Source organism: Kribbella yunnanensis, assembly GCF_039529655.1.
Taxonomy (GTDB): domain Bacteria; phylum Actinomycetota; class Actinomycetes; order Propionibacteriales; family Kribbellaceae; genus Kribbella; species Kribbella yunnanensis.
On record NZ_BAAANF010000008.1, the window covers coordinates 1 to 56,058 of the forward strand.

The window sequence follows — 56,058 nt, forward strand, 5'->3', positions numbered from 1 at the left end:
GGCGGGAGGTGGGGGGAGGGTGAGGGGTGGGGGGTGAGGGTGGGACGGCGGGGGGTGCCGGTGGTGAATTAGTTGTCGAAGGACTGGCGGGCGGACTGGATGTGGGTGAAGTACCTCTGGGTCCAGTCGCACATGGTGTCGACTGTGGCCCGCAGGCCCTGGCCGGCCTCGGTGAGCGTGTACTCGACCTTGGGTGGCACGGTCGGGTAGACCGTGCGCTCGACCAGGCCGTTGCGTTCGAGCATGCGCAGGTTCTGGGTGAGCATCTTGTGGCTGATGCCATCGACGCGGTTGCGCAGATCGCTGAAGCGCCGGGTGTCGTCGCCGAGCGTCTCGATGATCAGGAGCGCCCACTTGTTGGCCACGTCGGAGAAAATTTCCCGCGCCAGTGAGTCGGCCCGGCTGATGTCGGCCTGTTCTTCCGCCGACAAGCCGCTGACCTGCTTGGTTCCCATCTGGTTCCCCTGTCACCGAAAAGTGCGTTCTTCCGCTGCGCTCCACACTCTCCTACGGTTCCTGAGTAACCACAAGAGAGTGTGAGAGGAACTGTCATGGCCGTCACCCTGATCAATCCCGCTGGTCTGCCCGAGATCGACGTCTACAAGCAGGTCGCGGTCGCGTCCGGCACGCGGCTGGTGTTCATCGCCGGGCAGGTCGCGTGGAGCGCCGTACCGGACCTGGCTGCTCAGGTCGAAGAGGCCTATCTGAACGTCGGTACGGCGCTCGCCGCGGCCGGCGGTTCCTTCGCCGACGTCACCCGGCTGACGGTGTACGCCGTCGACTGGAAGCCGGAGAAGATGCCGGAGTTGCTCGATGGGATCGCCCGCGCAGCGGCCAAGCTCGGCGTCACCCCGACCCCGCCCGCGACGCTGATCGGGGTCGCGGCACTCGACGTACCGGAGCACTGGGTCGAGATCGAGGCGACCGCGGTTCTTGATTGAGGTGCAGGGGGATGGCGCGTGGCCATCCCCCTGCGGGCTACTTCAGGCCGTAGGCGGCGGTGATTTGCTGCTTGAGGCTGTTGCCGTCGGCATCTACTGCGGTGACTCGTAGGGCGGGGGCCTTACTGGTGGCGCCGGCTGGGTGGGTCACGGTGGCGGTGTATTTGCCGTCGGTTCCGGTGACCGGTAGAGCGGTCCAGCGGCTGCCGTCGTAGGAGATCTCCAGTTTCGGCTTGGTGAACTTCGCCGTACTGCCGGAGCCGAACTGGTGCCGGAGACCGAGGTTGATCGTGACGGGGCGGGCGGTCGGCACCAGGTTGTGGGCGTTGGCCTGCGGTACGTCGAGATCGGCCAACACCAGCGGCATTTGCTCCTGCTCACCGCCCTTGGAGCGGAACTTCCAGTGTGATTCGACCGTGGTGGAGTAGCGGAACAGCGCCGGGTCCGGGCTGTTTTTCAGGTCGATCTGGTAGTCGGCGGCGTCGGGCGGTACTTCGACGAATCCGCCGGGTGCGGAGGTGTCGGAGAAGATCTCGACGCCGTTGCGGTGGGCAACGATCGAGGTCTCGCCGGTGGTGGACCACCAAGGGGAGTACTGGCCCGGACCGTGGCTGAGCGTACTGATCGTCATGCTCAGACCGCCGTCGTACCGGCCGACCTGGGCGATTGCGCCGACATCGGCGTCGGGGAGACCGCTGTTGATGATCGGGGTCAGCCAGCGTTCGACCGTCTTCGTGCCGGGTCGGTAGACGCGCGGGGTCCCGAGCACGAAGGGGTCGGCCGCCTCACCGTCGATGATGAGCTGGCTGGACCAGGTGACCTGGTTGGCGAGCACGTACGACGTGCGCTTGGCCGGCGGCGCGAAGTACGGGAGCAGGAAGCTGTTCACGTCGGCTCCCGCCGGCGTGACGCCGGTGCGTGCCTCGGCCGTCGGCAGCCCGGTGTGCGTACCGAAGGTCTCGTCCACTGTCGCGAGCTGGTCCCGCCTGACGGTGAGCTCGGTGTCGGCCGGCAGGCGGTTCGCCCAGGGGACGATCAGGTCGTAGACGTACGGCGTGACCGCCTGACCGGTGATCCGGATTGTCGTGGGCCGCTCCAGCAGCCGCTGGGCGTTCACCCGGGAGATCCGCATCGTCGGGACCTTCGCATCGCCGGTTTCGCTGTACGCCCAGAAGGCGAACATCGCGCCGTCGCCGGCTTTGCTCGGGTCGTACAGCATGACCGCCGCGGCACCCGCCTTCTCGGCGTTCGTCGCGAGATCGCCGCTGGCCTGGGTCTGGTCGGAGCGGATCAACGCGAGCTTGCCCTTCGCCCCGGTCAGCTCGGCCGGCGTACCCGTACCGCCGTCGAAGACCTGCAACTCCTTCTGCCCGGTGAACCGCGGCCCGAAATGGAAGTCCAGCGCGGTGAACGCCGCACCGCCGACGATCTGAGCCTGGTACGGCGGTTGTTCGATCCGCTTGCCGAATCCGATCTCGACGGATCCAACCGCCTTCGCAGCGGTCCTCGTCGCGGCGAACGTCCTGCGGGTGCCGGTCTGACTCACCGAGTCGGTACGACGCCAGTTCGGTACGTCGCGGACGTGGGTCATCGAGACTTCCCGGGGTGCCGCCGTGGCGGGCTGGCCTTGCGCGCCGATATCGAGCGTCTGGGTCTTGCGCGCATCGAGCGTGACCGCGGTGGCCTTGCTGATCGTGAACTCGTCGGACAGCACCAGGTCGAATCGGCCGGGTGCGTCGTCGGTCGCCGACGAGATGAAGATCGACGAGACGTCGTACTGGCCCGGCGCGAGCCGCACCTTCGCGGCGCCGTTCACGATCGGGACGCTGTGCGATGGACCGAGCTCCGGCTGCGGGCCGTCGAGCCGGTTCACGGCGAGGTCGTCGTTGGCCGGCCGGCCGTCATGCGTGATGCCGGTGACGGTCAGCTCGTAGACCTCAGGTTCGGCGTACCAGCCGATGGTCGTGACGAGCGGGTCGGCGCCGTCCGCGGTGGCGGTGATCCGGCCCGCGAAGTTGCCCGGGCCCTTCTTCGCCCGGTCGGTCGTGACAGTGACCTTGGCGTCGCCGTTCGCCGGTACGACGACCTGGTTGGCGCTCAGCTGGGTGGATTCGAGATCCACGGCCAGCTTGAGCGTGACCGGCGTACCGGTGGGGTTGCGGTAGGTCAGTTCGCGGGTGACCACGTCGGTCTGCGGGTACGGCCAGGCCAGCCGACCTAGCTCGAGTTCGCCGATGTCGACCGTGACTTCGGTGGCCGTGGCCTGGTCGGCGTCGACTCGGCCGGCGCCCTGCTCGGCGAGCGGGCTGCCCGGCTGCGGATCCGCGGTCGAGATCAGCCGGGCCTTGAGCGCATCCGCCTTCCAGTCCGGGTGCGCCTGGGCCAGGAGGGCCGCCGTACCGGCGACGTGCGGGCTGGCCATCGACGTACCGGAAAGCTTGGTGTAGTTGTCGTCGACCGGCTCGCCGCGGCTGGTGCCGGCGGCGCGGGCGGCGACGATGCCGGTGCCTGGTGCGGAGAGCTCCGGCTTCAGTGCGCCGTCGCCCTTGCGCGGACCGTGGCAGGAGGTGCTGCTCGGCCGGCCGTCGAACTGAAGGTTGCCAACGGCAAGTGCTTCGTCGGCCGCGGCCGGTGTGCTGACGCTGCCCGGGGTCGGCGGATAGCAGTTGCCTGCAGCAATGACGAACAGTGCGCCGGTCTGCTTGCTGATCCGGTTGACCGCCTCCGACAGCACGTCGGTGCCGTCGCTCGGACCGCCGCCGAGGCTGAGATTGACGACCGACGCGCCCTGCGCGGTGGCCCACTCCATCCCGGCGATGATGCCTGAGTCGTAGCCGTTGCCGTTGTCGTCGAGCACCTTGCCGTTGAGCAACGTGGCGTCCGGGGCCACGCCCTTGTACTTGCCTTGCGAGGCGGCGCCGTTGCCGGCCGCGATACTCGCGACGTGCGTGCCGTGGCCGTTGTGGTCGACCGAGTCACCGGATTCGCTGAAGTCCTCGGCGGCCGCGATCCGCCCGGCGACATCGGGGTGGGTCGGGTCGATACCGGTGTCCAGTACGGCGATCTTGACGCCCTTACCGGTGAATCCGCGCTGCCACGCGGCCGGTCCGCCGATCTGCGGAACGCTCTGGTCGAGGTTCGCCTTCACGCGTCGATCGAGGCTGACCCGGGTGACGGTCGAGGCGACCCGCGCGGTCTTGCCCGGGGTGAGGGATCGCCAGAACGCCTGACCGTGCGAGACGCGAGTCGCGCGGGCGCCGAGACTGGCGAGCACTCGGCCTCCCGTCGTACCGGGAACCGCGGCGGACCGGGCTGCGCCTGTCGAGCTGATGATCACCGGGGTGCTGTCGGTGGCGCCTTCGGCGATCAAGGTGGTGACGTCGAACAGGCTTCGGTCGAGGCGGCCGGCGGTGACATCGGCTGCGGCGGCGGTCGGTACGACGTACGTGTGCCCGTTCAGCGTGCTCGTGAGGGCCGAGTCCGACGTACTGCCGGGGCCCGGGACGAAGGCCGTTCGGACCCGGTTGCCAGGGAGCGTGGTGACTCGGAGCTGGTCGCCGGTGATCAGGTTGACCGTCGAGGTGGGCGGTTGGGGGCGGGGCGGTGGGGACGCGGCGGTGGCGGTGGTGGCGCCGCCGAGCGTCAGGCTCAGGCCCACGAGGGGCGCCAGCCAGCGGTTCGGGTGCAAGTGTTCCTCCAGAGTCGGGCGGTGGTCTCACTTGCGTTGACGGAACGAACCCGCCAGAAGTTCAAGACTAGACCGGAACTCGGAGCAGATCCCTGGGTTGTCCCGGAGAGATCCCCTAGAGTTGAGTGGAATGGACTCAAGTTTGGCTAGGTTGTACCTAGTGACTGTGTTTGCTTGAACGGAAAGGCTCTGAGATATGGATGTTCAGCGGTTGACGACGCTGGCCCGCGAAACGCTGTCGGTCGCCATCCGTCAGACCTCCGCGGCGGGCAACCCGACCGTGGAACCGATTCACCTGCTCTCCGCGCTGCTCGCGCAGCCCGAGGGGACCACGACCGGTCTGCTCGAGGCCGCCGGCGGCGCCATGGACGCCGTACGACGCCGGACCGCCGAGCAGGTGGGTCGGCTGCCGAAGGCGAGCGGGGGCAGTGTGCAAGCGCCGAGCCTGTCGCCGAAGACCGGTGAGGTGCTGAACCAGGCTGAGCAGCGGGCTCTCGGGCTCGGGGACGAGTACGTCTCCACCGAGCACCTGCTGATCGCGCTCGCCACCGTCGAAGGACCTGCCAAGACGGCGCTCGGGGTGACCCCGGAGGCGCTGCTGAAGGCGTTCGACGAGATGCGTGGGAACCGGCGGATCACGTCGCCGGAGGCCGAAGGCACGACCAAGACGCTGGAGAAGTACGGCGTCGACCTGACCGAGCGTGCTCGCGACGGCAAGCTCGACCCGGTGATCGGGCGTGACTCCGAGATCCGGCGCGTCGTACAGGTGCTGTCCCGTCGTACCAAGAACAACCCGGTCCTGATCGGTGAGCCCGGCGTCGGCAAGACCGCCGTCGTCGAAGGGCTGGCCCAGCGGATCGTGGCCGGTGACGTGCCCGAGTCGCTGCGCGGCCGACGGCTGATCAGCCTCGACCTCGGTGCGATGGTCGCGGGCGCGAAGTACCGCGGTGAGTTCGAGGAGCGGTTGAAGGCGGTGCTGACCGAGATCAAGGAATCCGACGGTCAGGTCATCACCTTCATCGACGAGCTGCACACTGTCGTCGGCGCCGGTGCGTCCGGCGAGGGCGCGATGGACGCGGGCAACATGCTGAAGCCGATGCTGGCGCGTGGCGAGCTGCGAATGATCGGCGCCACGACGCTCGACGAGTACCGGACGCGGATCGAGAAGGACCCGGCGCTGGAGCGTCGGTTCCAGCAGGTCTTCGTCGGTGAGCCGTCGGTCGAGGACTCGATCGCGATCCTGCGTGGTCTGAAGGAGCGGTACGAGGCACACCACAAGGTGGCCATCTCCGACAGTGCGCTGGTGGCTGCGGCGACGCTGTCGAACCGGTACATCAGCGGTCGCCAGTTGCCCGACAAGGCGATCGACCTGGTCGACGAGGCCGCGTCGAGACTGCGGATGGAGATCGACTCGTCCCCGGTCGAGATCGACTCACTGCGCCGTACCGTCGACCGGCTCAAGATGGAGGAGCTCGCGCTGTCCCGCGAGGAGGACGCCTCGTCGCAGGAGCGGCTCGGGCGGCTGCGCGCCGACCTCGCCGACCGCGAGGAGGAGCTGCGTGCGCTCGAAGCCCGCTGGGAGCGGGAGAAGTCCGGCCTGAACCGGGTCGGCGAGATCAAGGAGCGGATCGACGAGCTGCGCGGCCAGGCCGAGCGCGCCCAGCGCGACGGCGACCTCGGTACGGCGGCCCGGATCCTGTACGGCGAGATCCCCGAGCTCACGAAGGAGCTCGAGGCTGTCGATGCCGAACCTGTCGAAGAAGCCCCGGAGGCCATGGTCGACGAGGAGGTCGGGCCCACCGAGATCGCTGAGGTGATCGCGATGTGGACCGGTATCCCGACCGGGCGGCTGCTCGAAGGCGAGACCGGCAAGCTCCTCCGGATGGAGGACGAGCTGGGTCAGCGGTTGATCGGTCAGAAGGAAGCCGTGAAGGCTGTCAGTGACGCCGTACGGCGTGCGCGGGCCGGCATCTCCGACCCGGACCGGCCGACTGGCTCGTTCCTGTTCCTGGGCCCGACGGGTGTGGGTAAGACGGAGCTGGCGAAGGCGCTGGCCGACTTCCTGTTCGACGACGAGCGGGCGATGGTCCGCATCGACATGTCCGAGTACAGCGAGAAGCACAGCGTCTCGCGACTCGTCGGTGCGCCTCCCGGCTACGTCGGCTACGAAGAGGGCGGCCAGCTGACCGAGGCCGTACGGCGTCGTCCGTACTCGGTGATCCTGCTCGACGAGGTCGAGAAGGCGCACCCCGAGGTCTTCGACATCCTCTTGCAGGTGCTCGACGACGGCCGGCTGACCGACGGTCAGGGGCGGACGGTCGACTTCCGCAACGTCATCCTGATCCTGACCAGCAACCTCGGTTCGTCGTACCTGGCCGACATGGCGCTGGACGAGAAGGTCAAGCGCGACCAGGTGATGGCCGTCGTACGGCAGTCCTTCAAGCCGGAGTTCATCAACCGGCTCGACGAGATCGTCCTGTTCGACGCGCTCGGCAGTGAGGAGCTGACGAAGATCGTCGCGCTCCAGATCACCGCCCTGCAACGCCGCCTGACCGACCGTCGGATCACGTTGGAGGTCGACGAAGGCGCCCTGGAATGGCTGGCTCTGACCGGATACGACCCGGTGTACGGCGCCCGCCCGTTGCGTCGCCTGGTGCAGTCCGCGATCGGTGACGAGCTGGCCCGGGGCCTGCTGAACGGCACGGTCCGCGACGGCGAAACCGTCCGCGTGACGTTGAACGAGTCGAAGGACGCGCTGGAAGTCACCGCCTGACGCATCCACGGTCGATGTCCTGGAGCCTGTCGCGCTGATCCTCCCCAAACCGGTTTGGGGAGGATCAGCGTCGGCGCAGCCCCTGTCTGGGGTGGATCCGCGACGCATTCGGGGGTGTGTCCTGGGGGTGGATCCTCCCCGGATCCCCAGCTATGCCGCGCGACAGAACCCACCGTGTCCGGCGCTGTCGACACAGGCCGGGGTTGCCTGTCGAGTTGGAGGGTTGCCCACTGAGATTCTCGATGGGCAACCCCCCATCTGGAGGGATAACCACGGAGCTGGGGGGCGAAGGCCAGGTGGGAGTTCTCGGCGCTGCGGAGCCCCGCAGATTCACGGGTAGTGTCGTTTCGGGGGACGGCTTGGGCCGTCTGCGAGGATCGGGGAGCAGACAGCCGGAAGGAATTCGACACCGCATGAGTGAGTCGCACGACGACGTACCTCCGCCTGGCGGTTATCAGGGGATGTTCGGTGCCTCGGCGTACGGCGAGGAGACCGGGCCGCCGCGGCAGGTGACGGTGGCGATGGTGGTGACCCTCGGTTTCGGGGTGCTCTACCTACTGCTCGGGCTGATGGCGCTGACCTCGGCCGGGGAGCAGATCTCGGAGATCGTCACCGGGTCGAAGGGCTCGTCGATGGTTGTCGTGGCGGTGGCGTGGGTGGGCGCCGTGCTCTACATCCTCCCCGCGCTCTACCTGCGCAAGGGCCGCCCGTGGGCGCGCCATCTGATCATCGGCATCGCCGTTCTGGGCATCCTTGGTGGTCTGTTCTCGATGCCCACCGGCCTGCTCGGCGCGGCCGTCCATGGCGCTTTACTGATGCTCATGCTGCAGCACCCCACCAAGGTCTGGTTCCATCGCTGATGGAGATCTGGATCAACCCCGCTTGCTCCAAATGCCAAGCGGCCACCAAGGCCCTCGACAAGGCCGGCGTGGACTACGTCGTACGGCGGTATCTCGACGACCCACCGACCGCCGCCGAACTGGACGCCGTACTCGTCCGCCTCAACCTCGACCCCTGGCACGTGGTCCGTCACAACGAGCCCGAGGCCGCCGCGCTGCGCGATCTACCCCGCGACGAGTCCCACCGCACCGACTGGATCGCCGCCATGGTCGCCCACCCCATCCTGATCCAACGCCCCATCCTCACCGCCGACGACGAAACCACCGCCGTCGTCCGCGACCCAGAAACCCTGTCCCGCTTCCTCCCCTGAGAAGTCTGAGTGTCGAGTTAGGACTGCGAAGCCGTGCTGGTCGTCGCGGATCCGCGTTGACGGGCTCTTATAGACCGGCGAACGAGCTGTACCTCTGCGGCGGCTGCCGTTGCGCTGACTTGAAGGGTCGAGCGGGTCTGCGCTAGCGCAGCAAGCAACTCGTGTTCAGGGCTGTCGAAGGAACGTACGGCCTCTGTAACAAAGTCGCCGGCGACCTCGAAGACTTCAAGCACGGTTGCGTAGTACTCAAGCCCTGCAACGAGTCGATCTGCTGTTGGGTTCGGGCTCTTGAGCGTCAGTCGTGAGATCCTCTTGGCCTCGCGGAACAGGTCCTTGCTGCTGGATTCGCTGTTCGGCTCGACGAAGTGCTGGACAAGGTCAGCATGGCGTTCGGTGAACGCTTCGTCGTGCTGGGTGCGTCCGGAAAGTCCGCGTCGTAATGCGGAGACCTCTGCGTTGATCAGGCTCGTAGCAAGGGAGCTCGAGGAGGTCGCCTCAGTGAGTCGTCGCAGCTCGATCAAGCTGCGCGCGGCTCGAACAAGGTCTCGGGGTATACCTCCGGAGACGCAGTGGCAAAGTGCCGTGAAGACATCCGGAAAGCCGACCACACGTCTGCGGATGAGCTCGATGGACTGCTCGAGAGTGAACGGCGGCATGCGGATGACGTCGTCGAACGAACTGTCCATTGCTGTGCGTAGGTGAATGATCCGGCTTTCGAAACCCGCCAAGGCATCGTCGGACACTGATACGAGATATATGCAACCGGGGAGATTGAAGATTGCTTTGATGTCGTTCAGGAATCTTTCGGCCTGTTCCGCGTCAGTGATCCGGTCCATTTCGTCGATGGTTACGATGATCGACATCGGCCGCTGGCCGGGGGCCCGCCACAGTGCCACGGCCTCGACATACTCGCGATATGAGCCGACCAGCTCAGGGAGCGACAGGGGTATGTCTGCGAGCTGGCGAGATCTCCCCCAACCGAGGTCTACCCTGCCTGCCTTCAAAGCGCCGGTCAGATTCGAGTTCGTGGTTTGGATGAACCGGAGCCGGTCGAGGGTCCGCCTGGTGAGCCATTTCAGGTTCGCCGGCCTCGCAAGGTTTCGGGCGGTGGTCGGCAGGAGCGATCTCCAACCGAGTCTCGGTACGACGACCCGCAGCACGAGCAGGAGCAGGAGTACGGCGTACAGCACGATTCCCTGAGAGAGATCAGGCCCGAGGTGGAGCCATTGTTGTTGTGTGTACTGGTGCAGCTGATAAAGGATCGCGCCTGCCGGTTGGTCCCATGGGTTTGCCACAGGATGCACATCCGCTTCTTGGATTCCGTAGCTGATTGTGAGAAATGCCAGGGATCCCATCGTGAACCGGAGGCCGCGACGGAGACGAGAGTCGGACAGATCATTTGTGCCGGCGCCATCGTGGAGGAGTTGCGCTACGGCCTCGCACAGACGGATGTGTAGGTGTACCAGGAACTCGCGCGAGTCGTATCCAACGGGTGCGTGCACGTGAACGGTGGCCCATGTCGTGTCGGCCCGCTCGTCAGCGATCAGACCGGCGATGTGGCGCAGCACAGTCGACTTTCCGCTGCCCCGACGTCCGCTGACAGCCAAGGAAGTGGCGCCGAGATCAGTGATCAGCCGCAGAATGCGCTTTGATTCTGGTCGGTCCACCAAGCGATCTGCCGAGTTCACGTGAGTGAGCCCAGGAGCGCGTACGACGTTGAACACAGGAGGGTTGGCGTGATTGGAATGGCGATTGATGAACTCGCGGAGAGGTGGCCGCATCAAGGCGTCCAACCGCTGGTCGAAGACTGCTCTCTGGGTCAGGTACGACCGATGACAGACCCGCAACAGCAATCCAGCCAGGAGCACCGCTACGGCCATCGGCCAGGGGCCAGGCCAACGGATGCCCTCGATGGCGCTGGTGCCGAATCGAATGAGATGTAGGTCGGGTGCGCCCTCGGCAGTGGCTGCCCAGAGCTGCCGGATCCACGCCAGCACCTCGCGGCAGCAAGCAAACAGGAGCACTGCCATCAGGACAACGCACGAGAGCACGGCGCCTGCAGCCAGCATGAATCTGGCGCGATCCGGAGTGGAACGTCTCAACATCTCTTGGTCGGCCGCAAGAGCGATCAGCGCGCGGAATACGCGGGGATCCTCGACCGCATTCAGCTCGTCATCACGGCCAAATTGCCAGTACACGTGCCTGAGGCGAGATTCTGTAACCCAGGTGACGATGTCCGTCCATCGTCGCCTGACCTGAGTCCGCCACACCGCGTTTAGCCATGCGGTCCAGGCATCCGAGCGCGTCGGGGGTGGGTTGCTTGGGCTGAGCCTTGTCTGGTGCGGCACGCGCCGATGCTAGGGGCGGAGTCCTCGCCGACGCACTGGTGAGCGTGTCGGTCCTCAGGCTTCAGAGCTTTTGTAGGCGGGTTAGGGCTTCTTGGAGGAGTTCTTCCTTTTTGCAGAAGGCCCAGCGGACCAGGGGGCGACCGGCTTCTTTGTTGTCGTAGAAGACTTGGGTGGGGATGGCCACTACGCCGGTGCGTTCGGGGAGGAGGCGGCAGAAGTCGATGCTGTCGGTGTGGCCCAACGGGCGGATGTCGGTGGTGATGAAGTAGGTGCCGGCGGGGCGGTGGACTTCGAAGCCTAGGTCGGACAGGCCGTTGGCCAGGAGGTCGCGGCGGGACTGGAGGGTGGCGCGGAGGGCATTGAAGTAGTCGTTGCCTAGGGCAAGGGCGTTGGCTACGGCCGGCTGGAACGGGGAGCCCGAGACGTAGGTGAGGAACTGCTTGGCAGTGGTGACCGCGGTGACCACCTCCGGCGAACCGGTAACCCAGCCGATCTTCCACCCAGTCACCGAGAAGGTCTTGCCGGCACTGCCGATCGAGACGGTCCGGTCGGCCATGCCCTCGTACGTCGCCAGCGGGATGTGCCGGTGGTCGTCGTACACGAGGTGTTCGTAGACCTCGTCGGTGATGACGACGAGATCGTGCTCGACAGCCAGATCCCGGATCCCGCGAAGCTCGTCATCGGTCAGCACCGTGCCGGTCGGGTTGTGCGGGGTATTGATCAGCAGGACCTTCGTCCGCGGGGTGACGGCGGCGCGGAGTTCGTCGAGGTCGAGCCGGTACGACGGCGCTCGCAGCGTCACGGGGATCCGGCGACCGCCGGCGAAGGCGATGCCGGCGGCGTACGAGTCGTAGTACGGCTCAAGCGCGATCACCTCGTCACCGGGTTCGACGAAGGCGAGCAGGGCGGCGGCGATGGCCTCGGTGGCGCCCGTGGTCACCAGGACCTGGGTGTCGGGGTCGTACGACAGATCGTAGAACCGCTTCTGGTGGTCGACGATCGCCTGCCGCAGCGCGGGAATCCCACGGCCGGGCGGGTACTGGTTCGCGCCGGCGCGGATCGCCGCGATCGCATCCTCGAGCAGCGAGTCAGGCCCGTCGGTATCGGGGAACCCCTGTCCGAGGTTGACCGAGCCGGTCGCGACCGCGAGGGCCGACATTTCGGCGAAGATCGTGGTGCCCAGCCCGTTCAACCGCTCAGCATGTCCGCGCATGCAGTCGACTCTAACGCCCGGCGTTGCGCACCATGTGGGCCAGCCAGTCGCGTGCCGTGGTCCGGTCGGCGTCAGCGAGGCTCGCCTCGATCTCGGCCTCCACGGCCAGTACGGCGGGTGCTGCGACCGCCAACCGGTCGACCCCGGCCTTGGTCAGGAACAGTTGCTGGGTACGCCGGTCGTTCGGATTCGGCCGCCGTTCGACCAGGTCGGCCTTCTCCAGGCCGGTGACGAGTTCGTTCGCGGACTGGCGGGCGGTTCCGACCACGCGGCCCAGTTCGGCGACGGTCCGGCCGGGGTGATGCGTGAGGACCAGCAGAGCGCCGTACTGCTGCACGGACAGTCCGTGCTCGACCAGGGCGACGGCCACCGCGGAGCGCAGGCTCAGCCAGGCGTGCCGCACCAGGAAGGTCACGCCGAAGCTGTCGTCAGGCTCGCTGCTCATACCGCTCATTCTGCCAACACACGTCGGAAAAGGTGATTGACAGGAACCTGTCAATCACCGCACACTGAAACCACGTCAGGGTCCTGTCAATCATAGGAGACGTGGTGTCCCTACCGCCAACACCCACCCGGCCCGGCCGGGTGCTCGCCGTACTCGTCCTTTCCGCGCTGCTGATCTGGATCGACTCGACAGTCCTCGGCATCGCCCTCGAACGCCTCGCCGACCCGGTCGATGGGCTCGGCGCTTCACCCGGTCAGCTCCAATGGGCGATCGGCATCTACTCGCTGCTGTTTGCCACCGCACTGTTCGCCGCCGGTGCGCTCGGCGACCGCTACGGTCACCGGACTGTCCTGATGGCTGGCCTGGTCGTCTTCGGTGCGTCGTCCGCGTGGGCGGCCTGGGCCGGCGATCCGGTCGCGCTCATCCTCGCCCGCGCCACTATGGGCCTCGGCGGCGCAATGATCATGCCGACCTCGATGGCGATCCTCGGCCGGACCTTCGCCCCCGAACGCCGAGCCGGGGCCATCGCGATCTGGTCGTCCGCGGCCGGTGTCGGCGTGGCTGCCGGTCCGGTCCTCGGCGGTCTGCTGCTGGCCCGGTTCTGGTGGGGCTCGGTCTTCCTGATCAACCTGCCACTGGTCGCCGTCGCGCTGGTCGGTGCCGCCCTCACCCTCCCGAATCCCCGCAGCGAGCAACGCCGCCGCCTCGACGTGCGAGGCCTCGGGCTGTCCACGCTCGGCCTGCTCGCTTTGTCCTACGGCCTGATCGAAGGCGGTCATCAGAACGGCTGGAGCCGTTGGCAGGTCTGGGCGAGTATCGCGGCCGGCCTCGTCCTGCTCGCGGCCTTCCTTTACTCCGAAGCGCGCGAACACGACCCGAGTTTCGATCCACGCCTGTTCCGCAACCGTCATTTCGCGGCCGGCAACGTCGCGCTCGGTGCACTGTTCCTGACCATCACCGGCCAGGCGTTCTACCAAACCTTCTACCTGCAAGGCGCGCGCGGCCTCAGCCCCCTGCAGGCCGGACTACTCGCGTTGCCAGGGGCAACAGGCGTCGTACTGGGCTCGCCGCTCGGTGCCAGGCTCGCCGCCCGGTTCGGCATCGCCCGCGTCTCCGGTACGGCGTTGGCCGTGTTCACGGTGTGTCTCGTCCTCAACCTCACGTTCACCGTCGACACGTCACTCGTGTGGTTCTGCTTCCTCGGGATGATCGCCGGCCTGGCGATTGGAGCCGCTGTCGCGCCGACCACCGCGGGTGTCGTGGCAACCCTCCCGATGGATCGGATCGGCGCCGGTTCGGCCGTCAGCAATGCGATTCGGCAGGTCGGCAGTGTGCTCGGTGTCGCGGTGATCGGCACGATCGTCTCGTCGACGTACCAGCACGCGATCGCGCCGTCGTTGCCGGCCAACCTCCGCGACACGGCCGGTGAATCCGCAGAGGCGACCCGTCATGCGGCGGCTGAGCTCGGGCAACCGCAGCTGATCCCGTTGGCGAATGACGCCTTCATCCAAGCGATGCACACGGCCGCGGTGGTCGCCGCGATCTTCACCTTGGCCGGAACGGTCGTCCTGATCCTTGCCTTCCGCAACCGTCGGGCGCCGGCCACCGGGGCGGCCGACGCCGAGTTGTCCTCAGTTCCAGGCTGACGGAGGCGGCGGCGGTACGGCGGCTGGGCGGTCCTCGCACCAAGTGGCGCCGTACCAGCCGCCGTCGTTGCCGGTCAGGAGTCGTACGTCGAACGTCGGGGGATTCTCGAAGTGGAAGGTGCCGCAGTTGTTGACGAAGGGTGCACCGACGTTGCGAGCATCGACGTTCTCGAACGAAGCGAAGCCGCCGACCCGGGCGTTCACCACGCTGGTCCCGGTGCCATCCACCTTGATGTTGCGTACGGCAACGTTATTGATGGCATAGGTGTCCTTGACTGGCCAGTCGACGACGAACATCAGCGCGTTGTACGTCGAATCCAGGAACGAACTGTCGGTGATCTGCAGGTCGGCCGACATCGTCGACTGCAAGGCGTACAACCAGATCGCGCCGAGCCCGATGTTCCAGTTCAGGTCCCTCGGGCCGCCGCGGACGGGTGGTGTTCCGGGCGAAGGTCAGCTTGCCTTCGAACGGTGTCGAGTTGAAGCGCGAACCGGCGTGCAGCGTGCTGCCCTCGCGGATCGGGTCGGCGACCAGGTTGTCGGTGACGGCGTTGTCGCGACCGCCGTAGATGGCGATGTTGTTCGCCAGCACGGGAGTCTGGACGGTGTTGTGGTCGTAGACGTTGTTGTGATTGGCCAGCCCGGCCGGGTTCGTCTCCGACCACATCGCCAGACCGTCGTCACCGCTGTTGCGGACGAAGTTGTTGGTGGCGCGGACGTTCGAGACACCGAGGTGCAGGTTCATCCCGTCGGCGATCGCGTCGGTGATGATGTTGTTGCGGATCAGCAGACCGTCCATCGGGCCGTCCAGCCAGATACCGACCTTGGTGCGATGCAGGTAGAGGTTCTCGATCGTCGAACCGCCGCCGATCGCACCGCCGACCCCGTTCACCTGGTCGGTGTCGATCCGCTCCCGTACGTCGCTCTCGATCGCGAAGTCGGCCAGGTGGACCTCCGTGCTCGCTCCGGCGTCGGCGTACTTACCGTAGAAGCCCGGTGCGCTGTGGATCGACTTGTCCGGCGCGGGTTCGGCGAGGGGCAGGACCTTGCCCTTGATGATCGTGTGCCAGTTGCCGGCACCGCGGACGGTGACCTTGTCGACCACGATGTGCCGGTTGACCTGGTAGGTGCCGGGCGGGATGAACACCGACCAGCCGAGCTTCTTCGCAGTCGCGATGGTGCGGTCGATGGCCGGTGCGGAGTCGCGCCGGCCGGTCGGGTCGGCACCGAACAGGCGGACGTCGAGGGATCGGGCGGGTTGCCGGATCGGCGCCTTCACGAGCTCGAAGTCGGCGACGTCGATGACAGTCCAGGCAGCATTCGTGTGCTTCGGTACGGCGAGCCTGACGCGATCGCCGGCGCGGTAGGTCCGGTCGAGTAGCACGCGCTGTTCGTCGTAGAAGTGGTTCGGCCGGAAGGGCTTGGCGACCGGATCGGGTTCCGGCTTCCACCAGCCTGGGATCGGGTCGACGTTCGGGTCGTTGGAGAACGGATACATCCCGTACAGCCAGGCGTATTCGGAGGTGAGAGTCAGTGTGCGCTTGTGCTTACCGTTGATCGTGAGATCGAGTGGCGCCTGAATTCCGCCGCCGGTCGGTGCGTCCGGAATGCTGTAGCGCAACGTCAGTGCGTTGGCCGCGTGCGTCAGCGTGAACTCGACGTACTGGCGTGGTTGCAGGCGGACGGCGGTCCGGCCGGACGCCTCGGCCGACAGGGTGTAGGCCTCGCGGCCCGGGCCGATCTGCTCGCCGGTGAAGAAGGCGTTCTCCGCCTCCTGCTCGACGAACGGAACCGTGGCACCGCGCCCGGCGACCAGCGCCGGATCAAGACCTGCGCGGGTGATCCGTGGTGCCGGCCGGGTGGCCGTCGCGGGAGCGGTGAGCGTGGCGCCGAGGACCGCCGTCGTCAGGGCGACGGCGAGGGCGCGCAGAACTGTTCGGGACATTGGCGGATCCCCTCCAGACGAACTGCCTGGAGGTTATGCAGTAGACCACCTCAGCGCAAGATCTCGACAGAATATAGAAAAATCACGCGCGATCAGTCGGGTTGGGGAGTGGGGCGGAGGGCTCGGAGCCAGAGTTCGGTTTGGGCGATGTGGGCGGACGCGGCGGTTGCGGCGGCGGCTGGGTCGCGGAGGGTGATGGCCGAGAGGATCGCGCGGTGACCGCGGTCGCTGGTCTGTTTGATCGCGTCGAAATCGTCGCCTGGTTCGAAGATCCGGTAGTGCCCACCGCGGCCGCGGATGACCGCGGTCAGCGCGGTCACGGTCGGGTTGGCGCCCGCCGTACAGATCGCGCCGTGGAACTCGGCGTCCAGCACCTGGATCTCGTGCGCATCGGTCGTGGCTTCCAGGCGGTCGAGGATCTCGCCGAGTCGGCCGGCAAGGTCCGGATCCTGGCGGGCGGCGGCTGATGCGGTTGCGTGCGCCTCCAGCACCCGCCGTACCTCGAGCAGCTCGAGCACTCCCTCGAGTGGAATCAGCTCCACCGACAACGAGAACCGGCTGATGATCTCGGCCGGATCCAGCGCCGAGACATACGTCCCCGACCCATGCCGCGACTCGATCACCCCCAGCGCCGCCAGCGACCGGACCGCCTCCCGCAACGAACTCCGCGACACCCCGAGCCGATCACACAACTCCGGCTCCGGCGGAAACTTCGCCCCCGGTCCCAGCGCCCCCGAAGCAATCATCTGCCGCAACCCGGTCAACGCCGTGTCGGTCGCCGCCATCGTCCACCTTCCCGTTCCACCATCACCAAGTCCTCAGACCATTCAAGCGCACAATTCCCCGATTGCCCTTGAAATGTGAGCTGTACCTGACAGTCATCAGATGTCAGTCGGAGGAGAGTGCGAGAGCAGAGTAGTGACAGACTGGGGGTTGATCGACGGGAGGACGACGTGGCGACTGCGCTCATCACGGGACCTACGGCTGGGATCGGCCGGGCTTTTGCGGACAAGCTGGCGCGGGAGGGGTATGACCTGGTGCTGGTGTCCCGGGACGAGGCTCGGTTGAAGGAGGTTGCGGGGGAGATCGGCCGGGAGTACGGCGTGGGGTGTGAGGTGCTGGCGGCTGATCTGACTGATCGCGCGGACCTGTTGCGGGTTGAGGAGCGGTTTCGGAGTGGGCCTGTCGAGGTGTTGGTGAACAACGCTGGGTTCGGGCAGAAGAAGGCGTTCTGGGCCAATCCGGTCGAGGCTGAAGAGAAGCAGCTGGATCTGTTGGTGCGGGTGGTGTTGCGGCTTACGCATGCTGCCGTGTTGCCGATGATCGAGAGGGGGTCGGGGGCTGTCATCAATGTGTCGTCGGTGGCTGGGTTCCTGCAGCGGGGGAGTTATAGCGCGCACAAGTCGTGGGTGACGAACTTCTCGGCGGGGTTGGCGATTGAGCTGCATGCCAAGGGGGTTGCGGTGATGGCGTTGTGCCCGGGGTTTGTGCACACGGAGTTCCATGAGCGGATGGGGATGGATAAGACGGTCGTGCCGTCGTTCATGTGGCTGGATGCGACTCGGTTGGTCGACGACGCGTGGAAGGACCTGATGCGCGGGAAGGCGATCTCGATCCCGAGTCGTCGGTACAAGCTCCTCACGGCCGCCGCGCGGTATACCCCGCGCACGCTGATCGCGCGGCTCTCCACGGTCGGTCTGGACGGGCGCCGCCGTACCTGAGCTGTCGTGATCAACTCGTGTCCCAACCGCAGGGATCCGGGCCGCGTCCAACCTGACACCTAAGGGGAAGGGTTGGAGCCATGAACACTCGGGGAATGCGTCGTGTCATCGCCGCGGCCGGGCTGGCCGTTGCCGGCGTCGGACTGGTGGCCTGCGGCAACCAAACACCGACCGGCGGTACGCCGTCGACCGGAGTCAGCACACCGGCACCCAGTACGCCGACGGCACCAGAGACCAGTACGGCGACGCCGAGCAACCCGCCGACGTCGGCCCCGACCACCGAGCCGACCAAGGCACCGACCACCGTGCCGACGAAGACGGTGCAGCCGACGCCGACCAAGCCGCCGGGTGTTCAGCGGCTCGCGAACTCCATGCTGCTGACCGGCAAAGAGGTTGCCAAGGCGGACCCGAAGCGTGGCTGGATTGCGACCAGCGCCGCCAGCCGGTCGATCTGCGGCAAGGCGGCCACCCAGGGGAACGGCGTACAGGGTCGGTTGACCCGCTCATTCACGACCGAGCTCGACGCGTCCGGCGGGCAGTGGCTGACCCGCTACCAGAGTCCGGCCGCGGCCAAGGCGGCGTACGAGCAGATCGTCGCGACGATCAAGTCGTGCAAGGCCTTCGTGCCCGGTGAGACGCACGCCCGGAAGCTCACCGAGAACCGCACGCTCGCGGTTGGTGACGCCACCGCGATCCTGCGCTGGTACGACTACCCGAAGCCGAACGACCCGGGCAGCGAGGACGGCGGCTTCCCGTACGCCGTCACCCGCAAGGGCACCGTGGTCTCGGTCCTCGCCTTCGGCGAGATGGGCAAGGGCGTTGCCCCGGCCCACTGGGAAGCGCTGGCCCGCGCAGCCGCCAGCAAACTCCCGTAATCACCGCAGCGGCTCGTCGGTCCCCTTGCCACCGGCCAGGGTGACCGCGGCCGCGATCGCCTTCGCGTCAAGAGGTGCGTCGGCCATGGCGTCGGCGGCATAACCGCTGCCGACGCCGAAGACCGTCGCGTTGAGGCCGCCGTCCACGATCGCCGGGCGGCCGGCGATCGTCGTGTTGGGCTTCTCGCTGGCGGCGGGCCGATGGATCCCTGCGCTGGTCAGCGACGAGACCACGGTCGGCTCCTCCGGATCCGCAGCCGCCACAGCCACCTCGTACTCGCTGTCCAACGCCCCGTACGGCACGCGGACCAGTACGACGTCGTCCTCCGGACCGAAGAGGCGCCGCGGAACGGTGAACGGGACCGTCAGGGGGACCGGCGTCTTCCGCCGATGGATGCTCTCGGCAACATGCCGGGCCCGCGCGGCCCGGCCGGCGGGGTCGGTGTAGACGGCCACCGTGCCCCAGCAATGGTCGGCATACTCCCAGGTGATCGTCGTCGCGCCCGAGTCCTCCCCGACGACGTAGACAGGACGACCCTCGATGGGCTCGAGCTGCAGGGCGGCCGACAGCGGCGCACTGCGCAGGCCGGGTGCGTAGAGCGTCGCGACCGCAGTCGCTTCGTTGGTGGGTCGTGCGGTGGAGGTGAGCGCGACCATGTGGAAGATCCGGCCGGTGATGTATTGGTACGGCTGGAATCCGCCCGCCGTACCGACGTCGAACTCGCGGCCCCAGATCTGCAGCGGCTGGAACCTGCCCGGCGGCGGTCCGGCGACCGGCGGTTCGCGGAAGGCGTTGAACAGCGGCCGGGCGCTGGAGGCCGCGGCGACGACACCGACGACACCCAAGGTGCCGAGGACCCGGCGGCGGCGGATGGTACGGCGGCCGTCGTGGATGGCGCGGTCGATGCTGATCGACTCGGTCGACTCGTCCGGGGCTTCGCGGAGCGCCTTCAGGAGACCGGCATAGTCCTCGTTCATGCGCGCTGCTCCTTTCGGTCGGTGGCGGCTAGGTGGGTGCCCAGTTGGCGGCGAAGCAGGGTCAGGCCCCTGGCGGTGTGACTCTTCACGGTGTTCTCCGGGCATCCGAGCGTGGCGGCGACCTCGCGGACGGACAGGTCATAGAGGAAACGCAGAACGAGTACGGCGCGCAGCTTCGGCGGAATGTTGTCGAGTGCGTCGGCGACCACGAGCCGGGTCTCCACCTCGCGACCGTGCGGTGCGGGGCGTTCGATCGGATCGTCGACAAGCTTCACCTGCGACCAGCGCAACCGGCGTTCGTTGAGGAAGGTGCGGACGACGATGGTCCGCACATACGCGTCCAGGTTCTCGGCGGACTGCGCCTTGTGCCAGTGCACGTAGAGCTTGGTGATCGCCTGCTGTACGACGTCGTCTGCGCGGTCGCTGTCCTTGCACAACGACCCCGCGAGCCGGCGCAACTCAGGCAGACGCGCGGTCACGTAGTCCACATACTGCTGCTCGTCATGCGCACGCACACTCACACCTCCTCTCGTCTGATCATGATGAGCCCTCGACCGGCCACACCCACATGCCGCCGACCAGCGAACCCGGGCCGAGCAGCCCGTCCAGGCAACTCCGCATCCGCTCGTTCCCCGGCTGTACGACGATGACGTCCGCCCGCCAGTACCGCAGATCCGCCTCGAGCTGAGCGGGGGCGATCGCACATTCGCCCCCGTCCTGGACCTGCCAGAACATGGTTGACGTGGGGCGGGGTTGCGCGCCGTACCCGCCTTTGCCGGTCGGTCCATGGGGTCCGACGAAGTAGCCGTCCGGGATGGTGAACCCGAAGTCGGCTGCCCGTTGCCATTGAAGCGGTGCACCGTTGGCACCGTTCGCCGGCGGCGCCGGTACGACGGAATGCCCCGGCCGCACGTAGTCCCGCCAGAGCCCGTCGGCGAAGAAGGCTGGTGTGGGACCGCGTTCGATTGCCATCAACGGGACCGGGACGATCGGCAGCAGCGCGGCCGCGACGACGACATATCCAATCCGCTTGAACCGATCGATGCCGATGGCAAGTAGTGCGCCGATGATCGGGATGCAGACCATCGCGATCCGCGACTCGACCACCGAGTCGTAAAGCGGCAGGAATCGGATGACAGCCCACGGACCCGGCACCTCTACACCGAACACCTCCATCGACCGCCCGGTCGACAACCACGCGAGGATCAACGCGGTGATACCGAGGATCCGCACCTTCGGTTGTTTGCGCAGGGCAATGACCAACCCGAGCACGACCACCAGCAACGGCCAGCCGAAGAACGCGTTCTCCTCGGTCGGATTGACCGACAGTGCCTGAGCCGTGTCCGGATCGCCGGCCAGAGCCCACGAGTTGAACCCGGTGAACGCGGCCAACGGATTGCCCTGGTCCCCGTGCCCCAGCTTGTGATAACTCTGCGGACCGAAGAACTGCCAGGCCAGCGGCAGCGCCACGATCGCCAGCGCGACAACCCCGGCACCGATGATCGTGCCGGCGTGCCGGCGGACGAAAGTGGACGACTCCAGCGGTCGGACGATCGCGTGCACGACACCGAAGACGAGCAGCCCGGTTGCCGCCAGCAACAGAACTTCCTCACCCAGGAAGATCTGGTACGCGATCAGCAGTCCGACCACGACCGCCGTACGACGGCCGGGTGGTCGCGGCAGCAGGAGTAGCGGGATCACCGCGAGGACGACGAAGTTCGGATGCGCGTTCGCGTGCGAGATCATCGCCGGTGCGAAACCAGAGAACAGACCGCCGATCGCAGCCGCCGGGACCGAGGCGAGTCGCCGGGAGAACATCCAGAACCACGCGAACGCCGTACCGGCCAGGCCGAGGGTGAGGATCAGGGCCCAGGTGACGCCGGAGCCGAGCCAGACCGTGACCGGGATGAGCGGGATGCTCAGGCCGAACATGGCCGTGTTCGCCATCAGGTTCACGCCGAGTGGATAGTTCATCAGCGTGCTGAACAAGGGGTTCTGGCCGTTCAGGACCTGGTGTGCGGTGACGTCGAAGAACCACTGCCACTGGTTCTGATCCTGCCCGCTGTCCCACAAATAGCGGCCGTTCGGATCGGCCCAGATGCCGTGCAGCAAGACGATCGCGGCACAGAGGTAGCCGAGGGCAACCAAGAGCGCGATCCACCGACCACCCGTGCGTTGACGGGTCGGCGCGGGCCGCAGTTCGACCACGGTCACGGCGCACCCAGCAAGGAGGGCTGGATCAGTTGGTGCAGCGGCGGCAGCGCGTGGTGATAGCGCCGGATCCGCGCGAGCTCGGCCAGACCGGACAAGTAGCCGGACGGCCGCAACTTCGAGCCGTCGCGATCGAACCACCGCACCGGAACCTCGGCGACCTCGAGACCGAGCCGATGAAACAGGTGCAGAACCTCCGCATCCGAACACCACCCGTCGATCCGCGCCAGCTGGAACACGAGCCGCGCCCGCGGACCGTCGTACAGCTTGAAGCCACACTGGGTGTCCTGGATACCCGGTACGGCGAACGCCTGGATCAGCGCGTTGCCGATCCGGCCGCAGGTCTCGCGGAACGCGCTCTGCCGGACCTCGAGCTCGGATTCCGGCAGGGCGCGGGAGCCGATCGCCGCACTCGCACCGCGGTCGAGCGCAGCCTGCAGAACGTGCAGTTGCTCGATCGGGGTCGCGTTGTCGGCGTCGCACATCAGTACGCGCGCACCGTGGGAAGCGAGGATGCCGACTCGGACGGCGTGGCCCTTGCCGCGATTGACCGGCCAGCGAATCAGCTGGACGCGGTCGTCCCCGGCGGCGTGGACAGACCGCGCAGTGGCATCGGCGGAACCGTCATCGACGACCAGGACCTCCCAGTCCTCGCAGGTCGCCGCCAGGTAGGCGGTCACGGCCTTCAAGGTCTGGGGAAGGCGCTGTTCCTCGTTGTAAGCGGGAATCACCACGCTGAGCTGAACTGTCACACCCCGCAGACACCGACGGCGTCACGGATGGTTGAGTGACCTGAGTCACAGCTTGTCAGCGACCTCAGTCAGTACGGCGAGAGTCGCGGTGATCAGCGGGTGGTCGGCTCGACTCCGCCGGACGGCCGCGTAGACCCGTCGTACCGGGGCCGGGTCGGGCAGCGGACGGATGACCGCGAGGGTCGGTGTGGGGACCGCGAGCCGGGGGACCAGCGAGACGCCGGCGCCGGCCGCGACCAGCGCGGCGACGGCACGAAAATCGTCGGATTCGTGCGCGATCTTCGGCTGGAAGCCGGCCTGTTCACAAGCCAGCAGTACGACGTCGCGGATCGGATTACCCGGCGCGGTCATCACCCAGTCGTCGCCGGCGAGCATCGCGAGATCGACCGTCTCGTGGCCGGCGGCCGGGTGGGTCGGCGGTACGACGGCGACGAAAGGCTCGGCGTACAAGGGGATTCGGGTCAGCCGCTGATCGTCGGGCCGAGGTGAACCGCGGTGCTCGACGGCGATTGCGAGGTCGGCGTCGCCGTCGAGGAGTTGGGTGATGCCTTGGTGGCCTTCGGCATCGCGTACGACGAGGGTGAGGCTGGGGTTGGTGTCGCGTAGCCGCGCCAGGGTCGGCGCGACCAGGAGACTGATCGCGGTCGCGAAGGCGGTGATCCGGACCTCGCCGGTCGAACCGTCGGCGAACAACCGCAGCGCGTCCTCCGCCCGCTCGACCTCGCCGAGGATCGTATCGGCGTGGCTCAGGAGCAGCCGGCCGGCTGAAGTGATCGCGACCCGGCGGCCGCGGCGCTCGAGCAGTTCCTGGCCGACCTCGGATTCGAGGGCGGCCAGCTGCTGCGAGACGGCCGAGGGGGTCAGGTGCAGCACCTCGGCGGCCGCGGTCACGGTGCCGTGATCAGCAAGCGCGCGCAGGACCCGCAACCGTCGTACCTCGATCACGGACCTCAGCTTGGCACACGTCGTCCGGAGGAAGGTCGAACAGCCTGCGGATGACGCGCATCACCGAGCGGTTGCGGCGCGGGCGGTGCGGCCGGACGGGGGCGTGCGGCTCGGCGGAGTGGGTGTCTTCGTGGATGGCTTTGATGACGGAAAACGGGATGTAGCTCATGTCTTCGACGGTAAGAACTGAGCATTGATACGTCCAATGAAAGTTCTTCGCTCAGTTGATGTTTATGGTGCATGATCTAGGTTATGGAGCTACGGCAGTTGCGGTCGTTCGTGGTGGTGGCCGAGGAGCTGAACGTCGGGCGCGCGGCGGTGCGGCTGCATCTCACCCAGCCCTCGCTGAGCCGGCAGATCGCGGCGCTCGAGCGGGATCTCGGGGTGGAGCTGTTCGCGCGGGTGCGGAAGCGATTCGTGCTGACCGCGGCCGGGGCGACGTTCCTGGCGGAGGCGCAGGACCTGCTGCGGCGGTCGGACGAGGCGGTCCGCGCGGCGCAGCGGACGCAGCGTGGTGAGCTCGGGACATTGCGGCTGTGGTTCGTGCAGTCGGCGACGTTCGAGGCTTTGCCGCGATTGCTCGGCGCGTTCCGGGCGGCGTACCCGGAAGTTGTTCTCGAGCTGGAGTCGGTGACGACGTTGAGGCAGACGGAGGCGTTGCGCGACGGGCGGATCGACGTGGGGCTGATGCGCCCGAACGCGCCGGCCGTCGGGGCGCCGTCGACGCGGATCGCTGTTGTTCGCTTGGCACCCGATCTGGAGTCGCGGGTGGTGTCGTCGGATCCGGTGGTCGTGGTGCTGCCTGCGGGGCACCGGCTGGCTCGGCGGAAGCGGCTGCGGCTGGCTGAGCTGGCCGAGGAGCCGTTCGTGTTCTACAGCCGGCCGAGTGGGCCGGTCGTCCACGACACGCTGCTCGGGTTCTGCCGGGCGGTCGGGTTCACGCCAAGGATCGAGCAGGTGGCGGCCGACGTACAGACGATTGTTTCGTTGGTCGCGGCCGGGCTGGGCGTCTCGCTGCTGATCGGGCCGACGCCGCCGTCGAACCCGGAGGCGGTCGTGTACCGCGAGTTGTCCGACGACCTACCACCGTGGCAACTGTCCGTCGCCTGGTCGCCGGACAACCGGTCCCCGGTTCTTGCGCGGTTCTTGGAGCTGATTTAGCCGAGGGTGTCGGGGTCGCCGCCGGTGCGGACGCCGGTCTCGAGATCGGCGATCGCGGCCATGTCGTCGTTGTCGAGCTGGAAGTCGAACACCGCGATGTTCTCCTGGATCCGGAGAGGCGTCTTCGACTTCGGGATCACCACGTTGCCCAGCTGCAGGTGCCAGCGGATCATCACCTGAGCCGGCGACTTGCCGTGCTTGTCGCCGAGCGCCTTCAGCGTGGTGTCGCCGAGCAGCTCACCGGACGCGAGCGGGCTCCAGGCCTGGGTGATGATGTCGTTCTCCGCGTTGAACGCGCGCAGCTCGTCCTGCGGGAGCGCCGGGTGCAGCTCGATCTGGTTCACCGCCGGCCGGATCGTGGTCTCGTCGAAGATCCGTCGCAGGGCGGGCTCGTGGAAGTTCGATACGCCGATCGCGCGGATGCGCTTGTCGGCGTACAACTGCTCGAACGCCTTCCAGGTGTCGACGTACTTGTCCTTCTTGAGGCACTGCCAGTGGATGAGGTACAGGTCGACGTACTCGAGGCCGAGCCGTTCCAGGCTGGCGTCGAAGGCGGCCAGGGTGGAGTCGTACCCCTGGTCGTCGTTCTGCAGCTTCGTGGTGATGAACAGGTCGTCGCGCGGGATGCCGCTGGCCGCGATCGCGCGGCCGACACCGGGCTCGTTGTTGTACGCCGCGGCGGTGTCGATGTGGCGGTAACCCGCCTCGAAGGCCGCGCTGACCACGTCGGCCGCGATCGCGTCCTCGACCTGCCAGACCCCCAGGCCCAGCTGCGGGATCTCGACGCCGTTGTCCAGAGTGATGGAGGGGACTGTGTTCATCCATCCATTTCACCGGGCCGACGGGTTCTGGCCCAGTCATCTGATGTGTGACAACAACCTCATCAACTGCCCGTAACCACCTCGTAGGTCTTCGCATCGGGCTCCAGGAACCCCAGCAACGCCGTCCCCTCCCGCTCCAGCTCGACCCGATCCCGCTTCAGCAACCGCCCGAACGGAGTCAGCGTGAGAGTCGCCACACCACGCTTCTTCTCCGCCGTCCACAGGCCCCCGACCAGCCCGTCCACCGTGTACGTCGCCTTCACCCGCAGGTTCTTCGTGAACACCGCCGGCCGATGCGCGTCGGCGATGATCCGCTCCCGCTTCGCGTGCGCCAGCAGGAGATTGTCGAACTCCGGCAGGAACCGGACCGGAACCACGGTGTCCGGATCAGGGCGCGGGGCGTCCGGTACGTCGTACAAGGTCTTGCCGTTGTCGTCGGTGAAGACTTCGAGATCGAGGCTGTCGAACACCGGCTTGGCTTTTGATAGGCCGGACCATGTCTGGAAGTCGGCCGGTGTCGCGGGGCCGAATGCCTGCAGGTACCGGACGACGAGCTCGCCCTGCTCTTCCTTGCGGTGCAGTTTCTTCCCGAGCCAGGCCTCGGCCGGCGTGAACCGCGCATTGGCCGGCCACCCCCACCGGACGCCGGTCGGGTACACCACCAGCGGCACCATCATCCGCGTACAGAACCCCAGCGCCCGCTCATTCACCGCGGGAAACTCCGCCTGCAAGGCATCCCGCACCTCGGTGAACGTCAACGGCTCCTTCTTCAGAATCCGCTCCGCCGCCGCCACCACCGCGACCGGATCCATCCCCTCCGCCCGCTCCTTCAACATCCGCAACCCCGCCTCCAACACCGGAGCCACAGTCCCCCGAAACCGCAGATAGTCGGCAGCAGTCACCAAGTGCAAAGTCCCCCGAAACAAGGTCCCCCGCACAACCTCCCGATCGGCAACCGCCCGATCGAGATCCCCCTCCACAAACCCGTCCACCCGAGACCACAACCCGACGTACGGATGCTTGGCCTCCTGCCCCTGCATCCCCACCAACCGCCCCACAGCCTCAACCACCGGCACCTCAGCCCGCCCCACCAACATCTGCCGCGCCAAGGTCGCCCGCCCAACCGCCCGCCCACTCAAAACCACCATCCCCGCATAGTCCCCCACCCCACCGACAAAGCAATGGATCTGCCGACGGACAGGACGTATATCCCGTCCCGCCGCTCAACCCGCGAACGCCGAGCGTGACGGCGACGCCCAGCAGACGTATACGTCCTGTCGGTAGGAGGATGCGGCCGCAGGATGAGCGAGCTGCGAGCCGGAGACGGCGCGCTAGAAACGGTCGTCGCGGTCCAGCAGCTCGAGGGTGCTGGTGTCGGCCTGGAGGAGGAGCCGCGGGACTACCTTGCGGTAGGGGATCCGGGCGGGCTGGACGAGTCCCTCCGCACGGGCTCGTTCGCGGTCGGATCCTGGTACGCCGTTGCCGGAGACGTGGAGAGTGACGGCTTCGTGGACGAGTGCTTGTTGGGACTTGCCTGTGCGCTCGGACGCGGCCCGCAGAGCCGCTGCCAGTTCCGCACCCAATTCCAGGTTCATGGAATCAATGGTGTCGGACTGGAGCGGATCTGTGCCACTCAGTAACTGGCTTGGAGGGGTGGTTTGGGCCGGCGGTTGAGCGTGGGGAACGTGCGGTGCGGGTGGTTGGTGAGTGTTGGCGGTCCGCTAGGCGGCGGCGTCGCGGGCTTCCACGAAGGCGGTGATGGCTTTTTCTACGTCTTCGGTGGAGTGGGCGGCTGACAACTGGACTCGGATTCTGGCCTTGCCGTGGGGGACGACCGGGTAGGAGAAGGCGATGACGTAGATGCCCAGGGCCAGGAGTTTTTCGGCTAGTACGGCGGCTTGGGCGGCGTCGCCGATCATGACCGGGGTGATGGGGTGGGTGCCGGGGAGGATGTCGAAGCCGGCTTCGGTCATTTTGGCGCGGAAGAGGGCGGTGTTGGCGTTGAGTTGGTCGCGGAGGGCGGTGGAGGTGGCGATCAGTTCGAGGGCCTTGAGGGAGGCTGCGGTGACTGAGGGGGCCAGGGAGTTGGAGAAGAGGTAAGGGCGGGAGCGTTGGCGGAGGAGTTCGACGATTTCGCGGCGGGCGGAGACGTAGCCGCCGGAGGCGCCGCCTAGGGCTTTGCCGAGGGTGCCGGTGACGATGTCTACGCGGTCCTTGACGCCGAACAGGGACGGCGTGCCGGCGCCGTCGGGGCCGACGAAACCTACGGCGTGGGAGTCGTCGACCATGACGAGGGCGTCGTAGCGCTCGGCCAGGTCGCAGATCTCGTCGAGGGGGGCCAGGTAGCCGTCCATGGAGAACACGCCGTCGGTGGCGATCAGGCGGTAGCGGGCGTCGGCGGCGTCCTTGAGCTGGGCCTCGAGGTCGGCCATGTCGCGGTTCTTGTAGCGGTAGCGCTTGGCCTTGGACAGGCGGATGCCGTCGATGATGCTGGCGTGGTTGAGCTCGTCGGAGATGATCGCGTCCTCGGCTCCGAGCAGGGTCTCGAAGAGGCCGCCGTTCGCGTCGAAGCAGGAGCTGTAGAGGATCGTGTCCTCGGTGCCGAGGAAGTTGCTCAGGGCACCTTCCAGGTCCTTGTGGATCTGCTGCGTACCGCAGATGAAGCGCACCGAGGAGAGGCCGAAGCCCCACCGATCAAGGGCGTCCTTGGCCGCCGCGACGACCTCCGGGTGGTCGGACAGCCCGAGGTAGTTGTTGGCGCAGAAGTTCAGTACCTCGTTGCCGCTGGCAACCGAAATCAGGGACTGCTGCGGTGAGGTGATCACCCGCTCGGACTTGTACAGCCCGGCCTCCCGGATCTCACCGATCGTGGTCTTGAGATCGTCCCGCATCTGCCCGAACATCAGTGCTTCTCCTCCAGCGTCTCGCTCGTCCAGTCCATGATCACCTTGCCGCACTGACCCGCCCGCGCGACATCGAAGGCCTGCTCGAAGTCGCCGTACCCGAACCGGTGGGTGATCACCGGGGTCAGGTCCAGGCCGCGTTCGAGCATCACCGACATCGAGTACCAGGTCTCGAACATCTCCCGGCCGTAGATGCCCTTGATGGTCAGCATGTTCAGTACGACGGTGCTCCAGTCGATCGCGATCTCGTCGGCCGGCAGGCCGAGCATCGCGATCTTGCCGCCGTGGTTCATGTTCGCGAGCATGTCGCGCAGCGCGGCGGGCTGCCCGGACATCTCCATCCCGACGTCGAACCCTTCGCGCATCCCGAGACTCGACTGCGCCTCGGCGATCGTCTCCGAGCCGATGTTGACCGCGCGGGTGACGCCGATCTTCCGGGCGAGATCGAGCCGGTACTCCGAAAGGTCCGTGATCACCACGTTCCGCGCGCCGGCGTGCAGTGCGACGGCCGCGGCCATCACGCCGATCGGCCCGGCGCCGGTGATCAGCACGTCCTCGCCGACCAGCGGGAACGACAAAGCAGTGTGTACGGCGTTCCCGAACGGATCGAAGACCGCGGCGACGTCGAGGTCGACCGGGTCCTTGTGAACCCACGCGTTGCCGGCGGGCAGTGCGACGTACTCGGCGAAGGCCCCCGCAACGTGGACGCCAAGACCGCGCGTCTTGATGCAGAGGTGGCGGCGGCCGGCGCGGCAGTTGCGGCAGCGGCCGCAGACCAGGTGACCCTCGCCGCTGACCAGGTCACCGACCGCGACATCGCGGACCCCGACCCCGATCTCGACGACCTCGCCGACGAACTCGTGCCCGGTCACCATCGGTACCGGCACGTTCTTCTGGGCCCACGAGTCCCAGCTCTGGATGTGCAGGTCGGTGCCGCACAACCCCGTCCGCAGCACCTTGATCAGGACCTCGTCGGCCTCGATCTTGGGCTCCGGAACATCCTGCAACCACAGACCGGGCTTCGCCTCGGCCTTCACCAGCGCCTTCACCGCAGTACCTCCGTCATCGGGACGAAAACATCGTCGTCCCGGGCAACCACCCGCGTCCATCGACACGTCGTACACAGCCTTTGCAGTTGAACTGCATACTTGTCGGCATGCGGGGCGTGATCAGAGGGCTGGGGATTGTCCTGCTCGTGGCGGGTGTGGGCCTGCTCGGCTGGGTCGGGTGGCAGTACTTCGGGACCGGGATCACCTCGAACCAGCAGATGGGTGAGGCGGAGAACTCGCTGCGTGAGCAGTGGAAGAAGCCCGCGCCGACCAAACCGGCCGAGGGCGATCCCGTCGTACTGATCCGGATCCCGAAGTTCGGCGAGAAATGGGAGAAGCCGGTCATCGAGGGGGTCGGCAAGGGTGAGCTCGCGCGCGGGATCGGGCACTACCCGCAGACGCAGCTGCCCGGTCAGCCGGGGAATTTCGCGATCGCCGGGCACCGGGTCACCCACGGTTCGCCGTTCCGCAAGCTGCTTGAGCTGCGCAAGGGCGACCAGGTGATCGTCGAGACCGGCGACGCGATCTACACCTACGAGCTGGACGGTTCGCCGCGCGATCTGACCGTGAAGCCGGCCGACAACTGGGTGCTCGAACCGGTCCCGGGCAAGCCGCAGGAGACCGCGACCAAGTCGATCATCACCCTGACCACCTGTCAGGACCTGTTCCACTCGCCCGACCGCTCGGTTGCCTTCGGCCAGTTGGTCCACGTCAGCAAGAAGAGCTGACGCTGTTCTAAGCTCAAGCCTCATGAGCTACGACCGGGACGCATTGCTGGAGCAGGTCAAGACCAAGGCTGTCGTGCACGGCAAGGTGACGCTGGCGTCGGGCAAGGAAGCCGACTATTACGTCGACCTGCGCCGGATCACGCTGGATGCGGCCGCGGCGCCGTTGATCGGCCCGGCGATGCTCGAGCTGACCAAGGACATCGAGTACGACGCGGTCGGCGGGCTCACGCTCGGTGCGGACCCGGTCGCCATGTCGATGCTGCATGCGGCGGCTCAGCAGGGCCGGACGCTGGATGCATTCGTGGTGCGCAAGGCCGAGAAGACGCACGGTCTGCAGCGCCGGATCGAGGGCCCGGACGTCAAGGGTCGTCGGGTGCTTGCGGTCGAGGACACGTCCACCACTGGTGGTTCGGTGCTGACCGCGGTCGAGGCGCTGCGCGAGGCCGGGGCCGAGGTGGTCGCGGTGGCGGTCATCGTGGACAGGGCGACCGGTGCCAAGGAGAAGGTGGAGTCGGAGGGCCTGGAGTACCTGGCCGTGTTCGGTCTCGACGACCTGGGGCTGTAAATGAACGTCGGACCTGTACTGCTGGTCGTTCTCTGCGTTCTCATCGCCGGCGGGATCATCTGGTTCAGCCTGTACCAGGCGAAGAAACGCCGGGAGCTGTTCGCCGGATTCGCAGCTCAGTACGGCTGGTCGTATGCGCCGTACAACAACGCCTTGGCCCACAACTGGCAGGGGACGCCGTTCCGGACCGGTGACAACTGGTCGGTGAAGAACGTCCTGACCGGGCTGTTCAACGGGCACCAGATGGTTGCCTTCGACTACAGCTATCAGACCCACAGCTCGAATGGGAAAGGCCAGCGCCGAACCACCACTCACAAGTTCGGCGTGGTCGTCCTGCAGTTGCCGGGTGCGCTGCCGCATCTGGAGGTCACCCACGAGGGGATCTTCGGGGGAGCGGTCGCGAACGCGCTCGGCTTCCGCGACCTGCAGTTCGAGAGCGACCAGTTCAACCGGGCGTTCCGGGTGAAGGCGGCCGACGAGCGGTTCGGCCACGCGGTCGTGACGCCGCGGATGATGGAGCTGCTGCTGGCCCGCGGCGAGATCGGCTGGCGGATCGAGGGCAACTCGCTGGTCGGCTGGGACGGCGGACCGCACGACCCGACCGAGGTTCTGCGCCGCCTGCAGCTGCTCGAGCAGGTAGCCGGGCAGGTTCCGCCGTACGTGTGGCGCGACTACGCCGGAGTAGAACCGCGATAGGCATAGAGTCTTGGCCAGCATCGCCAACACTCGGGAGCAAGGCAATGACGTTTGTCATCATCGCGATCGTGGTGATCGTCCTGATTCTGGGCATCGCCCTGATCGCGTCGTACAACCGGTTCGTGAAGCAGCGGAACCTGATCCAGGAATCCTGGCGGCAGATCGATGTCGAGCTGCACCGCCGGTACGACCTGATCCCCAACCTGGTCGAGACCGTCCGGGCGTACGCCGCGCACGAGCGGCACGTGTTCGAGGAGGTCGCCCGGCTGCGCTCGCAGGCGGTCAACGTCCAGGGCGCGAGCCCGGAGCAGCGGGCCGCCGCCGAGGGCGAGCTGTCCGGCGCGCTGCGGCAGATGATGATCTCGGTCGAGGCCTACCCGCAGTTGCAGTCGAACCAGAACTTCCTCGGTCTGCAGCGCGAGCTGACCGACACCGAGGACCGGATCGCGGCCGGTCGCCGGTTCTACAACGCGAACGTCGGCGACTACAACACCCGGGTCGAGTCCGTCCCGTCGAATATCGTCGCGGGCGCGTTCAAGTTCGTGAAGGCCGGCTACTTCGAGGTGAAGGACGAGGCGGTCCGCGCGGTCCCGCAGGTTTCGTTCGGGACGATCGGCTCGGTGGCCGGTGAGCAGGCGCCGCCGCAGATGCAGCCGGGCGTGCAGTCCTCGGGCCAGATCCACCCGCAGATGCCGGGTGACCAAGGTGGCTACCAGCAGCAGTATCCGCCGCAGCAGCAGGTGCCCGGGCAGCCGCCGTACGGCGCTCCTCAGGGACCGCCGGTGGGCGGCCCGCCTGCGGGTTCCCCCAGCCCGCAGGACGGACAGCCACCCTTCACCGGCGGCCACTGACGGAGTGCCTGGCGGACACTCCTAGGCACCGGGTCCCCGTGATTCGGGACCCCCGATCCCGAACTCCACGCCGGTGCTGGGATCGGGGCGCGGCGGCGGTCGGTCGCCGTGCCCCAGTCCCTGCCTCCCCCCGGTACCTGTGTCAACAGTGCCCGAGTGAGATACATCCGGCGTACATCGGGCTTCCCGCGCGGTACGGCGGGATGCCACGATGGGGCGGTTCGAGAGTGGAGAGGTAGGCGCGTGGACAGTCCGAGGTACGGGATCCTTGGATCTCTGCGCCTCAATGACGTCCAGGGGCAGCCGCTCAAGGCCGCGAAACCGCGGCAGCTGCTGGCCACCCTGCTCCTCCACCCGAACCGTTTCGTCTCCACCGACCTGATCGCGGACGCACTCTGGGAGAGCACTCCACCACGCTCCGCGACGGCGAACATCCGCACCTACGTCCGCGCGCTGCGGAGTGTGCTGGAGGACGCCGGGCTGCCGGCCTCGATCGACACGTCGGCGGCCGGCTACAGCATCGAGGTCGGCGTCGACGAGCTCGATGCGAGCCTGTTCGAATCGCTCCTCGCCGAGGGCGGTCACCTGAAGGACGCCGGTGACGGTCGTCAGGCCATGCAGGTGCTGTCCCGGGCCTACGCGCTCTGGCGCGGCCGCCCGCTGGAGGACCTGATCATCCCGGCCGCCTGGGAGGGCTCGCTCAACCGGCTCGAGGCCCAGCACCGCGGGCTCGTCGACAGCCTGCTCGACCTGCGACTCCAGTACGGCGATGCCAGCGGCGCCGCCGTACTGCTCAGTGCCCGGCTCACCGACGACCCGTACGACGAACAGCTGTGGCGGCGACTCGTGGATGCGCTCCTCGCGGCAGGCCGGGTCGGGGAGGCGCGAGCGGCGTACGGGAAGGCTGTTCAGACGCTCGCCGACGAGCTGGATATCAAGCCCGGCCCCGAGCTCGAGGCGGCCGGAGCGCGCGCCGAGAACGGCCGCTCCGCCAACTGGCCGAACCCTGGGATCCCGGCGGTGATGAGTACGCCGGAGCGTGCCGAGGCACCGCCAGGCCCGATGGCGGCTCCGGAGCTCACGGATCCGCTGCGCCCACCGAGCCAGCTACCGCTCGACCTGCCCGACTTCAGCGGTCGCGAGGACCACCTGGACCAGCTCCGCGACCTGGTCTGCGGTCGCGACCCGGTCCGGCCGCCGATCGCAGTCGTCTCGGGTGCGCCGGGGACGGGCAAGACGTCGCTGGCGGTTCGACTGGGCCACATGGTCCGGGACTCCTTCCCGGACGGACAGATCTACCTCGACATGCATGGCGCGACGCAGCCACGTGATCCGGCGGCTGCGCTGACCGATCTGCTGCTCAGCCTCAACCTGCCCGACTACGCGATCCCCACCGACCCGGAGCGCCGTTCGGCGATGCTGCGGTCCGAGCTGGCCAGCCGCCGGGTGCTGATCATCCTCGACGATGTCGCCACCGCCGGTCAGGTCACGCCGTTGATGCCGGGTACCGGGGCGTCCGCCGTGGTCGTGACGAGCCGCAACCGGCTGGCGGACCTGGCCGGCGCGGACAGCCTGCCCCTGGACACCTTCGATGACGGCGAGGCGGTTGCGCTACTGGAGTCCGTGGCTGGTCCAGGACGAGTCGACCGGACGACCTCCGCCGCCGAAGAGATTCTCGCGGCCTGCGGGAACCTGCCGCTCGCGATCCGGATCGTCGGCAGCCGCTTGGCCCAGCGCCCTGACCTGAGCCCGGGTGAGCTCGCCCGGCGACTGCGGGACGAGAGCTCGCGGCTGGACGAGCTGAGTATCGGTGAGCTCGCCGTCCGGACCAGCGCCGACCTGAGCTACGACTCGCTGAGCCCGGAGGAGGCCCGGCTGTACCGGCTGATCGGTCACTTCGCGGTCGGTGTCTTCTCCGCGCGAGCCCTGGAGGCGATCGCGTCACCAGCCTCGGTGCGCCGCAGCCTGGACCGGCTGATCGAGGTCAACCTGGTTCGGATCAGCTCGGTCGACCACCGCGGTACGGCGCGCTACCGGATGCACGACCTGTTGCGGCTGCACGCGATCGGGGTCGGCGACGAGGGCCAGCAGGCCGATGCGGTCAAGGACGTTGCGACGGTCGTCGACGCGATCCTGAACAAGATCCGGCGGGCGAACAACGCGCTCGCGGTCGAGTACTTCGGCGTACTGGAGCACACCGGTCCGTTGACGTCACCGGATCCGGCGCCGTTCACCGAGACCGATGCGATCGCGTGGTTCGACAGCGAGCGCAGTACTTTCGTGCCCGCGATCCGGGCCGCGGCCCAGAACGGGCTGCACGAGTATGCGTGGCGGATCGCGGCGGCCTGGGGCCCGTACCTCGACATGCGGGCCGGGTTCGACGACTGGGGTGAGTCGCACCGGCAGGGACTGCAGAGCGCGATCGAGTCCGGCGACCGCTGGGGTGAGGCGATCATGCATCGCAACCTCGGTCAGCTGGGGATCTACCAGGACGACTGGGACACGGCCGCGCATCACCTCGATCAGGCGGCGACGATCTTCGCGGAGGTCGGGGATCGGTTCGGCGACGGGATCAGCGCGGTCGGCCTCGGTACCTGGCTGCGCGAACGCGGCCGGCCTGACGAAAGCCTTGCGCAGTACGAAAAGGCGATCGAGGCCTTCATGGAGGTCGGCAACGCGAACGGCGAAGCGGTCGCACGGACCGCGGCGTCGTCGATCTGGCTGGCCCGCGACGACACCGTCACGGCTGGGCGCTACCTGGCCGAGTCATTCCTGCTCGGCGTGCGGCTGGCCGATGCGCACCGCGTTGCCAAGGTACGGCGGCGGATCGCGGAGCTGCGGATCCACCAGGGCCGTCACTACCAGGCGGTCCGGCAGTTGCGGCACTCGCTGAACACCTTCACCAGCCTGGGCGACGACCACTGTGCGGCCTGGGCGCGGGCCGATCTCGGGCATGCGCTGATGAAGTGCGGTGAACTGGCCGCCGCCCGCAAGATGCTGCTGGACTCGATGGAGATCGGTCGCCGGTTGGGCGATCGCAGTGTCGAGGGCCAGGCCGCGCAACACCTCGGCCGGCTCTACCTCCAGACCGGCAACCTGGACTGGGCCCGCCGGACGTTCGACCGGGCCGCACGGGTCTGGCAGCAGGCCGGCCACGACGCTCGCGCCACCGCCTGTCGCCGCGAGCTGGCCGCGTTCGAAAACGACGCTGCCGCGGGCTGATCGCCGTACAGCGGTGCAATGTACGGCGGCTGTATCGGCGCGCGCGAGTATTTGTCATGCCACGGCAACACGGGCCGGCGGTTACACGGGGATCGGGGGATGCCTATGGCCAGGGTGCTCCGCACCGATCGGATCTTGGCGCTTTCGACGCCCAGGCACGCACCTCGCGTCACTGGCGAAACGCCCGAGATGCTCCGCATCGAGGACGTTCCTACAGCACCCCGAGGCACGCACCTGAACGCCGAAATCACTCAAGCTCCGACCGATGCGGAGCACCAGGGGGATGTTGTTGTGGAGCGCCGGATTCCCGGCCGGGTGACGAACCCGCGGGACACCGAGGCGGCGTTGAACTGGCAGTTGGAACGACTGGGCTCGACGGCCTGGCAGGACTGGCCGTTGAAGTTCCAGCGAATGGCTTTCGGTTACGCGCAGGACAGCGGCTGGCAGGACGCGGCCGACGCGGTGAAGTGGCTCGACCACCACGCCCTTCTGCACGAAGGGACGGCGCCACGGGGGGCGCTGGTCTGGTACCAGGCGGCAGACCGGATCCGAGTGGCTTGTGCACTCGGCTCCGGTCAGGTGGTCGGCCCGCTGATCGACGGTCCGGTCGCCATCGCCGTGCTCAGTGAGGTGAGCACGGACTGGATCTGGTCCGACCCGGTCTTCCCGTTCGGGCAGTAATCAGTCCTGGTGGGCGGCGTGCTTCGGAGCCACGTGCTTCGCCTCGCCGTCGCCCGCCTTCTTCTTGCGGCGGCGGGCCAGGTAGACCTCGACGAACATCGGGATCAGCGAGACGAGCACCAGCAGGATCAGGGCTGACTCGAGGTGGGCGTGGATGAACTCCACGTTGCCCAGCGCGTGCCCGAGCAGGGTGATGCCGGGAGCCCAGATGATCGCGCCGATACCGGTCCAGAGGAAGAACTTCTTCGGGTCCATCTTGCCGGCGCCGGCCACGATCGTGATGAACGTGCGCACGATCGGCACGAACCGGGCCAGCACCAGCGCCCGCGGTCCGTAGCGCTCGAAGAACTCGTGCGTCTGCACGATGTACTTCGGCTTCAGGAACCTTGCGTTCGGGTTGGTGAACAACGAGGTCCCGAGCACTCGGCCGATGTAGTAGCCGGACACGTTGCCCAGGAACGCCGCGGCGGTCAGCAGCACGCAGGCCAGCCAGAGCGGGACGTCGATCGTGCCGCGCGCGATGAACAGGCCGACCGCGAACAGCAGCGAGTCACCGGGCAGGATCGGGAACAGCACCCCGCACTCGATGAAGATGACCAGGAGCGTGCCCCAGAGGGCCCAATCGCCCAGCCACCGGAGCAGCCACTCGGGGTCCATCCAGTCCGGCATCAGCATCGCGAGTTGTACAAGCACGCGCACAGGGTAGCGTCCCAACCTGTGCAGGAGCTCAATCGTGATGAGAAGGATCTCCGCGGGACCGACGTGGTTGGCCCCAACGAGGTGGGTGTCGGCCCGTGGGTCGGCGACCACCCGGACGACCCGCGGCTCGACCCGGAGTTGCTCTCCGGTGGAGATCGGCGCAACGTGGTCGACAAGTACCGGTACTGGCGGCTGGAGGCGATCGTCGAGGACCTCGACCGGCAGCGGAACCCGTTCCACGTCGCGATCGAGAACTGGCAGCACGACCTGAATATCGGTTCGGTCGTCCGCACAGCGAACGCGTTCCTGGCCGCCGAGGTCCACATCGTCGGTAACCGGAAGTGGAACCGGCGTGGTGCCATGGTCACCGACCGCTACCAGCACGTCCGCCACCACCCGCAGCTTGCGGACCTGGCGACGTACGCGGCGGAGCGTGAGCTGCCGGTGATCGGTATCGACAACCTGCCGGGCTCGGTGCCGTTGGAGACCTACGACCTGCCGGCCGGTTGCGTCCTGCTGTTCGGGCAGGAGGGGCCGGGCCTGACCGACGAGGCGCACAAGATCTGTACGGCGGTGTTGTCGATCGCGCAGTTCGGATCGACCCGCTCGATCAACGCCAGCGCGGCCGCCGCGATCGCCATGCACGGCTGGATCCGGCGGCACACGTTCGGCCAATCGATACCTGACGCGTAACCCAACTGGGGGCCGCGCCGTTGTTCCTCTGACAGAAGTGAGGCTTCTCGACCAAAGTCAGCCCCTCGGGTGGGGCGGCGCGCCCTCACGCGCGCCGACTGGGTTTGTGACGGGAAAACAGGGGATGTAGATGAGTTCACTGTGGGACGAACTGATCCACGAGTTGGGGACGGTGCGCGCTCTGAGTGCGGCCGCTCTGGAGGCGCGCTCGGAGTCGTCGCGGGTTGCGCTGATCACGTTGCTGGATGCCGAGACCGCGGAGATCTCGGCGATCCTCGAGCAGATTCTCCGCGAGGCCGCCCAGACGTCAGCGGCCTAGCAGCTGTTGCACGGCCTGTTGCAGGGTCTCGGTGGGATCGGCAGGTAGCTCGGACGCGCGGTAGGCGATGTGTGCGTCCGGGCGGACCAGCAGGCACCCGTTGTCCGGGATCTCGCGCACCCGCGACCAATCGCCGTACAGGTCCTCGAGTTCACGGCCGGGGCCGATCACGAAGGGCTCGATCGGTACGCCGAGATGTTCGGCGACCGACAGTGCGGCCTTGACCCAGGCTTCGCCACCGATCCCGGTGAGCAGGGTGAACCGACCCTTGCCGACCACGTCGAGGGTGCTGACGGTGTCGGATCCGCGGGTCAGCCAGCAGTGCGGAATGCGTGCACCCGGCCAGGTGGTCGGGTGGTAGTACAGCTCGGGATCACGGTCGTACGGCGGTTCCGGCGTACCGTCGGTGACTACCGCGGCCGACTGGTACCGCTGACCCAGCTCGACGCCGTGTGCATTGAACTCGTAGTCCTTGAGCTCGATCGCGGTCCGTAGTTCTTCGCGCTGTGCGGCGCCTTCGGGGGTGTCTTCCTTGCGGGACTCGATGGTTCGGCCGGCCGGCGCGTCCGGGGTCATCCCCAGTGCCTTGAAGATCTGGCCGAACTGGGTGCGGCTCTTGTTCGCGCGATCCACGATCTGCTTGGCGATCGGCGTCCGCTCCTCGTCGTACGTGGCGAGCAAAGACGGTGCCGCCTGGCCTTTGAGGACGAGGGCGAGCTTCCAGGCCAGGTTGTACGCGTCCTGGATCGACGTGTTCGAACCAAGGCCGTTGCTCGGCGGATGCCGGTGGATCGCGTCACCCATACAGAACACGCGCCCGGACGACGCCTTCTCGGCGTACATGTGGTTCACGCTCCACACCGAGGTGCTCTTCAGCTTCACGTCGATCGTGTCGTCACCCACCAGGTTGTGCACGATCTCGGTCGCCATCGCCTCGTCGACCACGGGCGGCGGCTGTGTGATGTCGTAGCCCCAGACGATCAGCCATTCGGTCCACGGACGGACCATCCGGATCAGGCCGGCGCCGATACCGCCGATCTGCGCGCCCGGCTGCAGTACCCAGTAGAGGACGCTCGGCCGATGCGCGACGTACTTGGACAGGTCGGCCTCGAAGACGATGTTCATCGAGCCCTCGATATCCATCGCACCGGCCAGCGGCAGGCCGATGTCCTGCGCGACCTTGCTGCGTCCGCCATCCGCGCCGATCAGGTACTTCGCTCTGATCTGGTACGTCTCGTTGCTCAACCGGTCGCGGACAGTCGCCGTGACGCCGTCGTCGTCCTGCTCGAGTGACAGGTACTCCGTGTCGAACCGGACGCGCGCGCCACGGGAGGCCGCCGTACTGATCAGGATCGGTTCGAAGAGAGTCTGCGGAAGGTCTACCGGCAGGCTCGGGCTCGCTTCGGTGTAGTCGGCGAGGCGACGCGGATGCGTGCCCCACGTGCGGATCCGGCCGATCTCCTCACCGGCGAGGCTGGTGCAGAAGGCGGTCTGGCCCATCAGATGGTGGGCGGTGCCCTTGCCGGTGATCTGGTCCTCGATGCCCATGTCGCGCATCAGCTCGATCGTGCGCTGGTTGGTGATGTGGGCGCGCGGCGTGTTGGCGGTCCAGCCGTAGCGGGTGAGCACGATGTTGTCGATGCCGTAGGACGACAGGAACAGCGAGGTGGCCCCACCCGCCGGGCCACTGCCGACGATCAGGACGTCGGTGGTGATCATTGCGACTCCTCAGCGAGTACCAGGTCGTAGGTGACGGAGTAGTGGCCATCGGGGTGTTGGGTGAAGTCGGTGACGAGGGAGTCCTTGACGCCGAAGACGGCGTCTTGGTTCAGGTACGGGTCGCCGTTCTCGAAGACGTGCGTGATGAGCCGGTGGTAGCCGGGCGCGGTGACCATGAAGTGGATGTGTGCCGGGCGCATCCAGCCGCGACCACCGGCGCGGAGCAGCTCACCGACCGGCCCGTCGACCGGGATCGGGTACGCGACCGGTTTCACCGCCCAGAACGAATAGTTGCCGTCGGCATCAGTTGTCAGATGGCCGCGGTTCTGGGGCCCGGCGAGGCCTTCCTTCTGGACGTCGTAGAAACCGTCCTCGTCGGCCTGCCAGGTCTCCACCCGGGCGTTCGCTATCGGCTCGCCGTGGGTGTTGAGGACCCGGCCACTGACCAGGCACGGTACGCCGGGAGCGCCGTTCGCGAGGTCGTCGCCGTTCTTCACCTCGGGCGATCCTTCGACGAAGAACGGACCGAAGACCGTCGACTCGGTGGCGCCACTGGTCTTCGGGTTGCCTAGACCGACGGTCAGCATGGACAGACCGAGGACATCGGCCAGCAGGACGAACTCCTGTCTGGTCCCAGTGGAGATCTGGCCGGTGCGGGTGAGGAAGTCGATGGCGAGGAAGTACTCGTCCTCGGTGAGGTGGACCTCGCGCGCGAACGCGTGCAGATGTCGCACGAGCGCACTCAGTACCTCCTTGGTCCGCGGTTCCAGGCTTCCGTCGAAGCTGGCCACTACCGCGTCCGTCAGGTCTTCGCCTTGCAAGTCCATTACTGCCTGCCTTTCAGGCTTCGATCACCATCGCCAGCCCCTGCCCGACACCGATGCAGAGGGTGGCCAGTCCGTAGCCGCCGCCGCGCCGCTTCAACTCGTGCGCGAGGGTGGTGAGAATGCGCGTACCGGAGCTGCCCAGGGGATGCCCGAGGGCGATCGCTCCGCCGTTCACGTTGACCGTGGTGCGGTCGAGGTCGGGCCATTGGCCGAGGCACGCCAGGCTCTGCGCGGCGTACGCCTCGTTGAGCTCGACCAGGGCCAGATCGCTCCAGCCGATGCCCGCCTTGGCCAACGCCTTGTTGGCAGCCTCGACCGGGCCGATCCCGAAGTACTGCGGCTCCACGGCATGTACTGCCCGGCTGACGATCCTTGCCATTGGCTCGAGGTTGAGCTTCGCCGCGGTTGCTTCATCACCGATCAGTACGGCGGATGCCCCGTCGTTCAGCGTGGATGCGTTGCCGGCGGTGACCGTGCCGTCGTCGCGGAAGGCGGGCTTCAGTTTCGCCATCTGCTCCGGGGTACTGCCGTCGCGGATCGACTCGTCGCGGGTCAGTCTCGTGTGTTTCTTCGGGAGGATCGCAGTGAGGCGGTCCCACGGGAGCACCTCGTCGTCGAAGACTCCAGCGGCCCAGGCTTTGGCGGCCTTCTCGTGACTCTCCAGGGCGAACAGGTCCTGCGCTTCGCGGGTGACCTTGTACTTCTCGGCTAGCTGTTCGGTCGCCTCACCGAGCGAGACCGTCCACTCCTTCGGCATTCGTGGGTTGATGAATCGCCAGCCGAGTGAAGTCGACTCGGCTTGGAGATTGCCGTGGGGGAACGCGCGGTCGGGCTTCGGGAGTACCCAGGGTGCGCGGCTCATCGATTCCACGCCACCGGCGATCACCAGACTCGCGTCGCCGGTTTCGACTGCGCGGGCGGCCTGGATCGCGGCTTCGAGACCGGACCCGCAGAGCCGATTGACCGTCGTACCGGGGACGCTCGTCGGGAAGCCGGCCAGCAGGGCGGCCATTCTTGCGACATCGCGGTTCTCTTCGCCGGCGCCGTTCGCGTTGCCGAGGAAGACGTCGTCGAGGTCGGCCGGGTCTAGGTTGGTTCGCTTGGCCAGCTCTTGGAGGGTGACCGCGGCGAGGTCGTCGGGGCGGGCGCCGGCCAGGGCGCCGCCGAGTTTGCCGACCGGGGTGCGGACGGCGTCCAGCAGGTAGGCGGATCTCATCGCTCTGCTCCTTCGGGCCTGGTCCCGGCCCACGCTCTGGTGAGGATCTCTTCCACGTCGCCCGGGAAGCGGTCGGCGGCCTCTGCGGCCTGCTCCCTTGTCAGTCCGAGCGCCTGCAGGCTCGTCGGGATGTTCGCCGCTTTGAACAGGTCGAACAGACCGGTTGCCAGGTCGTCGGTTTGGAGCGCTTCTTCCAGGCGGGCCTTGGCTCTTGGTACTTCGGCGGCTTTCACCCGGGCGACCTGGGGGAGCACGGCCGCGTGCGTCTCGGCGTGCGGCAGGTTGTAGGTCCCGCCGAGCAGGTGACACAACTTGTGGTGCACGCCGGTGCCCGCCGACGCAAGCGCGGAACCGGCTAGACACGCGCCAAACAGCAGCTCACCCCGCGCCGAGAGGTCGGCTGGCGACGTGAGCCCGTGCTGGCTCCGCGGCTCCGGCTCGCGCAGCAACTCCCGGAACCCGTCCGCCAACGCCTTCGCGGCTTCTACCGCAGCGGTTTCGGTGATCGGGTTCGCCCTCTCCGTCCACACCGCCTCCACGCAATGTGCGAGCGCATTCGCCACACTCGCAGCCGTGGTGTGCAGCGGGAGCTGGAGAGTCAGCATCGGGTCGTACACCACCGTCTTCGGCAGCACCCGCACGTCGGTGCCGGTGGTCTTGCTGCCACCGCTCGTCTCGCCCCACACCGGCGTCATCTCGGACCCGGCATACGTGGTCGGCACCGCCAGGATCTTCACGTCTGCTGTGAGTGCGATCGCCTTGGCCAATCCGATCGCCGACCCGCCGCCGATCGCCACGATCCCGTCGGCTTCGACCTCGCGCGCTGTGGCGCGGGCCGCCTCGGCGACCTCGGTCGGTACGTGCTGCCGGACACCGTCGATGCGTCCGGCGAATCGTTCCGTCAACGCTTCCTCGACCACGTCAGCCGCCTGCTGCGCCGATCCGGTCGCGATCACGAGCGCCCGTCGTACTCCCAGCAGTTCGACCTCGGCGGCCACCTGCTCGAGCGTTCCCGGGCCGAAGACCACCCGGCTGGCATAGGACGTGTGGACGAACGAATCGGTCATTCCCAACCACCCCACTCGCGATGCTCAGTTGCCTTAGGCATCGATCACCTCGCGGGCGCGCAACCGACGCAGCATGTCCAGCTCGGTCTCGGTGGGGGCAGGGACAGTTTGGATGCCGTCGGCAACCTTCAGGTCCCAGCCGGTGACCGCGCGCGCCTGCTCCACGGTGACGCCTGGATGCAGCCGGGTCATCGTCAACTCGTTGGTCTCCGGGTCCGGCTCGAGCACACCGTGGTCGGTGATCACCAGCGTCGGTCCGGCTCCGGGCGCCTGCCGTTCGCGACCAGTCGGCCCGTAGCCAACGCTCGTCACGAAGTCGAGCCGCTCGACAAACGTCCGCAGCGACTGCTTGACGATCACGATCACCCGACCCGCGTTGGCCGCGATCTCCGGTGCGCCGCCGGCACCCGGCAGTCGCGTCTTCGGGTTGTCGTGGTCGCCGATCACCGTCGTGTTGATGTTTCCGAACCGGTCGATCTGCGCGGCCCCGAGAAACCCGACGTCGATGCGCCCGGCACCGACCCAGTAGTTGAACATCTCCGGCACCGACACCACCGAGGTCGCAGTCGCGGCCAGGTCGTCGTCCCCGATCGACAGCGGCAGCCGACGCGGCTTCGCGTCGATCGCGCCCGATTCGTAGACCAGACGGCAGTCCGGCGCATGCGTGTGCCGGGCCAGGTTCGCCGCGAGGTTGGGCGGGCCGACCCCGACCAGGCACACGTCTCCGTCATGCAGTTCGCGGGCGGCGGCGACGTTCATCATGTCCGCGCTGTTCCAGTTCTCAGACATCGGCAGCCGCCTCCAGTCCGTTCTCCTTGGCCCAGGCGAGGAAGGCGCCGCGATCCCGCGACACCACATCCCACTGCTGGTAAAAGTCGTTGTCCCTGGTCGAATAGCCGAGCGCGTAGGACGGCCAGGCCCCACCCGGTACGACGCTCACCGCCTTGAGTACCCACTCCGGCAACACGACGGCTCCGGTGCGATCGGGGAACTCGTCGACGATCTCCTCGACGGTGACGATCGCCCGGTCGGCCGCGAGAACCGCTTCGCGCTGGACACCAGTCAGTCCCCACAGCATCACGTTGCCGTCGCGGTCGGCGAGCTGGGCGTGGATGACGGTCACATCCGGGTTCACCGCCTTCACCGCGGCCAACTCCTCGCCGGTGAACGGACAGGTGACCCGGCTGATGATGTCGCTCTGCTCCTCCAGATCGGTACCGCGATATCCCCGCAGTACGGCGAAAGGCAGTCGCGCGGCACCGGCGACGTACGCGTTGGCGAGTCCGGCGTGGCTGTGTTCGTGGACCACGAGTTTGTGCGGCCAGTGCTTCTCCACGGCATCGCGCAGGCGGTGCAACGAGCCGACGCCCGGATTGCCGCCGTACGAGAAGACAAGCTCGTCCGCGACGCCGAGGCCGATCAGCTGGTCGTAGACGACGTCCGGCGTCATCCGCACGAGCTTCAGGTGCCGGCGGCCCTGCCGCGCGATCTCGTGCGCGGCGGCGAACGGGATCAGATGTGTGAAGCCCTCGAGCGCGACGGTGTCACCGTCGTGGACGTGAGTCGCTATCGCTTCGTCGAGGGGGACTGGACGTGGCATGCGCGGCTCCACTATGATTTCGCTGAGCGAAAAGTTCTTCTTTCAACGAAAAGTAGGGTAACCGATGGCTGGTGAGGCGTCCAGCGGCACCTTCCTGCAGGGCCTCGAGCGCGGGCTTGCGGTGATTCGCGCGTTCTCCGCCGAAGCGCCGGCTCTGACCCTGAGCGAGGTCGCCCGCGAGGTCGGCATCACGCCAGCCACCGCCCGGCGGATCCTGCTGACGCTGTCGGAGCTTGGCTACGTCCGCACCGACGGCCGCCAGTTCTCGCTGACCCCGCGCGTACTAGCCCTCGGCTGGGCCTACCTGTCCTCACTCGACCTAGGCGAACTAGCCGGCCCCTTCATGGAAGAGCTGAGCGCGATCACCCGCGAGTCCTGCTCGATCGCCACCCTCGACCTGCCAGACATCGTGTACGTCGCTCGCGTCCCCACCAGCCGCATCATGACCGTCGCCCTCGGCGTAGGCGCCCGCCTCCCCGCCTACCCCACCTCCATGGGCCGAGTCCTCCTAGCCGGCCTCCCCCCAGCCGACCTGGATGCGTATCTGGCCGACGTACAGGCCGAACCCCTCACCGACCGCACAGTCACCAACCCCACAGCCCTCCGCGAGGTAGTCGACCAAGCCCGCACCGACGGCTACGCCCTGGTCGACCAAGAGCTAGAGCTAGGCCTACGCTCCCTGGCCGCCCCCATCCACAACTCCCGCGGCCGCACCATCGCCGCCCTCAACGTCTCCGCCCACGCCTCCCGCTCCACCCCCGACTCCCTCTCCCAAGAAGTCCTCCCCCACCTCCTACACGCCGCCACCCAAATCACCACAGCCCTAAAACACCGCGGCCACCTCTGACCAGCGCCCCCGCAGACGCTCCCTCTTCACCCCACCTGATGGACTACCCCCAAGGCCGGTCAGTTAGGCGATCCGGGGTCGCGTCAACCACAGCCCGGTACGGCGACCTCACCGAGCCCCACCCCACGCGGAACCGTCGAGCAGCACCCCCGAACTCCCCTTCACCCCTGGCCCGCGGCCGGCGTCCTCCCCAAACCGGTTCGGGGCGGATCCGCGACGCATTCGAGCGGTGGATCCTCCCCAGACTGCCCTCGCGGCCGCGCTGACCCCTCTCCAAACCGGTTTGGGGTGGATTCGGGATGCATTCGGGCGGTGGATCCTCCCCAGACTGCCCTCGCGGCCGCGCTGACCCCTCTCCAAACCGGTTTGGGGTGGATTCGGGATGCATTCGGGCGGTGGATCCTCCCCAGACTGCTCTCGCGCCCCCCCGCGCTGACCCTCCGCAAACCGGTTTGGGGAGGGATGTGATCACGGCAGCCCTCGTTGCCGGCCCCAACCCTTAGCCGGTACGACGTTGGGCACGGATCAACCATCTGCGCGGGCTGGAAGTGATTGAGGGGTGCTCAAGGTGCGCTGGCCGGGGCGACTTTGTGCACGGTTCGACCGTTTCGGTGAGGGGCAGATGGTTGAGGGGTGCTCAAGGTGAGTTGGTGGTCCATGATCTCGGGGCCTCGGGGTGTCTGGCACGTTCGACGGAACTCTTTCGGCGCCACGACCCGGAGAATCACCGGCTAATGCGCGACCTTGAGCATCACGGACCTCAGCCATAGGCCGTCGGCCCCAGGCGGCGTGGAGCCGCGGTCGCCGGCCTCGCCATCCAGCCCAGCCATCCGCTCGGCGCGCCCTCCGGTTGCAGTCGGCCGCCTTTCGCGGTCGAGTGGGGGTGCGGGCCGAAAGGTTCTCGGCCGGGGACGTGCGCGGTGGCTGATCACCGCTCCCGGCCGACCTGAAAGACAGCACGGCTGGGCGCCGCGATGGCTGAGCCGGATGGCGAGGCCGATGACCGCGGCTCCCGCTGCCTTGGGTGACCGGGCTGTGGCCGCCGTGCGGGAAAGACCCGGGTCGCCGGGCTTGCCTGCCGTCCGGAAAGACTCGGGGTGGCAGCTGACCCGCCTCCGGCCCCGATACATCTCGTGGGTTCCCCCATGAGGTTGTGGGTTCTGCACCCGCATGCGATGGGGGAACCCACAACCCGATGGGTGCACCCATCAGATGGGTCAGCCCCAAAGCCGGATAGGCAAGGCCGCTCGGGCAGGCGCCAACCGAGCCGGCCGCCACCCAACTCCCCAAACCGGTTTGGGGAGGACCTACCACCAGCCTTTCCGCACGACTGGGGAGCCCTACCTGCCGATTCGGTGGGGGTAGCGCTCCCCGGCGGCGCCGTGCAGCACCGCTCCTGGCGCCGCCCTGAACCACCTGACGAACCGGCCTTGGGGTCTACCCATCAGATGGGTCGAGGGGTGGGCTGGGGGAGCCGCCACCGCCTGCGTCGTCGTGGCTTCGTGGGGCTCGTGCGAGCCATTCGGTGAGGGCTTGGGATACCGCCGACGGGGCTTCGATCGGGGCGAGGTGACCTACCCCGTCCAACGTGATCACAGGTGGAGTCCCCGGAAGCAGGTCCTGCAACTCGAATGCTTGGCCGACCGGGATCCAGGGGACTTCGGCTCCCCAGCCGATGCGGACCGGGCAGCGCAAGTTCGCTAGCCGTTCTACGACTGGTCGCGTGTGCTCAGAGCGCAGTGCGGCGATCTGTCGGTAGAAGGCGGGTTGGCCCGTCGCTCCCAACCACGGCTGGGTCAGCGTGTCCACCCAGGCGCCTGTCAACTGATGACCCGCCGCACCTGCGATGTACTCCTTCACCAACGCCGTATGCAGCGCACCCGGGAGTTCCGCGAACACACTGGAGTGCTCCGCGACCAACCGGAAGAACGGCGATCCCCAGGGGTCCAGCGTCACGACGTCCCAGAGAAACAGATCGGCGTACTCGGCATCGTGGAGCAGGTGAGCCCCGAGCGCCACCGCGCCACCGATGTCGTGGGCAATGACGTGCGGCCGATCCAAGCCCCAGTGCGACAGCAACGCCGCGAACCGAGCCATCTGACTGGCAAGGTCGACCGGCACACCAGGGTCCTGAAGTGAGCGGCCGTAGCCAGGCATGTCCCAGAGGAACACCCGATGACTGGAACTCAACCACACGCCCACTTCTCCCCACACCTCAGCGGACCAAGGGGTGCCGTGGCACAGCACCACGTCACCCCTCGAGGGCGTCTCCGGTGTCAGCGCGTACGTCGCGATGGTCGACCCGTCGATCGTGACGCGGACAGGCTCTGGCAGTTGGGTCTGTTCCATCCGACGACGCTAGCGGCGACGCGGTGTCGTCGTCAGCCGAGACCGATCTGGGCGTAGAAGGACTGGTTGTCCCAGAAGAGGTATTCCTCGTCCATGGTGTGGCGGCGATTCCAGATGCCGACCGTGGCCATGGTGATCTTGTAGGCCTTGTTGGTGGGCTTGATGTAACCGCCCTTGCCGTCCGGCATCGGCCGGGTGAAGGTGCCTTCCATGATCCCGGTGACGGCGGTCAGTTCGTTGGTGGCCAGCCGGAGCGGGTGCTGCTGGATCCGGGTATCCGGCGCCCAGACGAACATCGCCTTCAGGTCCGCGATGTGCTTGTCGATGCCGTCGGTGGAGTGTCCGTCGGGCCAGTGCACCTTGATGTTGCGGGCGTGGCTCTCGTCGAGCCGGTTCCACTTCTGACCGGTGAAGATCTCGAAGTCCAGCTCGTCAAAGATCCGCAGATGCCGCCGCTCATCCGGCGACAGGTGCGCCGGGTAGTCGGAATGAGCGAGCGCGGTGCCGTCATTCACCGCCGCCAGGGCCAGCGCCCCGAACCCCACCGCGCCGCTGTTCTTGATCAGAGAACGCCGATCGATCGCCATGATCTGTCTCCTCCGGGCCCTTGGGAGCCCCTGTAGTTTCTGATGGATACTGCTTACCGGCAGATACTACAACCTTCAAGTACCTGGTTTCTGTGACGAACTAAACTGGACACATGAGCGAGGACCTCGAGTACGACGTGTTCTCCTCGACCTGCCCGTCGCGCCCGGTGCTCGAGGACGTGACCGGCCGCTGGGGAGCCTTGGCGCTCGGAGCGCTGGCCGACGGCCCACTGCGCTTCAACGAGCTCCGCCGCCACGTCGACGGGGTCAGCCAGAAGATGCTGGCCCAGTCCCTGCAGGCCCTCGAACGCGACGGCCTCGTCGTCCGCGACGTCCAGTCGACGTTCCCGCTGAAGGTCGAATACAGCCTCACGCCGACAGGCGCCGTACTGGCCGGCAAGCTGCTCGATCTGATCGGCTACCTGACCACGAGCATGCCCTCGATCATCACCGCCCAGCAGACGTACGACGAGGCCCACACCGACTGACGATTCGTCAGTGGGCGTGGGCCTCGGGGTGCTCGGTCAGCGGCGCGTCGACGCGACGATCTGCAGGTAGTGCGGGTTGTTCATCAGGCCGAGGATGTTGCCGAACGGGTCGACCACCGACGCGGTCCGGAAGCCCTCGCCGTTGCCGCGCTCGACGATGCCCTCGAGCACGGTCGCACCGAGCTCGACCAGCCGCTCGACAGTGCCTTCCAAGTCATCCACGTGCCACTGGATGATCGCCCCGGCCGGTGCGCCGCCGACCTGGTGGGTCGCGTACTTCGCGTCGATGATCCCCAGCTCGGCCTGGAAGTCGCCGATCCGGAACTCGATGTACGCCGGCTCCTCCGGCGTGGGGAATCCGTAGTACGCCTCGACCCCCAGGAACTCGGCGTACCAGTCCCGCGCCGCCTTCACGTCCTCGGCGTAAAAACCTACAGTCGCCAGTCCTCGCAGCATGTTCCTGTCCTCTCTCGCTGTTCGATGTCTCTACTCTCGCAGCAGAAGAGGACAGGTTCTGTCCGCTACTTCGAAAACCTGTCAACCACGGGAGTAGCGCGGACTGTCCACTGCGGGCGGACGAATCGCCTGACCTGCTGGGCCAGTGTTTGAGGTCCAAAGACAGGGGAGGTTCACATGTTCACGTTGCCAGCTGGGCGGCGAGGCAAATGGGGTGTGGTCGCGGTCTGGGTGCTGTTGCTGTTGGCGGTGTTTCCGCTGGCCGCGGGGCTCGGTGACGTGCAGAGCGACGACGCCACCGATCAACTGCCGGGCGGTGCGGAGTCGACGCTCGTGCATCAGATCGAGGATCGCGTCCCGGGCTCCGAGGACGACGAACTGATCGTCGTCTATCACCGGGACGGCGGTCTCGCAGACGGGGACAAACAGGCGGTGGCGCGGCAGCACGCTGCCCTCGCCAAGGAGTTCAAGGTCGACATGCCGCCTGTCCCCTCCGAGGACGGCACGGCTCTCATGTACGCCGTCGGCCAGCCGGCGAGCGGGAACGACGCGGGGGTCGCCAAGTTCGTCGAGCGGGTTCGGGGGGTCACCGCCGACCGGCCGAGTGGCCTGCAGGCCGAGGTGACCGGCCCGGCCGCGATCGGGGCGGACGTCGACGCGGTGTTCGAGGGGATCGACACGACCCTGATGCTCGTCACCGTCATCGTCGTCGCGTTCTTGCTGATCATCACCTACCGCAGCCCGTTCCTCTGGCTGGTGCCGCTGCTGACCGTCGGGGCTGCCGCGTACCTGTCGATGGCGCTGGTCCGGGTCGTCGCCGGCGCGCTGGACCTGACGGTGAGTACGCAGAGTTCCTCGATCATGATCGTGATGGTGTTCGGCGCCGGGACCGACTACGCGCTGCTGATCGTCGCGCGGTACCGCGAGCAGTTGCGCCACCACCGCGATGTCCATGCCGCCATGCGCGCCGCGCTGAAGAGTGTGGGGCCGGCGATCCTCGCGTCGGGATCGACGGTCGCCCTCGGCCTGGGCTGTCTGTTCGTGGCCGACATGAACGACATCTCCGGGATCGGGGTGTTCGGTGCGCTGGGCATCCTGGCGACTCTGGTCACCATGCTGACGCTGTTCCCCGCAGTACTGACGGCGCTGGGCCGCAAGGTCTTCTGGCCGCGTGTCCCCGCCCTGGCCAGTACGGCGCCCGCCGGCCGCGACTGGTGGCGGTGGGTCTTCGCGCGGCCGATGCGGTCGGCCGGAGCTTCGGCGCTGGCGCTCGGCTTGCTGGGACTCGGGGTGCTCGGGCTCTCGACGGACCTGCGGGAAGCCGACTCGTTCACCAACACTCCGGAGTCGGTGACGGGGTTCGCGACGCTTGATCGGGCCTACCCGGGCGAGGGTGGCCGACCCTTCACCGTTGCGACTCCCACCGATCAGGTGACACGGGTGCTCGCGGTGGCGCGGGCGACGGACAAGGTGGTGTCAGCGGAAACCGAGCGGGAGGGCAACGGCTGGTCGCTGGTCGACGTCGTACCGGCGGCCCAACCGGACAGCGACGCTGAAGCGGCCGTGATCAAGCGGCTGCGGGCCGATCTGCCGCCCGGGGCGCTGGTCGGTGGCGAAGGGGCGGAGCGGGTCGACGTCCAGGAGGCGAGCGCCGCCGACACCAAGCTGATGATTCCCCTCGTACTCGCCGTGGTGCTGCTGGTGCTGTTCCTGCTGCTCCGATCCTTGGTCGCTTCGCTGCTTGTCGGGGCCGTAGTTGTGCTCTCGTGGCTCGCGGCACTGGGACTTGGCTCTCTGCTGTTCGAGCACGTGCTCGGGTTCGGCGGCGTGGAGCCGACACTGCCGGTGCTGGGGTTTGTGTTCCTCGTGGCGTTCGGCGTCGACTATGCGATCTTCCTGGTCAGCCGGATCGCCGAGGACCGCAAGGAACTCGGTACGACGGTCGCCACCCGGCGGGCGGTGCGGGCCACCGCCCCGGTGATCGCGTCGGCCGGATTGGTGCTGGCGGCAACCTTCGCCGTACTGGCGTCGTTGCCGTTCGTGCCGATGGTGGAGATGGGTGTGGTGGTCGCCGTCGGGGTTCTGCTGCAGACTCTGCTGGTAGCACCAGCGTTGCTGGCGCCGATGATGGTGGGCCTGCGCCGATGGATCTGGTGGCCGAGCCGTGCCGCGGACGACCCGCAACCGGCAGCAGTCCCGGACGAGCCGGTGCTGGTCGGCGAGAAACGGAGCTGAAGGATGGGGACGGTGGTCTTGTTCGGGGCGAGGCGGTGGGGGATCAGCAGGGGCGACCTGCTGCTGACCGCGGTGCTGCTGCTCCTGCCGTTGGCCGCCGTCCTCGCCCTGCCGCGGCACTGGCTCGACGACGGGCAACTCGACGCTCTCGGGATCACGCTGCTCGTCCTGGCGACCCTGCCGGTTCTCGTCAGACGCCGCTACCCGATCCAGGCGCTGCTCGGCTGTATAGCCGTCCAGATGGTCTACCACGCCTTGAACTACACGCACGAGATCATGCTCCCGGTGGCGATAGTCCTCATCTACACGGTCTCCCTGACCACCTCCCGCGCTTCGACGCTGGCGATGGTCGGAGTCAGCGTCGCCGGAGTCCTGGCGAGCGCGAGCCTTCCTCAGGACGAATCGATCGGCGCCGAGGTGATCAGCCCGCTTGGCTGGTTCGCGGTCGCCGCGGTCGGTGGCCAGGCGATGCGGCTGCACCGCGCCTTGCTCACGGAGACTAGCGAGCGCCGGGTCGCCGAGGAGCGGCTGCGGATCGCGCGCGACCTGCACGACGTTCTGGCCCACCACATCGTCGTGATCAACTCGCACGCCGGCGTGGCCGCGCATCTGCTCGACGAGCGCACCGACGATCCGACCCTCGCACCGATCTCGCAGTCGCTGCACACGGTCGCGGACGCGAGCAGCGGCGTACTGGCCGAACTGAGAACCACCCTCGACGTCCTCCGCGGCAACGAGGTCGACGCAGATCGGCACCCGACGCCGGACCTCGCCGGTCTAGCCCGGCTCGTAGCGGTCACCACGGCAGTCGGCGTACAGGTCTCGTTGCGAGTAAGCGGCACCAGCCGGCCGCTGCCGGCGGCCGTCGAGATCACCCTGTACCGGATCGCGCAGGAGGCCCTGACCAACGTGGTGAAACACGCGCACGCTCGACAGGCACTGGTACAGCTCGAGTACGACGTCGACGAGGTTCGGCTCGAGGTCACCGATGACGGCCGCGGCAGGTCCGACACCGGCAGCACAGCCGGCTATGGCATCGCGGGGATGAACGAGCGAGCGCAATCCGTCGGCGGTCAGCTCGTCACTGGCGACGGCCGGTACGGCGGCTTCCGGGTCGCGGTGACCGTACCTGTTCCGGGAGCGCGATGATCAGGGTGGTGCTGGCCGACGACCAGGAGCTGGTCCGGAGCGCCTTCGCGATGCTCGTCCGCTCCGCACCGGACATGGAGGTCGTCGGCGAAGCCGCCGACGGCGACGAGGCGGTCGAGCTGGTCCGCTCGACCCGCGCCGACGTCGTCGTGATGGACATCCGGATGCCCGGCACGGACGGGATCACCGCCACCGGGACGATCGCGGCCGACGAGGATCTGAGCGGCGTACGGGTGCTGATCCTGACCACGTTCGAAAGCGACCACAACGTGGTGGCCGCGCTGCGTGCGGGAGCGAGCGGATTCCTGGTCAAGGACACCAAACCCGCCCACCTACTGGCCGCCATCCGCACCGTCGCCGCCGGCGAGGCCCTGCTGTCGCCCGGCGCAACCCAGGCCCTGATCGAAAGAGTCCTAAGACAACCCGACCCAGCCGGCCCGCCGCCCGGCGCCCTGGCCGCGCTGACCAAGCGAGAACGCGAGGTCCTAACCCTGATCGGCCGCGGCCTGAGCAACGCCGAACTCGCCGAACAACTAGTCCTCAGCCCCCTAACCGCAAAGACCTACGTAAGCCGCCTACTAACCAAGCTAGACGCCCGCGACCGAGCCCAACTGGTAATCGCCGCCTACGAATCCGGCCTCGTCCGAGCCTCCACGCAGGCCGACCCACCCTAGGGGACCGCATGTCCACAATCAGTAACTCAGAGGCGATCGCAGCATGGTCTGCGATGCCGACCGACGCGATTGAGGCGTACGACGATCAGGGCGACTTTCCCAAGCGCCACTTGATGAATGGGAACCTGCTCCGGATGCTGGGGCCCGTCGATGGTCGGAAGGTCCTCGATGCCGGCAGTGGCGAAGGCTACTTGAGCCGGTTGCTGGCCGCCCGCCTGGCAGTCGGCGATGGCGGCGTGCGTCCGCGCACTGAAGCCGGGCGGCCGGTTCGTGTTCTCGATCACTCATCCGGCGTTCGAGAATCTCTACCCGACGTGGCGGGATCACGGTCACTACCGACTTGATCGATACCTGGACGAGTACGAGATCCCAGAAGGCCACGCACCCGACTTCCACCGCCCGCTGTCGGCCTACCTCAACGAGGTCATCGGTCTCGGGTGTCGCGTGACTGAACTGTGCGAACCGAGACTTGATCCACAGGTCGCACGAGACAGCGGAATCGAGGCGATCGAGTCCTACATAGCACTGCCGAACTTCCTGATCGTCAGCGCCGAACGCGACAGCTGAGCGCCGATCGCGCTCGGCGCTCTCCGAGTCGGCGTTGTCGACTGGGATGCCGATCGTCCGGGAGCGATGAGTTGTCGCATCAGATGCAACTCATCGTGCTTAGCCAGACATAAGATCTGTTATCAGCGGTGAAACAACGGGAGTTGCATCTAATGCAAGGACTCCCGACTGGGCGCGATTTCGGCATCGCCGCAGGTCAGGGCCTTCATTGGCGGATCGATGTACGGCGGTGCGCGTGTCGTTGCTACGGGCAACTGGCCAGGTGGGCGTAGATTTCCTGCGTTTGGTGCAGGATTCCACGCTCAGGAGTGGTCGGTGGATGGTGTTCCGGGGTTCGTCCCGCGGCTGCTGCGTGACCCTGGCGTCACGCTGTTCCGCGCCGACGACCGCTCGGCGGCGACCGGTACCTCGTCGCTGTACGGCGCCCGGATGGCGGCAAGCTCACTGCCGAGCTCCAGGCCGGCCGCCGCGTCACCCGACGCCACCTCGCCAGCGCATAGCCCGCGCGGATCCGCGGCCCGCCCCTGCAAGGTCTGAGTCGGTGACCTTGATTTTCACGGGCTCCGTGTTGAGGGACGAGACGGCGACGCTCGACCTGTTCAGCTCGACCTGTTCAGCTCGGCCTTGACCACGGACACGTCCGGGTTCGGGTCGGCTTGCGCGGTGGGTGCGCTCAGTACCAGTCCCACCAGCGGCGCCGTGAGGAGTGCCGCAATCACTCGTGTCATCCGCATCCCCCTGAGAGTGCGCCGGTCCGCCCGCTCCGCCAAGAACCGCGCCGAAGAAATGCGCGATCGGGCGCAGCGGGTGGACCAGAACCCATCAGGTGCCGGTGATGTGGAAGACCTTGCTGTAGCCGGTCAGATAGTTGCGGCAGGCGACCATCTGGGCACGGTACGGAATCCTGCCCCGGTACGCCGGTTGCGCGTTGAGCGTGAAGCGACCGCTCTGCCGGACACTCGCCGTACCGACGGTGCGCCACTGCGAGGCGCCGTACAGACGCTGCATGTTGACCGGGCAGCCCGCGGGACTGCCGGCGACGGCGCCGTTGACCGGCACGATCGTGCCGACCGGCGCACTTGTCCGGGACGGCGTCGCGCTGACCACGCTCGGATGCGGGATCAGCATGATGAGCCCGCCGACCGGCGCCTGGGTGCCCGGCAGCAGCAGACAGTTGAGGTAGTCGGCGTCCGCGGCCGCGTACGACTTGGTGATGTAGCCGGCGGTGTCGGTGAGCACGGTCCCCGCCGTACCGATGCGCTCGACACAGCCGTTGTCGTTGCCGAGCAGGACCTTCAGGCGGGTGCCGTAAGGCTGCTTGGTGGCCGAGTCGATCACCGACCAGCGGACCGAGTACGGCTTTCCGGGCGGGACCGGGTTCGGCGTCACCCGGGCGGTGATCCGCGGCACGTGCTGGCCCGAGACCGAGATCCGCACCGGGTTCGGGTAGGTACTGGGATCGGTGTTGTCACCGCTGGCCGGGTCGAACCGGCCGACCTTCAGCCCGAAGATCTCGAAGGTCCCGTTGGCGGTGGACGGTACGTCGACCTTGCCGCGCCAGGTGCCGTTGCGGACCGTGCCGTCGACCACTGTCAGCGGCGAGGAGTAGAGGTCGTTGAGTGGTCCTTCGTTCGCCCCGTACCGCTGCAGGATCGCGTAGAGCGTGAAGCCGCCGGGCGGCGGTTCGGGTTCGCTGAAGTTGTAGGAGGCCTTGACCGTGATCGTGACCGGGACCGTGTTCAGTCCGGCGACCGCGACGCGGGTCTTGTCGACCGTGACCGAGTGCACGGTCAGATCGGGATTCGGCGCTGCGAGCGCCGTCGGCGTACCGCTGAGCACCGCGCCCACGAGGGGCGCGGCGAGCAGCGGGGCCACGAGATGTCGAGTCCCACATCACTTCAGCGTGACACTTTCCCCGCGCGGGACTGGACCGGAATCACAGACCGGTGATGATGAAATTCTCGCTGTAGGCCGTGACGAAGCGGTAGCAGTTCGGCAACTGGACGCGGTACGGGATCCTGCCCTTGTACGACGGCGTCGCGGTCAAGGTGAACCGGACGCTCGCGCGCACCTTGGCCGGGTTCACGGTCCGCCACTGGGTGGCGCCGTACAGCCGCTGCAGGTGGATCGCACAGCGGGCCGGAGCGCCGGTGACTGAACCGTTGACCGCGACGTTCGTCCCGACCTGGGCCGAGGTC

General features: G+C 67.4%; 55 protein-coding genes (1 of these 55 only partly in view). 23 read left to right on the forward strand and 32 right to left on the reverse strand.

Annotated features, from left to right (window positions below; translation table 11 throughout):
- Window positions 1-68: 68 nt before the first annotated feature.
- Window positions 69-455 carry a winged helix-turn-helix transcriptional regulator gene (locus ABD231_RS11385; protein WP_344149283.1) on the reverse strand — a complete coding sequence of 129 codons (387 nt, stop codon included), beginning with the start codon at window positions 453-455 and terminating at the stop codon, window positions 69-71.
- A 96-nt stretch (window positions 456-551) separates the two neighbouring features.
- Here ABD231_RS11385 and ABD231_RS11390 point away from each other — a divergent pair, with 96 nt between their 5' ends.
- The gene (locus ABD231_RS11390) at window positions 552-941 is read left to right on the forward strand and encodes a RidA family protein (RefSeq protein ID WP_344149285.1); all 390 of its coding nucleotides are present in this window, start codon (window positions 552-554) and stop codon (window positions 939-941) included.
- 37 nt (window positions 942-978) lie between these two features.
- Here ABD231_RS11390 and ABD231_RS11395 read toward each other — a convergent pair whose 3' ends face one another.
- Complete coding sequence (locus ABD231_RS11395; protein ID WP_344149287.1) at window positions 979-4,599, reverse strand: S8 family peptidase; 3,621 nt, start codon at window positions 4,597-4,599, stop codon at window positions 979-981.
- A 226-nt stretch (window positions 4,600-4,825) separates the two neighbouring features.
- On the opposite strand from ABD231_RS11395, the gene clpB reads away from it, so the two are divergent.
- From clpB to ABD231_RS11410, 3 genes are all read left to right on the forward strand, one after another.
- Window positions 4,826-7,402 carry an ATP-dependent chaperone ClpB gene (gene clpB / locus ABD231_RS11400; RefSeq protein WP_344149289.1) on the forward strand — a complete coding sequence of 859 codons (2,577 nt, stop codon included), beginning with the start codon at window positions 4,826-4,828 and terminating at the stop codon, window positions 7,400-7,402.
- 413 nt (window positions 7,403-7,815) lie between these two features.
- Window positions 7,816-8,262, forward strand: a complete 447-nt coding sequence (locus ABD231_RS11405; protein WP_344149291.1) for a hypothetical protein — start codon at window positions 7,816-7,818, stop codon at window positions 8,260-8,262.
- Window positions 8,262-8,612: an ArsC/Spx/MgsR family protein gene (locus ABD231_RS11410; protein ID WP_344149293.1), complete on the forward strand. Its 351-nt coding sequence runs from the start codon at window positions 8,262-8,264 to the stop codon at window positions 8,610-8,612. Before ABD231_RS11405 ends, ABD231_RS11410 begins: the two co-directional genes overlap by 1 nt.
- A 17-nt stretch (window positions 8,613-8,629) precedes the next feature.
- Here the strand turns inward: ABD231_RS11410 and ABD231_RS11415 are convergent, their stop codons facing one another.
- The 3 genes from ABD231_RS11415 to ABD231_RS11425 all read right to left on the reverse strand — a co-directional run bounded on the left by ABD231_RS11415 (window position 8,630) and on the right by ABD231_RS11425 (window position 12,618).
- Window positions 8,630-10,810, reverse strand: a complete 2,181-nt coding sequence (locus ABD231_RS11415) for a hypothetical protein (RefSeq protein WP_344149295.1) — start codon at window positions 10,808-10,810, stop codon at window positions 8,630-8,632.
- Between the two features lie 211 nt (window positions 10,811-11,021).
- Window positions 11,022-12,173, reverse strand: a complete 1,152-nt coding sequence (locus ABD231_RS11420) for a pyridoxal phosphate-dependent aminotransferase (protein WP_344149297.1) — start codon at window positions 12,171-12,173, stop codon at window positions 11,022-11,024.
- Window positions 12,174-12,183: 10 nt separating this feature from the next.
- Window positions 12,184-12,618, reverse strand: coding sequence for a MarR family winged helix-turn-helix transcriptional regulator (locus tag ABD231_RS11425; protein WP_344149299.1), 435 nt, complete (start codon window positions 12,616-12,618; stop codon window positions 12,184-12,186).
- A 104-nt stretch (window positions 12,619-12,722) separates the two neighbouring features.
- On the opposite strand from ABD231_RS11425, the gene ABD231_RS11430 reads away from it, so the two are divergent.
- Window positions 12,723-14,264: an MFS transporter gene (locus ABD231_RS11430; protein ID WP_344149301.1), complete on the forward strand. Its 1,542-nt coding sequence runs from the start codon at window positions 12,723-12,725 to the stop codon at window positions 14,262-14,264.
- Here ABD231_RS11430 and ABD231_RS11435 read toward each other — a convergent pair.
- From ABD231_RS11435 to ABD231_RS11445, 3 genes are all read right to left on the reverse strand, one after another.
- A complete protein-coding gene (locus tag ABD231_RS11435; protein ID WP_344149303.1) occupies window positions 14,250-14,561 on the reverse strand; it encodes a hypothetical protein in 312 nt (103 codons plus the stop codon). The genes ABD231_RS11430 and ABD231_RS11435 overlap by 15 nt on opposite strands.
- On the reverse strand, window positions 14,515-16,209 hold the full coding sequence (locus ABD231_RS11440; RefSeq protein WP_344149305.1) for a glycosyl hydrolase family 28-related protein: 1,695 nt from the start codon (window positions 16,207-16,209) through the stop codon (window positions 14,515-14,517). Before ABD231_RS11440 ends, ABD231_RS11435 begins: the two co-directional genes overlap by 47 nt.
- Window positions 16,210-16,301: 92 nt before the next feature.
- Window positions 16,302-16,994, reverse strand: coding sequence for a FadR/GntR family transcriptional regulator (locus ABD231_RS11445; protein WP_344149307.1), 693 nt, complete (start codon window positions 16,992-16,994; stop codon window positions 16,302-16,304).
- A 168-nt stretch (window positions 16,995-17,162) separates the two neighbouring features.
- On the opposite strand from ABD231_RS11445, the gene ABD231_RS11450 reads away from it, so the two are divergent.
- Together ABD231_RS11450 and ABD231_RS11455 are read left to right on the forward strand one after the other, a co-directional pair.
- Window positions 17,163-17,930, forward strand: coding sequence for an SDR family NAD(P)-dependent oxidoreductase (locus tag ABD231_RS11450; protein ID WP_344149309.1), 768 nt, complete (start codon window positions 17,163-17,165; stop codon window positions 17,928-17,930).
- A 95-nt stretch (window positions 17,931-18,025) separates the two neighbouring features.
- Window positions 18,026-18,805 carry a hypothetical protein gene (locus tag ABD231_RS11455; protein ID WP_344149311.1) on the forward strand — a complete coding sequence of 260 codons (780 nt, stop codon included), beginning with the start codon at window positions 18,026-18,028 and terminating at the stop codon, window positions 18,803-18,805.
- On the opposite strand, the gene ABD231_RS11460 is transcribed toward ABD231_RS11455, so the two are convergent.
- The 6 genes from ABD231_RS11460 to ABD231_RS11485 are packed head-to-tail and all read right to left on the reverse strand — an operon-like array spanning window position 18,806 to window position 23,860.
- The gene (locus tag ABD231_RS11460) at window positions 18,806-19,783 is read right to left on the reverse strand and encodes a hypothetical protein (RefSeq protein WP_344149313.1); all 978 of its coding nucleotides are present in this window, start codon (window positions 19,781-19,783) and stop codon (window positions 18,806-18,808) included. It lies immediately after the preceding gene.
- Window positions 19,780-20,298, reverse strand: a complete 519-nt coding sequence (locus ABD231_RS11465; protein WP_344149315.1) for an RNA polymerase sigma factor — start codon at window positions 20,296-20,298, stop codon at window positions 19,780-19,782. The genes ABD231_RS11460 and ABD231_RS11465 overlap by 4 nt, the downstream gene beginning before the upstream one ends.
- 22 nt (window positions 20,299-20,320) lie before the next feature.
- Window positions 20,321-21,997, reverse strand: a complete 1,677-nt coding sequence (locus ABD231_RS11470; protein ID WP_344149317.1) for a glycosyl transferase — start codon at window positions 21,995-21,997, stop codon at window positions 20,321-20,323.
- On the reverse strand, window positions 21,994-22,746 hold the full coding sequence (locus ABD231_RS11475) for a dolichyl-phosphate beta-glucosyltransferase (protein WP_344149319.1): 753 nt from the start codon (window positions 22,744-22,746) through the stop codon (window positions 21,994-21,996). Before ABD231_RS11475 ends, ABD231_RS11470 begins: the two co-directional genes overlap by 4 nt.
- A gap of 45 nt (window positions 22,747-22,791) precedes the next feature.
- Window positions 22,792-23,691, reverse strand: a complete 900-nt coding sequence (locus tag ABD231_RS11480; protein WP_344149321.1) for a LysR family transcriptional regulator — start codon at window positions 23,689-23,691, stop codon at window positions 22,792-22,794.
- Complete coding sequence (locus ABD231_RS11485) at window positions 23,648-23,860, reverse strand: hypothetical protein (protein ID WP_344149323.1); 213 nt, start codon at window positions 23,858-23,860, stop codon at window positions 23,648-23,650. Before ABD231_RS11485 ends, ABD231_RS11480 begins: the two co-directional genes overlap by 44 nt.
- Before the next feature lie 83 nt (window positions 23,861-23,943).
- On the opposite strand from ABD231_RS11485, the gene ABD231_RS11490 reads away from it, so the two are divergent.
- Entirely contained in the window at window positions 23,944-24,852 is a 909-nt protein-coding gene (locus ABD231_RS11490) for a LysR substrate-binding domain-containing protein (RefSeq protein ID WP_344149325.1), read from the forward strand.
- On the opposite strand, the gene ABD231_RS11495 is transcribed toward ABD231_RS11490, so the two are convergent.
- From ABD231_RS11495 to tdh, 5 genes are all read right to left on the reverse strand, one after another.
- On the reverse strand, window positions 24,849-25,673 hold the full coding sequence (locus ABD231_RS11495) for an aldo/keto reductase (protein WP_344149327.1): 825 nt from the start codon (window positions 25,671-25,673) through the stop codon (window positions 24,849-24,851). The genes ABD231_RS11490 and ABD231_RS11495 overlap by 4 nt on opposite strands.
- Before the next feature lie 62 nt (window positions 25,674-25,735).
- Window positions 25,736-26,821, reverse strand: a complete 1,086-nt coding sequence (locus ABD231_RS11500) for a winged helix DNA-binding domain-containing protein (protein WP_344149329.1) — start codon at window positions 26,819-26,821, stop codon at window positions 25,736-25,738.
- Window positions 26,822-27,004: 183 nt separating this feature from the next.
- Entirely contained in the window at window positions 27,005-27,268 is a 264-nt protein-coding gene (locus tag ABD231_RS11505) for a hypothetical protein (protein WP_344149331.1), read from the reverse strand.
- A gap of 126 nt (window positions 27,269-27,394) precedes the next feature.
- Window positions 27,395-28,576, reverse strand: coding sequence for a glycine C-acetyltransferase (locus ABD231_RS11510; RefSeq protein ID WP_344149333.1), 1,182 nt, complete (start codon window positions 28,574-28,576; stop codon window positions 27,395-27,397).
- The gene (gene tdh / locus ABD231_RS11515; protein ID WP_344149335.1) at window positions 28,576-29,625 is read right to left on the reverse strand and encodes an L-threonine 3-dehydrogenase; all 1,050 of its coding nucleotides are present in this window, start codon (window positions 29,623-29,625) and stop codon (window positions 28,576-28,578) included. The genes ABD231_RS11510 and tdh overlap by 1 nt, the downstream gene beginning before the upstream one ends.
- A 107-nt stretch (window positions 29,626-29,732) precedes the next feature.
- Between tdh and ABD231_RS11520 the strand changes: the two genes are divergently transcribed.
- From ABD231_RS11520 to ABD231_RS11545, 6 genes are all read left to right on the forward strand, one after another.
- Window positions 29,733-30,353, forward strand: a complete 621-nt coding sequence (locus tag ABD231_RS11520; RefSeq protein ID WP_344149337.1) for a class E sortase — start codon at window positions 29,733-29,735, stop codon at window positions 30,351-30,353.
- Window positions 30,354-30,375: 22 nt separating this feature from the next.
- Window positions 30,376-30,918, forward strand: coding sequence for an orotate phosphoribosyltransferase (gene pyrE / locus ABD231_RS11525; RefSeq protein ID WP_344149339.1), 543 nt, complete (start codon window positions 30,376-30,378; stop codon window positions 30,916-30,918).
- On the forward strand, window positions 30,919-31,614 hold the full coding sequence (locus ABD231_RS11530) for a hypothetical protein (protein WP_344149342.1): 696 nt from the start codon (window positions 30,919-30,921) through the stop codon (window positions 31,612-31,614). It begins immediately after the preceding gene.
- A 44-nt stretch (window positions 31,615-31,658) separates the two neighbouring features.
- The gene (locus tag ABD231_RS11535) at window positions 31,659-32,465 is read left to right on the forward strand and encodes a LemA family protein (RefSeq protein ID WP_344149344.1); all 807 of its coding nucleotides are present in this window, start codon (window positions 31,659-31,661) and stop codon (window positions 32,463-32,465) included.
- Window positions 32,466-32,708: 243 nt separating this feature from the next.
- Window positions 32,709-35,687, forward strand: coding sequence for an AfsR/SARP family transcriptional regulator (locus ABD231_RS11540; RefSeq protein WP_344149346.1), 2,979 nt, complete (start codon window positions 32,709-32,711; stop codon window positions 35,685-35,687).
- 189 nt (window positions 35,688-35,876) lie between these two features.
- A complete protein-coding gene (locus ABD231_RS11545; protein WP_344149348.1) occupies window positions 35,877-36,368 on the forward strand; it encodes a hypothetical protein in 492 nt (163 codons plus the stop codon).
- Here ABD231_RS11545 and ABD231_RS11550 read toward each other — a convergent pair whose 3' ends face one another.
- A complete protein-coding gene (locus tag ABD231_RS11550; RefSeq protein ID WP_344149350.1) occupies window positions 36,369-37,061 on the reverse strand; it encodes a DedA family protein in 693 nt (230 codons plus the stop codon).
- Window positions 37,062-37,085: 24 nt separating this feature from the next.
- On the opposite strand from ABD231_RS11550, the gene ABD231_RS11555 reads away from it, so the two are divergent.
- Both ABD231_RS11555 and ABD231_RS11560 read left to right on the forward strand, forming a co-directional pair.
- Window positions 37,086-37,760, forward strand: coding sequence for a TrmH family RNA methyltransferase (locus ABD231_RS11555; protein WP_344149352.1), 675 nt, complete (start codon window positions 37,086-37,088; stop codon window positions 37,758-37,760).
- A gap of 130 nt (window positions 37,761-37,890) precedes the next feature.
- Window positions 37,891-38,079, forward strand: a complete 189-nt coding sequence (locus tag ABD231_RS11560; RefSeq protein WP_344149354.1) for a hypothetical protein — start codon at window positions 37,891-37,893, stop codon at window positions 38,077-38,079.
- Here the strand turns inward: ABD231_RS11560 and ABD231_RS11565 are convergent.
- From ABD231_RS11565 to ABD231_RS11590, 6 genes are read right to left on the reverse strand one after another with little or no spacing between them, the layout of a single operon-like run.
- Complete coding sequence (locus tag ABD231_RS11565) at window positions 38,068-39,798, reverse strand: FAD-dependent monooxygenase (RefSeq protein WP_344149357.1); 1,731 nt, start codon at window positions 39,796-39,798, stop codon at window positions 38,068-38,070. The two genes, ABD231_RS11560 and ABD231_RS11565, sit on opposite strands and share 12 nt — an antisense overlap.
- Window positions 39,795-40,625, reverse strand: a complete 831-nt coding sequence (locus tag ABD231_RS11570) for an intradiol ring-cleavage dioxygenase (RefSeq protein ID WP_344149359.1) — start codon at window positions 40,623-40,625, stop codon at window positions 39,795-39,797. Before ABD231_RS11570 ends, ABD231_RS11565 begins: the two co-directional genes overlap by 4 nt.
- Before the next feature lie 13 nt (window positions 40,626-40,638).
- Window positions 40,639-41,841, reverse strand: coding sequence for a thiolase family protein (locus ABD231_RS11575; protein ID WP_344149361.1), 1,203 nt, complete (start codon window positions 41,839-41,841; stop codon window positions 40,639-40,641).
- Window positions 41,838-42,908: a maleylacetate reductase gene (locus tag ABD231_RS11580; RefSeq protein ID WP_344149363.1), complete on the reverse strand. Its 1,071-nt coding sequence runs from the start codon at window positions 42,906-42,908 to the stop codon at window positions 41,838-41,840. Before ABD231_RS11580 ends, ABD231_RS11575 begins: the two co-directional genes overlap by 4 nt.
- Window positions 42,909-42,941: 33 nt before the next feature.
- The gene (locus ABD231_RS11585) at window positions 42,942-43,697 is read right to left on the reverse strand and encodes a CoA-transferase subunit beta (RefSeq protein WP_344149365.1); all 756 of its coding nucleotides are present in this window, start codon (window positions 43,695-43,697) and stop codon (window positions 42,942-42,944) included.
- Window positions 43,690-44,508: a CoA transferase subunit A gene (locus ABD231_RS11590; RefSeq protein WP_344149367.1), complete on the reverse strand. Its 819-nt coding sequence runs from the start codon at window positions 44,506-44,508 to the stop codon at window positions 43,690-43,692. Before ABD231_RS11590 ends, ABD231_RS11585 begins: the two co-directional genes overlap by 8 nt.
- 64 nt (window positions 44,509-44,572) lie before the next feature.
- Between ABD231_RS11590 and ABD231_RS11595 the strand changes: the two genes are divergently transcribed.
- Entirely contained in the window at window positions 44,573-45,355 is a 783-nt protein-coding gene (locus ABD231_RS11595) for an IclR family transcriptional regulator domain-containing protein (RefSeq protein ID WP_344149369.1), read from the forward strand.
- A 1,437-nt stretch (window positions 45,356-46,792) separates the two neighbouring features.
- On the opposite strand, the gene ABD231_RS11600 is transcribed toward ABD231_RS11595, so the two are convergent.
- On the reverse strand, window positions 46,793-47,704 hold the full coding sequence (locus tag ABD231_RS11600; protein WP_344149371.1) for an alpha/beta fold hydrolase: 912 nt from the start codon (window positions 47,702-47,704) through the stop codon (window positions 46,793-46,795).
- A gap of 32 nt (window positions 47,705-47,736) precedes the next feature.
- Window positions 47,737-48,291, reverse strand: coding sequence for a hypothetical protein (locus tag ABD231_RS11605; protein ID WP_344149373.1), 555 nt, complete (start codon window positions 48,289-48,291; stop codon window positions 47,737-47,739).
- 113 nt (window positions 48,292-48,404) lie between these two features.
- Between ABD231_RS11605 and ABD231_RS11610 the strand changes: the two genes are divergently transcribed.
- Window positions 48,405-48,779, forward strand: a complete 375-nt coding sequence (locus ABD231_RS11610) for a winged helix-turn-helix transcriptional regulator (protein ID WP_344149375.1) — start codon at window positions 48,405-48,407, stop codon at window positions 48,777-48,779.
- A gap of 36 nt (window positions 48,780-48,815) precedes the next feature.
- On the opposite strand, the gene ABD231_RS11615 is transcribed toward ABD231_RS11610, so the two are convergent.
- Window positions 48,816-49,235, reverse strand: a complete 420-nt coding sequence (locus ABD231_RS11615) for a VOC family protein (RefSeq protein ID WP_344149377.1) — start codon at window positions 49,233-49,235, stop codon at window positions 48,816-48,818.
- A gap of 177 nt (window positions 49,236-49,412) precedes the next feature.
- Between ABD231_RS11615 and ABD231_RS11620 the strand changes: the two genes are divergently transcribed.
- The 5 genes from ABD231_RS11620 to ABD231_RS11640 all read left to right on the forward strand — a co-directional run bounded on the left by ABD231_RS11620 (window position 49,413) and on the right by ABD231_RS11640 (window position 54,397).
- The gene (locus ABD231_RS11620; protein WP_344149379.1) at window positions 49,413-51,470 is read left to right on the forward strand and encodes an MMPL family transporter; all 2,058 of its coding nucleotides are present in this window, start codon (window positions 49,413-49,415) and stop codon (window positions 51,468-51,470) included.
- 3 nt (window positions 51,471-51,473) lie between these two features.
- A complete protein-coding gene (locus ABD231_RS11625; protein ID WP_344149381.1) occupies window positions 51,474-52,619 on the forward strand; it encodes a sensor histidine kinase in 1,146 nt (381 codons plus the stop codon).
- Window positions 52,616-53,293 (forward strand): response regulator transcription factor, encoded by a 678-nt coding sequence (locus ABD231_RS11630; RefSeq protein ID WP_344149383.1) that lies wholly within the window; start codon window positions 52,616-52,618, stop codon window positions 53,291-53,293. Before ABD231_RS11625 ends, ABD231_RS11630 begins: the two co-directional genes overlap by 4 nt.
- A gap of 228 nt (window positions 53,294-53,521) precedes the next feature.
- Window positions 53,522-53,860, forward strand: coding sequence for a hypothetical protein (locus ABD231_RS11635; protein ID WP_344149385.1), 339 nt, complete (start codon window positions 53,522-53,524; stop codon window positions 53,858-53,860).
- Window positions 53,861-54,175: 315 nt separating this feature from the next.
- Window positions 54,176-54,397, forward strand: coding sequence for a hypothetical protein (locus ABD231_RS11640; RefSeq protein WP_344149387.1), 222 nt, complete (start codon window positions 54,176-54,178; stop codon window positions 54,395-54,397).
- Window positions 54,398-54,459: 62 nt separating this feature from the next.
- Here the strand turns inward: ABD231_RS11640 and ABD231_RS11645 are convergent, their stop codons facing one another.
- From ABD231_RS11645 to ABD231_RS11655, 3 genes are all read right to left on the reverse strand, one after another.
- On the reverse strand, window positions 54,460-54,594 hold the full coding sequence (locus ABD231_RS11645) for a hypothetical protein (protein ID WP_344149389.1): 135 nt from the start codon (window positions 54,592-54,594) through the stop codon (window positions 54,460-54,462).
- Between the two features lie 88 nt (window positions 54,595-54,682).
- The gene (locus tag ABD231_RS11650; protein WP_344149391.1) at window positions 54,683-55,735 is read right to left on the reverse strand and encodes a hypothetical protein; all 1,053 of its coding nucleotides are present in this window, start codon (window positions 55,733-55,735) and stop codon (window positions 54,683-54,685) included.
- A 61-nt stretch (window positions 55,736-55,796) separates the two neighbouring features.
- Window positions 55,797-56,058: the 3' portion of a hypothetical protein gene (locus ABD231_RS11655; RefSeq protein ID WP_344149393.1), read on the reverse strand. Its footprint extends 101 nt past the window's final position; only the last 262 of its 363 coding nucleotides appear in the window; its start codon lies beyond the right edge, outside the window — the gene reads right to left on this strand; its stop codon occupies window positions 55,797-55,799.

Coding starts and splice junctions, on each gene's coding strand:
- ABD231_RS11565 (WP_344149357.1), bottom strand. CDS start 39,798: ATGATCACCACCGACGTCCTGATCGTCGGCAGTGGCCCGGCGGGTGGG.
- ABD231_RS11570 (WP_344149359.1), bottom strand. CDS start 40,625: ATGGACTTGCAAGGCGAAGACCTGACGGACGCGGTAGTGGCCAGCTTC.
- ABD231_RS11620 (WP_344149379.1), top strand. CDS start 49,413: ATGTTCACGTTGCCAGCTGGGCGGCGAGGCAAATGGGGTGTGGTCGCG.
- ABD231_RS11605 (WP_344149373.1), bottom strand. CDS start 48,291: ATGGCGATCGATCGGCGTTCTCTGATCAAGAACAGCGGCGCGGTGGGG.
- ABD231_RS11590 (WP_344149367.1), bottom strand. CDS start 44,508: ATGCCACGTCCAGTCCCCCTCGACGAAGCGATAGCGACTCACGTCCAC.
- ABD231_RS11600 (WP_344149371.1), bottom strand. CDS start 47,704: ATGGAACAGACCCAACTGCCAGAGCCTGTCCGCGTCACGATCGACGGG.
- ABD231_RS11585 (WP_344149365.1), bottom strand. CDS start 43,697: ATGTCTGAGAACTGGAACAGCGCGGACATGATGAACGTCGCCGCCGCC.
- ABD231_RS11390 (WP_344149285.1), top strand. CDS start 552: ATGGCCGTCACCCTGATCAATCCCGCTGGTCTGCCCGAGATCGACGTC.
- ABD231_RS11505 (WP_344149331.1), bottom strand. CDS start 27,268: ATGAACCTGGAATTGGGTGCGGAACTGGCAGCGGCTCTGCGGGCCGCG.
- ABD231_RS11420 (WP_344149297.1), bottom strand. CDS start 12,173: ATGCGCGGACATGCTGAGCGGTTGAACGGGCTGGGCACCACGATCTTC.
- ABD231_RS11455 (WP_344149311.1), top strand. CDS start 18,026: ATGCGTCGTGTCATCGCCGCGGCCGGGCTGGCCGTTGCCGGCGTCGGA.
- ABD231_RS11410 (WP_344149293.1), top strand. CDS start 8,262: ATGGAGATCTGGATCAACCCCGCTTGCTCCAAATGCCAAGCGGCCACC.
- ABD231_RS11425 (WP_344149299.1), bottom strand. CDS start 12,618: ATGAGCAGCGAGCCTGACGACAGCTTCGGCGTGACCTTCCTGGTGCGG.
- ABD231_RS11575 (WP_344149361.1), bottom strand. CDS start 41,841: ATGAGATCCGCCTACCTGCTGGACGCCGTCCGCACCCCGGTCGGCAAA.
- ABD231_RS11635 (WP_344149385.1), top strand. CDS start 53,522: ATGGCGGCGTGCGTCCGCGCACTGAAGCCGGGCGGCCGGTTCGTGTTC.
- ABD231_RS11520 (WP_344149337.1), top strand. CDS start 29,733: ATGCGGGGCGTGATCAGAGGGCTGGGGATTGTCCTGCTCGTGGCGGGT.
- ABD231_RS11445 (WP_344149307.1), bottom strand. CDS start 16,994: ATGGCGGCGACCGACACGGCGTTGACCGGGTTGCGGCAGATGATTGCT.
- ABD231_RS11630 (WP_344149383.1), top strand. CDS start 52,616: ATGATCAGGGTGGTGCTGGCCGACGACCAGGAGCTGGTCCGGAGCGCC.
- ABD231_RS11615 (WP_344149377.1), bottom strand. CDS start 49,235: ATGCTGCGAGGACTGGCGACTGTAGGTTTTTACGCCGAGGACGTGAAG.
- ABD231_RS11595 (WP_344149369.1), top strand. CDS start 44,573: ATGGCTGGTGAGGCGTCCAGCGGCACCTTCCTGCAGGGCCTCGAGCGC.
- ABD231_RS11530 (WP_344149342.1), top strand. CDS start 30,919: ATGAACGTCGGACCTGTACTGCTGGTCGTTCTCTGCGTTCTCATCGCC.
- ABD231_RS11500 (WP_344149329.1), bottom strand. CDS start 26,821: ATGGTGGTTTTGAGTGGGCGGGCGGTTGGGCGGGCGACCTTGGCGCGG.
- ABD231_RS11435 (WP_344149303.1), bottom strand. CDS start 14,561: ATGTTCGTCGTCGACTGGCCAGTCAAGGACACCTATGCCATCAATAAC.
- ABD231_RS11460 (WP_344149313.1), bottom strand. CDS start 19,783: ATGAACGAGGACTATGCCGGTCTCCTGAAGGCGCTCCGCGAAGCCCCG.
- ABD231_RS11440 (WP_344149305.1), bottom strand. CDS start 16,209: ATGTCCCGAACAGTTCTGCGCGCCCTCGCCGTCGCCCTGACGACGGCG.
- ABD231_RS11485 (WP_344149323.1), bottom strand. CDS start 23,860: ATGAGCTACATCCCGTTTTCCGTCATCAAAGCCATCCACGAAGACACC.
- clpB (WP_344149289.1), top strand. CDS start 4,826: ATGGATGTTCAGCGGTTGACGACGCTGGCCCGCGAAACGCTGTCGGTC.
- ABD231_RS11385 (WP_344149283.1), bottom strand. CDS start 455: ATGGGAACCAAGCAGGTCAGCGGCTTGTCGGCGGAAGAACAGGCCGAC.
- ABD231_RS11510 (WP_344149333.1), bottom strand. CDS start 28,576: ATGTTCGGGCAGATGCGGGACGATCTCAAGACCACGATCGGTGAGATC.
- ABD231_RS11405 (WP_344149291.1), top strand. CDS start 7,816: ATGAGTGAGTCGCACGACGACGTACCTCCGCCTGGCGGTTATCAGGGG.
- ABD231_RS11625 (WP_344149381.1), top strand. CDS start 51,474: ATGGGGACGGTGGTCTTGTTCGGGGCGAGGCGGTGGGGGATCAGCAGG.
- ABD231_RS11545 (WP_344149348.1), top strand. CDS start 35,877: ATGCTCCGCATCGAGGACGTTCCTACAGCACCCCGAGGCACGCACCTG.
- ABD231_RS11535 (WP_344149344.1), top strand. CDS start 31,659: ATGACGTTTGTCATCATCGCGATCGTGGTGATCGTCCTGATTCTGGGC.
- ABD231_RS11610 (WP_344149375.1), top strand. CDS start 48,405: ATGAGCGAGGACCTCGAGTACGACGTGTTCTCCTCGACCTGCCCGTCG.
- ABD231_RS11645 (WP_344149389.1), bottom strand. CDS start 54,594: ATGCGGATGACACGAGTGATTGCGGCACTCCTCACGGCGCCGCTGGTG.
- ABD231_RS11495 (WP_344149327.1), bottom strand. CDS start 25,673: ATGAACACAGTCCCCTCCATCACTCTGGACAACGGCGTCGAGATCCCG.
- ABD231_RS11580 (WP_344149363.1), bottom strand. CDS start 42,908: ATGACCGATTCGTTCGTCCACACGTCCTATGCCAGCCGGGTGGTCTTC.
- ABD231_RS11490 (WP_344149325.1), top strand. CDS start 23,944: ATGGAGCTACGGCAGTTGCGGTCGTTCGTGGTGGTGGCCGAGGAGCTG.
- pyrE (WP_344149339.1), top strand. CDS start 30,376: ATGAGCTACGACCGGGACGCATTGCTGGAGCAGGTCAAGACCAAGGCT.
- ABD231_RS11560 (WP_344149354.1), top strand. CDS start 37,891: ATGAGTTCACTGTGGGACGAACTGATCCACGAGTTGGGGACGGTGCGC.